This window comes from Pandoraea eparura (genome assembly GCF_902459725.1).
Classification (GTDB): Bacteria; Pseudomonadota; Gammaproteobacteria; order Burkholderiales; family Burkholderiaceae; genus Pandoraea; species Pandoraea eparura.
In genome coordinates this window covers 57,407-114,348 of record NZ_CABPSH010000007.1, presented here as the reverse complement: position 1 = coordinate 114,348, position 56,942 = coordinate 57,407, and the positions used below count along the sequence as shown (strand labels likewise).

The window sequence follows — 56,942 nt, the reverse complement described above, 5'->3', positions numbered from 1 at the left end:
TGTTTTCTTCGCATTGACATGCCCCTCGAAACCGCTGGCAAACGCGTCGCGTCGTGTATCGGCGGTTGCAGCAGCGTTAAAAGGTGACATTCTGAGTGGTGCCAATTTTTTCGGGGTTGGGAATTGGCCGATAAGGTTGATCGCCAGTCGCAGATACGGAAGCCGAGCCGCAAAAAGAAAAAGCTGCGTGACTTTCGCCACGCAGCTTACGCATCGCCTTCCGAAAAATCAGCACTCCACGATATTGACCGCCAGACCGCCGCGCGCCGTCTCCTTGTATTTCGTCTTCATGTCGGCACCGGTCTCCCGCATCGTCTTGATGACGGAGTCTAGCGACACATAGTGCGCACCGTCGCCGCGCAACGCCATGCGCGCCGCATTCACCGCCTTCACCGACGCCATCGCATTGCGCTCGATGCACGGAATCTGCACCAGACCGCCGACCGGATCGCACGTCAGGCCGAGGTTGTGCTCCATGCCGATCTCGGCCGCGTTCTCGACTTGCTCGACCGTGCCGCCCTGCACCGCGGCGAGTGCCCCGGCTGCCATCGAACACGCCACACCGACTTCACCCTGGCACCCCACTTCCGCGCCGGAAATCGACGCGTTGAGCTTGTACAGAATGCCGATGGCCCCCGCGGTGAGCAGGAAGTCGATCACACCCTGCTCGTTCGCGCCATGCACGAAGCGATCGTAGTAATGCAATACCGACGGGATGATGCCCGCCGCGCCGTTCGTCGGCGCGGTCACCACGCGCCCGCCAGCAGCGTTCTCTTCGTTGACGGCGATTGCGTAGAGGTTCACCCAGTCCATCACCGACAGCGGATCGGACAGCGTGCGCTCGGCGCGCTGCGTGAGCTGACGATACAACTCCGGCGCGCGACGTCGCACATGCAACGGCCCCGGCAGTTCGCCGTCGGCGTCGTCATTGCCGATGCCGCAACCGCGCGTCACACACGACTGCATCACATTCCAGATGTTGAGCAACCCGCGACGAATATCCGCTTCCGCCGTGGCCGCGTCGCCGTGGTGCCAGACCTTCTCGTTCTCCCACATCAGTTGCGCGATGGTCTTGCCGCTCGCACGGCACATCTCGAGCAGCTCCTTGCCCGTGCGGAACGGATACGGCAATTGATCGTGCGCGGCGAGCACCTGCGCGTTCGACGCACCGGCCGTTACGACGAACCCGCCGCCGACCGACAGATAGCGCCCTTCGCGCAACTTGTTGCCCTCGGCATCGAACGCGTGGAATTTCATGCCGTTCGGATGTTCGGCCATCGCCTCGCGGCGATAGAACACCATGTGCTCCTTCTCGACGAACGGCACCTCGTGCTTGCCGAGGATCGACAGCACCTTCGCCTGACGCAGCGTAGCCAGACGCCCGGCAATCGTCGCCGGATCGACCGTGTCGGGCGCCTCGCCCATGAAGCCGAGCAGCACGCCCTTGTCGGTGCCGTGGCCCTTGCCCGTGGCGCCAAGCGAGCCGTACAGCTCGGCGCGTAGCGTCGCCACCTGCGGCAGCAGGCCGTCGCGCGCCAGACCTTGCACGAACATCAGCGCCGCACGCATCGGGCCCACGGTATGCGAACTCGACGGTCCGATACCGATCTTGAACAAATCGAAAACTGAAACGGCCATGGGGCTTTCCTGAAGTTCTGAAACGTAGCGGTGACGCGACGAATGCCTCCCGACCGGCGCATTCGCGTGACATCCATAAAGACAAAAAGGGGCCGGCAACGTGTCTGCCAGCCCCTGTCTGCCAAGCTTTCGCGACGCTTATTCGTAGTCGCTCATCGGCACGCAGGCGCAGAACAGGTTCCGGTCGCCGTAGACGTTATCGGCACGTCCGACCGGCGGCCAGTACTTGCGCTCGCGCAGCGCCTTCACCGGGTACGCCGCCTGACTGCGGGCGTAGGCGTGCGGCCATTCGTCCGCCGTCACCACGTCCGCCGTGTGCGGCGCGTGCTTGAGCGGGTTGTCCTCGCGATCGGCACGGCCCTCTTCCACGGCACGGATTTCCTCGCGAATCGCGATCATCGCCTCGATGAAGCGGTCGAGTTCGTGCTTCGATTCCGATTCCGTCGGCTCGACCATCAGCGTGCCCGGCACCGGGAAGCTCATCGTCGGGGCGTGGAAGCCGAAGTCCATCAGGCGCTTGGCCACGTCGTCGACGGTGATGCCGCTGGTGTCCTTGAGCGGACGCAGATCCAGAATGCACTCGTGCGCGATCAGCCCGCCCGGGCCGCTGTACAGCACCGGATAGTGCGGCGCGAGCTTCTTCGCGACGTAGTTCGCGTTCAGGATCGCCGTCTCGGTGGCGGCCGTCAGGCCCGGCGCGCCCATCATGGCGACGTACATCCACGAGATCGGCAGAATCGAGGCGGAACCATACGGCGCGGCCGACACGGCACCGATGCCGTTGGCGTCGCGCGAGTAGCCCGTCGAGTGCTGGTTCGGCAGGAACTGCGCCAGATGCGCGCCCACCGCCACCGGACCCACGCCCGGGCCGCCGCCGCCGTGCGGGATACAGAACGTCTTGTGCAGGTTCAAGTGCGAGACGTCGCCGCCGAATTCGCCCGGTGCGCACAGGCCAACCATGGCGTTCATGTTGGCGCCGTCGACATACACCTGACCGCCGTTCGCGTGCACGATCTCGCAGATCTGGCGCGCGCCGGCTTCGAACACGCCGTGCGTGGACGGGTACGTCATCATGATCGCGGCCAGACGATCGCGATGCTGCTCGGCCTTCGCCTGCAAATCGGCCAGATCGACGTTGCCGTTGGCGTCGCAGGCGACCACCACGACCTGCATGCCGGCCATCTGGGCCGATGCCGGGTTCGTGCCGTGCGCCGAGGCGGGGATCAGGCAGATGTCGCGATGCGCTTCACCGCGCGAGGCGTGATACGCCTGGATGATGAGCAAACCGGCGTACTCGCCCTGCGAGCCGGCGTTCGGCTGCAGCGAGACCGCAGCGTAGCCAGTCGCGGCCACCAGCATCTGTTCGAGCTGGTCGATCATCGCGCGGTAGCCGACCGTTTGTTCCGTCGGCGCGAACGGGTGAATCTGACCGAACTCGGGCCACGTCACCGGCAGCATTTCCGAGGTGGCGTTGAGCTTCATCGTGCACGAGCCCAGCGGGATCATCGTGCGGTCGAGCGCCAGATCCTTATCGGACAGGCTGCGCAGGTAGCGCAGCATTTCGTGCTCGGAGTGATAGCGGTTGAACACCGGGTGCGTGAGATAAGCGCTTTGGCGCGCCAGTGCCACCGGGTAACCGTTCGAGACGGTGGTTTCGAGCGCGTCGAAGTCCAGCGAGACTGCGCGCTTGCCAAGGCCCTCGGCCACCACTTCCCACAGCGCGATCACGTCGTCGCGCGTGCTCGTCTCGTCGAGCGAGATGCCGACCGTGTCGGCGTCTTCGCGACGCAGGTTGAAGCGGCGTGCGGCGGCGACCGTGTGCACGGCATCGGCACGACCGGCCACGGGCACGGTCAGCGTGTCGAAGAACGTGGCGTTGCGCGGCGCGGCGCCCAGTGCGGCGAGACCGGCGGCCAGCACAGCCGTCAGACGATGCGTGCGCTCGGCGATGATGCGCAGCCCCTGCGGGCCGTGGTACGCGGCGTACATGCTGGCCATGATGGCGAGCAGCGCCTGCGCGGTACAGATGTTCGACGTCGCCTTTTCGCGGCGGATGTGCTGTTCACGCGTTTGCAGCGCCAGGCGCAGCGCCGGCTTGCCTTGCGAATCGACCGACACACCGACCAGACGGCCCGGCATCGAGCGCTTGAGTTCGTCGCGCGTAGCCAGGTAGGCGGCGTGCGGGCCACCGAAGCCCATCGGCACGCCAAAGCGCTGGCTGTTGCCGACGGCCACGTCCGCGCCCCACTCGCCCGGCGGCGTAAGCAGCGTGAGCGAGAGCAGATCGGCGGCAGCGATCAGCATGCCGCCCTTGGCGTGGATCGCATCGGCCAGCGCGCGGTAGTCGCGCACGTCGCCGCCCACGCCCGGGTATTGCACGAGCACGCCGAACGCATCGACGTCGGCCGCCGCGGCCACCGGGCCGACCTGCACTTCGATGCCCAGCGGCTTGGCGCGCGTCTGCACCACTTCGATGGTCTGCGGCAGCACGTCGTCGGCCACGAAGAACGTGTTCGACTTCGACTTGCCGGTGCGCTTGACCAGCGTCATCGCTTCGGCGGCGGCAGTCGCTTCGTCGAGCATCGACGCGTTGGCGATCGCCAGCCCCGTCATGTCGATGATCATCTGCTGGTAGTTGAGCAGCGCTTCGAGACGGCCTTGCGAGATTTCCGGCTGATACGGCGTATAGGCCGTGTACCAGGCCGGATTTTCCAGCACGTTGCGCAGGATCACGCCCGGCGTGAGCGTGTTGAAGTAGCCCTGGCCGATGAACGACTTGAACACCTGGTTCTGGTTGGCGAGCGCGCGCAGTTGCGCCAGCGCCTGCGATTCGGTTTGCGGGGCGGCGAACGGGCCGAACGACGTGGCGAAACGCGCACCGTCGCGACGGATCGACGCGGGCACCACGGCATCGATCAATGCGGCACGCGACGCGTAGCCCAGCTCGGCGAGCATCGCCTGTTGTTCGGGGGTATCCGGGCCGATATGGCGCGCGGAGAAATTGTCGCGCTGCTCCAGCTCGGAGAGCGAGCGGCGCGGCGCTTGCAGGTCAGTCAAAGCGTTCATGGGTCAAATCTCTCGTTCGATCACGGCAAGTGACGGCGGGGGGTGGCAGCCGGGACGGTGCCGCGCGAACCAAAGGTCTCGCGGCACCGTCCGGGGCATCAGCCGCCGATTTTCTTGGCGTATTGTTCGGCGCCCAGCAGCTTGTCCAGCTCGGCCGGGTTCGACGGCTTCACACGGAACAGCCAGTTGCCGTAGGCGTCGGTGTTGACCAGGTCGGGCGAGCCGGACACTTCGGTGTTGGTCTCGAGGATCTCGCCGCTCACCGGCGTGTGCACGTCGGCCGCGGCCTTGACCGACTCGATCACGGCCGAGGCTTCGTCGGCCGCCACGACCCGGCCGGTGTCCGGCAGTTCGACGAACACGATGTCGCCCAGGGATTCCTGTGCGAAATCGGTAATGCCCACGGTCACGGTGCCGTCGGCTTCGAGGCGGGCCCATTCGTCGGACTCGGTGTACTTCAGGTTATCGGGGATATTCGCCATGTTGACGCTCCGGGATTCAGTGTTTGGGGTATTCGGTTATCGGTAATTCGTGTCGCCGCACCGTGGCGCCGATCTTGCTCAGGCCACCACGGCCTTGCCGTGACGCACGAACGGTAATTTGACCACACGTGCGGGCAATTGCTTGTCACGAATTTGCACGTGGACGGTGGCGCCGTCCGGCACGCCCTTCGGCAGACGGGCAAACGCGATCGATTGCTGCAGGCTCGGGCTGAACGTGCCGCTGGTGATTTCGCCATCGCCCGCCTCGGTCACCACGACCTGATGCGCGCGCAGCACGCCGCCTTTGCCGTCGAGCACGAGGCCCGCGAAGCGCCACGTCTGGCCGCGCGAGAGCAGCGAGTCCTTGCCGACGAACGTGCGGTCGCTCTCCTTCTCGACGGTCCAGCCCAGGCCGGCGTCGAGCGGCGACACGTCGTCGTCCATGTCCTGACCGTACAGGTTCATACCGGCTTCCAGACGCAGCGTGTCGCGCGCGCCCAGTCCGGCCGGGCGCACGCCCGCGGCGACCAGCGCGTTCCACAGTGCGGCCACGTGATCGGCGTTCACGATCACTTCGAAGCCGTCTTCGCCGGTGTAGCCGGTGCGCGCGATCATCAGCTCGCCGAACGCGGTGTCCTTGGCGAAGGCGGCATTGAACGGCTTGAGCGCTTCGCTCGCGGCCTGACTGCCCGACACCGCCTGCCACACCTTGGCGCGGGCGTTCGGTCCCTGGACCGCCACGATCGACAGATCGCGGCGCGGAATGATCGTCAGGCTGTAATCGCCGTGCGCGTTGAGCTGGCCGATCCAGGCGAGATCCTTGTCGGCCGTGCCGGCGTTGACCACCACGCGGAACCAGTCTTCGGCGATGAAATAGATGATGAGGTCGTCGATCACGCCACCGCTCGGGTTGAGCATGCAGGTGTAGAGCGCCTTGCCCGGGGTTTGCAGCTTGTCGACGTTGTTGGCAACGGCGTAGCGCAGGAATTCGCGGCAGCTCGGGCCATGCAGATCGACCACGCACATGTGCGAGACGTCGAACATGCCGGCATCGGTGCGCACGGCGTTGTGTTCTTCGATCTGGGAGCCGTAGTTCACGGGCATGTCCCAGCCGCCGAAATCGACCATGCGGGCGCCCGCGGCGCGGTGCGTATCGTTGAGCGGAGTGCGTTTGAGTTCGGTCATCGGGGCATCAAGGCATCAGGGGTCAGGCATGTCGGAAACCATCGTCCGACCATGCAAAAAGGGGTCATCTCGACGACCGGCACTTTCCGCGTCTGGCGCGCGCGTATGCACGTGCCCGGCGCAATGCCAGTTGGCGAGATGACCCCTCTGTCCTTGGTACCTGAGAGATTGCCCGGTGCGTGCGGCGCGCTGTGCGCCATGCCGCTCGTGCCGGCCCCTTCGGTGGGTTGCCCGCGTGCCACGCACGCCGCAACCGCTCTCCAGAGATCGAAGGCAATGCCTTCGGCGCGGACGGTCCTTGATGCCTGAGAGTTTGTGGGTATTACCCCTTCGGCGGCCCCGGCATGTGCTTCCCGGTGCGCTCTCCCGACCACGCTCGCGCACTTTACGGCGAAAGGCGAAGCCTGTCAATTTGACGCAGGCTGCCTGAGCGCGAACCCGCGTCGAATGCCGCCGGACGGGCATTTCCCGCCTTTCATGGCGCGTGGGGAAAGAGGCATTTTTTTGATCGCGACGACAGCGTGAGCCGGTCAGCGCGACTCGCCAGGATTCGTGCCTGCCGGGCAGCCGTTCTTGCCCCAGCGTCCACTACACACGGCCCACACACAGCGTTGCTTCGGTATCACCTCATACCAGCGATAGCGGTCGCACTGTGCCAGCGCCGCCGCCACGGCGCTGGCCGCCGATGGCGGAGACGCCACCGTCGTCGATGGCACCCCCGATATGGCGGATACCGCCGATGCCGCCCGCGGCTGGGTTTCGGCGGCGATCGGGCCAATGTCGCTGTTGTCGAAATGCGCGGGAAGATCGGCATTGGCCGCCGGACGCGCGGTATTGCCGGGCGCGCCACCCCCTGCGCGGCGGCTGAGCCACTGCATCATGTCGTCCTGCGGATTTTGGTTGGCGGCGGGCGGTGACGGTGCCGTGGCGGCAGCCGTCAGCGCGGCGGTAGCCGCCGACGCGGTGAGCGGCGCCGGCTGGCTCGCCGACCCGACGTCGGCCGCCGCACCGGACGCGGCCGCATCCACCGCCGCCAGCGCCTGGGCTTGCGCCAATGCGGCTGACGCCTCGCCTGGCGCATGGCCGGCGTTCGCCGATGCCGTATCGCCGGAAGCGATGGCCGTCGGTGGGTGATTACCGGTATTGAAAGGGGTGACGCTCAGCCCGTCGGGCGGCCTGGGCGTGGGATCCACATAGGGGGCACGCAGATTCCACCAGATGCCGAGCAAGGCGATCGCGGCGAACACTGCCGTGCCGAGCACGAGCGCGCCGGTGACCCAACCCGAGGGTTCGGCATCCGGGAGTCGTGCGCCGCACTGCTCACAACGCCTCGCGCGAGGCGCATTGTTCGTCCCACAGGTTGGACATTGCACGGCGACCTCACCACGATGGCAACGTTTTTCATTATAGGCATCCGGCCCGCGTCGACGCCAGCCTGTGGCGTCGCGCCGGCCCCACAGTTGGCCTGCGCGCAAGGCCTGTCGGGCGTGCGCGGCCGGGCGGCGTGCGCGTGATAGACTTGCCCACCGCCTGCCAAGGCATCGTGTCGCCGCGCACCGTCCTCACCGCGCACTCGCCCTCGCCGGCCACCGTTTTCACCCCTTCGCATCACACCATGTCCTCCTTCCCGCTCAATCCTGCTCAGAACGAAGCCACGCGCTATTTCGACGGCCCATGCCTCGTGCTGGCCGGGGCGGGCAGCGGCAAGACACGCGTCATCACGCAAAAGATTGCGTGGCTGATCGAGACCAAGGGGTTCGAGCCAAAGCACATCGCGGCGGTCACTTTCACAAACAAGGCCGCCGCCGAAATGCGCGAGCGCGTGGCCAAGCAGCTCGAAGGCAAGCTGCTCACCACGCCGGGCAAGGAAGGCCGCAAGGTGCCGGTCAACCAACTCACGATTTGCACGTTCCACTCGTTGGGTGTGCAGATCCTGCGGCGCGAGGCGGAGCACGTCGGGCTGAAGCCGCAGTTCTCGATTCTCGACGCCGATGACTGTTTCGGGCTGATTCAGGAGCAGTTGGGTACCACCGACAAGCAGATGATTCGCGGCGTGCAGACCGCCATCTCGCTCTGGAAGAATGGGCTGGTCACGCCCGAGACGGCGCTGGCCGCCGCCGAGACGGCCGACGAGCATCAGGCCGCCCTTGTCTATCGCAATTACATGGCCACGTTGCAGGCCTACCAGGCGGTCGATTTCGACGACCTGATCCGTCTGCCGGCCCAGCTTTTCGAGCGCGACGAGGAAGTGCGCGAGCGCTGGCAGAACAAGCTGCGCTACCTGCTCATCGACGAGTATCAGGACACCAACACCTGCCAGTACCTGCTGCTCAAGCTGCTCGCGGGTCCGCGCGCGGCCTTCACCGCCGTGGGCGACGACGATCAGGCGATCTACGGCTGGCGCGGCGCGACGCTGGAGAACCTCAAGCAGCTGCAGGTCGATTTCCCGACGCTCAAGGTCATCAAGCTGGAGCAGAACTACCGGTCGACGTCGCGCATTCTGACGGCGGCGAACAACGTCATTGCGAAGAATCCGAAACTCTTCGAGAAGAAGCTGTGGAGCGAGCACGGTCTGGGCGATCCGATCACGGTCACGGCAATGAACGACGAAGAGCACGAAGCCGAGTCGGTGGTGTTTCGCCTGTCGGCGCACAAGTTCGAGCGGCGTGCGGAGTTTCGCGATTACGCCATTCTCTATCGCGGCAACCATCAGGCGCGCATCTTCGAGCAGGTGCTGCGGCGCGAGCGGATTCCCTACGTGCTCTCCGGCGGCCAGTCGTTCTTCGACAAGGCGGAAATCAAGGATCTGTGCGCGTACCTGCGGCTGCTGGCCAACCCTGACGACGATCCCGCATTCATCCGTGCCGTGACCACGCCGCGCCGCGGGGTGGGCAGCACCACGCTCGAAGTGCTCGGCAGCTTCGCGGGACAGGCCAAGGTATCGCTGTTCGAGGCCGTCTACATGGGCGCGGTCGAAGCGCGGCTGCAACCGCGTCAGCTCGAACCGCTGCGCGCGTTTTGCGACTTCATCCAGCGCATTGCGGCGCGCGCGCCGCGCGACCCGGCCAACGAGGTCATCGACGACCTGATGGAAGGGATCCACTACGAAGCGTATCTATACGACACGTTCGACGAGCGCCAGGCGCAATCGCGCTGGACGACCGTGCTCGAATTCCTCGAATGGATGAAGCGCAAGGGCACGCGCGGCGACGAGGCGCAAACCACCGGCTTCGACAACGCCGACGGCCTCGACGACGACGGCAAGAGCTTGATGGAGCTCACGCAGACCATCGCGCTGATGTCGATGCTCGAAGGCCGCGACGGCGACGATCCGGATGCCGTGCGCCTGTCGACCCTGCACGCCTCGAAGGGGCTGGAGTATCCCCACGTGTTTCTTGTCGGCGTGGAAGAAGGCATCCTGCCGCACCTACGCGAAGACGAGGAAGTCACCGCCGAGAAGATCGAGGAAGAGCGCCGACTGATGTACGTCGGCATCACGCGGGCGCAGCGCTCGCTGCAACTGTCGTGGTGCAAGAAACGCAAGCGAGCGCGCGAAACCTATTCGTGCGAGGTCTCGCGCTTCGTGCCCGAGATGCAACTCGACGAAGCACCGCCCCCACCGCCCGAAGACGCGCCCATGTCGCCGAAGGACCGACTTGCCAGCCTCAAGGCCATGCTCGCGGGCGGTGCGAACAAAACGCCGTCGTCCTCGGGCGCCTGATTCGGCGCGCGCAGACCACGCAACCCACATGAATAGCCCCCGCAAGCGGGGGCCGGCTTGAGGAACGGCGACATCGTACCGGGGCTGTCGGCGGCGGCACGGCGTACCGTAAAGTCAATGCTTGCTGCTATTTGCCACTACCCGAAGACGTCTGATCACAAGCGGCTGCCGGGCTCGACGCCACGACCATCCCAACCAGACCGGTCAAACAAAGCAGAACAGCAACCAACAGTTTCCGCATAGGCTCGCCTCCACTCGTCAGGTGAAGTTTCACTATAGGAGCGCATCCTGCCGATGACAAAGACATCTTGACCATCGGCACGACGCGGGCGATAGTCGGAAGAAAACGGGCGAAACCAGACGTGACTGGCGTTGATTTCGACCGAATGCCCACACCGCCTGCGCTCACCTGATGCGTCTGGCGCACACGGCGGCGGCGCGTGTGCGGCACCGATCCCAAGGCTTTGTGGAGCTGGTGCGTGAGACTGCATATCCTGTCCGACCTGCATTTGTCCGTGGCGCCGTTGGCGATTCCCGAGGTGGACGCCGACGTCACGATTCTCGCCGGCGACATCAGCCGGCCGGCGCAAGCCATCGAGTGGGCGAAAGCGCTGGGGCGCCCCGTCATCTACGTTCCCGGAAATCACGAGTTCTACGGCGCGACGCTGGCGGGCACGCTGGCCGACTTGCGGCACCTGAGCGCGGGCACCGACGTGCATTTGCTCGAGCGCGGATCGGTGATCATCGGCGGCGTGCGTTTCGTCGGCACGACGTTGTGGACGGATTTCGCGTTGTACGATGCCGACGGCAAGCACGACGATGCGCTCGAGGAGTCGCGCAAATTCGTACGCGACTTCACACGGATTCGCGTAGGCGACCCAGCGGTGCCGTGGCCGGATCTGCCGTTCTTCTCACCGGACGACTGCGCAGCGCTGTGCCGTGAAAACGTCGCATGGCTTGCGCGCGTGCTTGCTGCACCACACGACGGCCCGACCGTGGTGGTCACGCATCACGCGCCGACGCCGCAGAGCATCCATCCCCGTTTTGCAGGGTCGCTCGTCAATCCGGCCTTCATTTCGGATTTGACCTCATTCGTCGAAGCCTCCGAGGCGGCGTTGTGGATTCACGGCCATACGCACGATTCGTTTGATTACCGCGTCGGTCCGACTCGGGTGCTGTGCAATCCGCGTGGCTATTGCTTCGAGGGACGCGTCGAGAACGCGGCGTTCGATCCGACGCTGACGGTGCGCGTGTAATCCGACCGCGCTCGCCGCTGGACGCTGGAAACAAGAATCCCCGCTGAAGCGGGGATTCTTGTTGTTGCCGAGCGATTCACGCCAGACTTGGCGCTTGAGCGCTTACCTGACGGCTTGCTAGGTGACTTACTTGGCCGCGCTCACCATGTAATCGACGGCGGCCTTGACGTCGTCGTCCGACGCGTTGGCCGCACCGCCCTTCGGCGGCATGGCGTTCAGGCCATGGAGAGCGGCGTTGTGCAGCGTATCGATGCCGGTGGCGATGCGCGGCGCCCATGCGGCCTTGTCGCCGAACTTCGGTGCGTTCATCACGCCGCTCGCGTGGCAGGCCATGCAAACGGTGTTGTAGAGCTTCTTGCCGGCTTCGAGATTGCTGCCCGCGCTGGCGGCGGCAGGGGCCGCGGTCTTGAGCGAGGCCATCGCGGCAGCGGCGGCGGCGGCCGCGCTGGCGTCGGCCCCCGAGGCCGCGGCGGGTGCGCCCGATGCCGGCGCACCCGCTGCCCCCGACGCGGGCTGTGCCGGCGCCGCCGGTTCCGGCAGCTTGCCGCCGGAGGCGTTGGCCATGTAGACGATGGCGCGGCCGATTTCGTAGTCCGTCACGTCGTCGGGGCTGGTGCCGCCGCGCGCGGGCATGGCGCCTTTGCCGGCGAGGGCGATCTTGAGCATGCCGTCGTAGCCCTGTGCGATGCGCGGGGCCCAGTCGGCGGTGCCGACCTTCGGCGCCCCTGCCGCACCCGAGGCGTGGCAGGCGGCGCATACGGCCTTGTAGAGTTGCTCGCCGGTCTGATAGACGCGTGGTGCGTTGGCGTCCTTGATTTCGACCTTGGCCACGGGCGCGATGCGTTCGGCGATGGCTTGTGCGGTCATGGCGGAGCTACCGGCGCCGGTCAGCGCGTTGTTACCCACGTAATTGACCAGCAGGACGATGATGACGACCGGAACCACGAAACCCGCAACGACGGCGGCGATGAGCTGCTTGGGTGTTTTGATCGGAGACTCATGCTCGTTATGTGCTTCACTCATGCGGGATCTCTCAATAGTATTTTTGTGGAAACCGAGTGCATCACCCCGGACGGCTGGCGCCATCCGGTCAAAATATCGAGCCATTGTAGCAACAAACCCTTGACCGATGACACGCCAAGGCAGTGCGCAGACGCCGCAAAAGTCCCGTGTTTTCCCTAGCTTACGCGAAAGTCAAAGCGGTGTTCCGCGTGCTTCGTGCGCGAAGTGCGGGGGCATTGCAGGCACAGCAAAACCGCGCGCGAGTCGCGCTTGGCAACGAATTGCCGCATTGTGAGGCAAGAGAATGCATGGGGCATGGACGGCGCGCGGCAAAACCGCTATGCTTCTACCTCTTTGCCTGCCGGTCGCGCGTTCGCGCCTTCCTCTCCGGTGGTCAGCATAGCGCCCGTAGCTCAGGGGATAGAGTATCGGCCTCCGAAGCCGAGGGTCACTGGTTCGATTCCAGTCGGGCGCGCCAATTAAATCAATGGGTTAGCCCAGCCAAGCAGGCTGGGCTTTTTGCATTTTGAAGCCCCTGTAACCGTGATGTAAGCGGCGTGCGAAAGTATCGGCGCGCTCGGGAGAGCCCGCGGTTGCCCTGCTCGTTCGACGTCACGCCTTAGGCTTCATGAATCCAGCGACTACCCATGTTACGGTCCGAGCGAGCCCATAGCCAAGTACTGCCGCAATAAGGGCAAATGCAGTTACACCGGATTCCCGCGATGTGATGGCAATCAAGACCAGCAACGCCACCCACATGAGCCCCGTCACATTGATAACTTTGCAGATTCGCCTTACGCCTTCGTTTTGAATTTTCTCGGGTTCCCACAGCGCCGAGATAGAAAACCGTCTGGTTGCAGTCGACGAGGCAACGGCCTTGCCCTCAATGGGGAAACCCAGTCCGTAAGTGTTTCTTACCCTCTCTGACCGCGCGAGATAAAGGGTCCATACGATGGCGGACAGGAATGCGCTGACCACTGGGGGCGCCGTCTCCGACCAGTATTCAGCGCTTGCGGGGATTCCCAAAACAAGCGGCCCTAGCCCCTGGAGAGCCAGAGACAAACACGGACCTGCGACCCACAAAGCTGCCTTTGCGAAATAAACAGAAGTCGGGGCCTGTCGCCGAAATAAACGCCAGCCGGCAGCGGCGCTTACGGATGCGCCGAGCGCAAATACCAGCCAGGTCGCCAACTTGTAGTCCCACCAAAGCGAATTACCATCCAGCGCGGTGTATTGATGCTCCACATCTAATAGGTTGGTGTTGATTCGACCGGCACCCATTAGTGGCCCAATCCAAAGCAACCCATGCGCAAGCAAAGCTAGCCATCCTCCGACACCCCGCAATTCCTTGGCCCTCATGTTCTTCTCCTAAATTTTGCCAAAGACGCTTTCTGCCGACCGGAATAAGTCAGGCACTGCCAAGCAAAGCTTAGACGCCTCGGCGGGACCAAGCAAGCATGACAATTGCCGAAAAAGAACCGCGTCCTTGGATTCGATTCCAGTCGGGCGCGCCAATAAGCACACGCACATACCAGCGTTTTTCGAAGAGGCTCCACACGGCGCCGGATGCTGCGCATGTGCAGAGTGGGCATAGCCAACCTGAACAATGCGCCCGGGTGATTGCCGCCGTTGCCAGTAGGCTGAGCGCGAGGCGGCGTTGCTCGTGCAGGCGCGCTCGCAGATCAGCGCGCGATGTTATCGAGATAGTACTGAGCCGCGCGTGTGACGTGACGCTCGGCGAGCAGCGCGGCAAATGCAGCATCGCCGGACTGCACGGCGCGCAGAATGGCGGCGTGCTCTTCCCATGTGACGCGCACTTCTTCGTCACTGGCATTCACGAATAGCATGCGTGAGCGGTCGCGCATCGAGCGCATCAACTCGGCGAGCATGGCGTTGGCACCCGCGGAATATAGCAAGTCGTGGAATTGCGCGTTCAGTTCGAGCAAGCCGGAGGTTTCGCCAGCGGCAACCTTGGCGTTGCCCGCCTGAAGCACTTTCTCGATGCGCTTGACGAGCTCGGGCGTACAGTGCTCCGCCGCAAGACGCGCATTCAGCCCTTCAAGCGTGGCCCGAATCTGTACCAGTTCGCGCGCCGCAGCCGGATCGAACGATGCGACCACAGCACCGTGCCGAGGGCGAACTTCCACCAGCCCCTCAACCGCCAGCGCCCGCAGCGCTTCGCGTACCGGTACCCGCGACACATCGAGTTCCTGTGCGATCCGGCCTTCGACGAGGCGGTCGCCGGGCCGGTAAGCGCCCGAAGTGATGGACTCGCGCAAGCGGGCAATCACCAGATCCGACAACTGCTGGTGCATGATCGGCTCGCGACCGTTTGCCCCTGTGGCTCCCCGCACCATAATTCCAATCTCCACTAACCGACCGTTCCGCGCCAGTGGACAAGCATTTCCCCGTTCCACGACGCCTCAATGACCGCCGCATTCTATAGCAGCGACGGCTTTTTGTAGACTGTACACGAACCCGGAGACGTTATCGTTGCACAGGGTCAACGGCCTGCCCCGCTCAAGCGCTTTGCGGTGCATTAGGCACCGATGCGATGAACGCGAGCATCTCCCGCCCGAGCCATTCCTCGCCCGAGTTGAAATGCGCGACGATCGATGTGTGATTGTGGCAGCGCATCTGAACGAATCGCGGTGCCACGCCTCGCGCACGCAGCAGTGTCTGGAAAAACGCCGCACCGTAGTCGTCGAGAAACCGGTTTTCGTATTCGGCGATGGCAATCATCGTCGGTACGGTATTGCGCACACCGTGAGTCAGCGGTGACCGTTCGGCATAAAGGCTTTCGTCAGCGCCGAAGTACGCCCGCACGGGACCCGCGTTCGGATTGCGCGGGTTGGCATCAGCGAACAGTCGCGCGCTGACCAATACCAGCCCCGAGACCTTCTCGTTCAGCCCGGGGGTCGTTCCGGTCAGCGCCGGATCGAAAAGGCAACTTGCGGCATGCGTGCCGCCCGCCGAGTGACCGATCAGGAAGATGCGCGACGGGTCGATTCTCAACTGCGCCGCTTTGGCATGCACCCAGGCAATGGCTTGCGCGACATCCTGCGCGCCGCGCGGCCAAGGCGCCTCGTCGGCCAGCCGGTACTCGACGTTGATCGCGACCTTGCCCTGCCGGGCGAACCAATGGCAGACATTGTCGTACACCTCGCCATTCACGCTCTTGTTGCCCCGCACGAAGGCGCCACCATGAATGAACAGCACCGCCTCGCGCAGCGCTGACCCGCTTTCCCCGGGCGCCGCCACAGGCTCAAAAATGTCCATCACCTGACGCGAATGCTCGCCGTATGCCACATTCCGCTCGACGTGCGGACTCTTGGGCGCCGTGGCCAGAATCGGCGTGTAGCAGTCGATCACCGCCTGTCGATGCGTCATGATGTCGTCGTTCCAGCGTGGGCCGAGATCGAGCATTAGCCGCCGCTGCCCGGCCGGCAGGGCAGCGAATGGCTCGATCATGGGATCGGCGTGGTTGAGCGCGATTACCATGAGACGCTCACGTCGCCGTTGATGAACGTCTGACAGGCCATGCGGTAACCATTGGCAAGGTCCTCGGGACTCAAATGCCGCCGCTCCTTTTGCTTGACGTCATCGGTATGCTCACGCCCCGCCTCCACACGACAACGGCACGTGCCGCAAAGGCCACCGCCGCATTTGAACGGAATCCCGCCCTTTTCCCGAAGCGAGACACGCAGCAGATTGCTGTTGGGCGGCGCCTCGACTGTCTTCCCGCCATTCGTGATGAACGTGATCTGAACCCTATGGCTTGCCGGTGTCTCTGGATCTCGGCGGCTGAGCCGCGACTTAGCGTGATCGTGCCGGACCAGCGATTCGAGCGAAGCTACCGCCTCGCCCGCGCTCTCGTACTTCTCGAAGAACTTCGTGGGCACCAGGTTTGCGCCGCTCGAGTCCGTCTCGTCAACGATCTTCACGCGCGACTGTCCGTCAAGTCTGGCGATGACAAATGCCGCGACGTGCCGCGCACCATAGAAGTAATCGTGAGTCTCGACCGGCGTGATGCCTGGGGTCGGCTCGCTGCGGTATTGGCCAGGACGGCTGGTAAGTACGATGTACATTCGCTTTCCTCGTTACGCGCTGCGTGGCAATGCGCGGCGATCAGAGCGCCGCCGGCAGCTCGTCGTCCTGCGCCAGTTCGATGTCCTGCGCTATCCACAACTGACACGCGAGACGGAAGCCCTCGTCGAGCCGATTGCCCAGCTGCTTCTTCTCTTTCCAATTCGGCGCAGGCAAATGTTCGCTGCCCGACAGCACCCGGCAGGCGCAGCGCGCGCACTTGCCCATGCCGCACTCATAACGCAAATGGGGGAACGGGAACTGCTTGATGCCCGCCCGGACCACCAAGTTGGTATTGGCTTTTACCTCGTCCCGGTACGTCTGCCCGTTCCTGCGAAATACGACGACTGGCATGCATCCTCCTCTCACCCACCCCCCTGCCACGCACCTCGTACCGGCGGGACTCACCGTCGTGCCGCGCATGAGTGAATACTGTATACCGATATCAAAATAAAACCAATCCCGACGTTGTCGATCGATCATGGATTGGCGGCTTTCATGGAGTGCTCGGTGAAGATGTTTGAGCATTCTTTGCAAATAGTATACCGTATACTGCAAATGCTTATCAACACACCGGACCTCGCCTGATGATCCATTTGACCGACGCACAGATCGACAAGCTGATCGGCTTCGCACAAGCCATTCCCGCACTGGAGAGCGCTTTTCGTGAGCTGGCGCGCGGGGCCGCGGCAGTGCAACGCCGTGTGCGCACCGAAGCCCATGGCACCAAACTCTCCACACTCGGCGCGGTGCTTCCCGGAGCCGACGTTGCCGGGGCCAAGGTCTACACCACTCTTCGCGGGCAGTTCAATTTCGTGATCGTATTGTTCCGCGCCTCTGACGGCGCGTGTCTTGCCACGCTGGACGCCAATGCCATCACCCGACTGCGCACCGCCGCGACCACGATGCTCGCCGTACGCGCGCTGGCGCGTCGCGGTGCACACACGGCGGCCATTTTCGGGACCGGCGTTCAGGGCGCGGCGCACGCGCACGCCTTGGCACAGTTCACCGATATCAAGACGTTGCGCATCGTCGGGATCGAGGGCGATGCGGCGCTTGCGGCATCGCTTGATGCGACCTATGGTGCGCAAGGTGTGACGGCCAGCGCCGTGACGACCGACGAAGCGCTCGACGGTGCCGACGTCGTCATCACGGCCACCCGCTCGAGCACGCCGCTCTTCGACGGCCACGCGCTCTGCCCCGGTGCATTTGTTGCCGCCATCGGTTCGAGTCTGCCGCACACACGCGAGATCGATGACAACACGCTCGCCCGCGCAGCCCGAATGGTTGTGGAACTGCGAGAACAGGCGCGAGAAGAAGCCGGTGACCTGATGCTGGCTGCTCCGGGACTGGTGGACTGGAACAGTGTGGCCGAGTTGGGTGAGGTTCTTGAGGGCCTGACGCCTGGACGCCAACGTGATGACGAGATCGTCGTCTACAAGGCCGTTGGCTTCGGTCTGCAGGACGTGGCACTCGCTGCCCTCGCCTACAAGACATTCATCGAGCGCGGCGCCTGACGCATCAAATGACAAGAGGGCAGACGGTACCCCCGATCCCGTCTCGCCCCCTTCATTCGCTTCAGTCGACTCAGGCGGCCGCGTCTTCCCGCGCGGGATGCTGGAACGTGAAGCTGTCTGCATACAAGTAACGTACGCTGGCCCCGTTGGCAACGAACGCCGTTTTGGCCTCGGCAATCATCACCGGTGAGCCGCACAGATACACCGAGTGCTCGGAAAGATCGGGATGATCGGCGAGCACGGCGTCCTGCACGTAACCTCGCGCCCCCGCCCAGTTATCATCCGGACGCGACAACACCGGGACGTAGCGGAAGTCTTCGCGCTGATTCGCGAGCGCGGTCAGCTCGTCGTGGAGGTAGAGCGCCGCTTGCGTACGTCCGCCCCAATATAGGTCGATGGGTGGCGCACCACTTGCCAGCATCTGTGCCAGCATGCTGCGCAGCGGCGCGATGCCCGTACCCGTGGCGACCATCACGATGGGCCGATAGTCGTCTTCGTGATAACCAAACCCGCCTAGCGGCACTTCCACGTCGAGCGTGTCGCCGGGACGGAGTTTGCTCAAACGCATCTGGGTGAAATATCCGCCCTCGATGCTGCGGATGTGGAGCTCGACTTCCCCTGGCCTGTCGCCCGCTTCGGGCGCACACGCCATGGAGAAGCTGCGCGGCCCCGTGTCGCCGAGCAACACGTCCAGATACTGACCGGGACGGAACACCCAAGGCGCCCTCTCGCGCGACGCCAGCACCAGCCGCGTAACGTCCGGCCCGAGCGGCTCCGTGCGCACGACGCTCACCTGACGCCGCTGCGCCGGTGCAGGCGCATCGAGCGATCTCTCGGTGCTGATCGTCAGATCGGCGCACGCGCGGGCCTGACACAGCAGTGCGTAGCCCGCGTCGGCCTCGTCCTGCGAAAGGGCGTCCGGCATCTCGTCGTATTGCACCCGCCCCTGCGCGAGCTTGACCCGGCAGGTCCCGCACCCCCCGAACTCACACTCGGACGGCAGCACGACACCCGCGCGCCGGGCTGCCTCGAGGACGGTTTCGTCGGACGTCGCCTCGAAGCTGCACTGAGCCTCTATCCATGTGATTCGATAGCTCACGGCGCACGTCTCCGTCAAAGCTTGATGTCGGGTTGCACGAGCACTTCTCTGCCGCTCTCGCGCAGCAGCGCCTGCAGTGCCGCGAGCCCGGCCAGCCCGGCCTGGGTATCTTGTTCGCCGTTGCCGCCCGACAAACCGATGCCACCGACCACTTGCTTGTCGACGACGATGGGAAAGCCCCCGACAAACGCCGCGAAGCGCCCCTCGAAGCTCCACTGAATACCGAAAGCTTCATTGCCGGGCAGCGCCGGGCCATTCGGCGGCGTGGTGAACAGATGCGTTGAGCGCTTGTGCCCGGCAGCCGTGAATGCCTTGTTCCAGGCAATTTGCGGCCCGGTGATGCGCCCGCCGTCCATGCGTTCGAGCGCGAGCGGGAAGCCGCCTTCGTCGACCACGCAGACGGATTCGAGGACACCGATTTCCTGCGAGCGCCCGATGGCCGCGGCGATCATGTGGCGGGCTTCGGCAAGTTCAAGTTTGAAGAAGGGTTTCATGTTAAAGGGAATAAGTTGACGGGAACACGTGTGCGGCTTGCATTAAGCACCGCGATACACGGTCTTGATCTGGAGATAGAACTCGAGGCCATCGCGCCCGGACTCCCTGAACGTCGCGGTGCTCGACTGCTTGAGACCGCCGAACGGCGCGTTGATGAGATTGCCCGTGGTCGTGCGGTTGATCTTGACGGTGCCGGCTTCGATATCGCTGGCGAACCGATGCATCAGTTGAGCGTTCTGCGTCACGAGCGACGCAGCCAATCCGTAGTCGCTGTCGTTGGCCACAGCAATCGCGTCTTCGTAACCATCGACGTCGATCACCGCAATGACCGGACCGAAAATCTCTTCTCGTGCAATTCGCGCGTCGCGCGGCACGTCTGCGAAGATCGCCGGGGTGACGAAATATCCGTGGGCATAAACGTCATGCGTGAGTGGCTCGCCGCCGCACACCAGCGTGGCCTCCTGTTTGCCAATCGCGATGTAGTCGAGCACCGTGCTCAACTGCGTCTTTGTGGCAAGCGGTCCGATATCGATGCCCGGTTGCATGCCGTTACCAATCTTGAGTGACGCCGTCCTGGCGGCGAGCCGCTCGACGAACGTCGCGCGAATCGCGCGAGCGACGAGTACACGGCTGGTGCCGGTACATGCCTGCCCCGTGAGGGAGAAGCCGCCCTTGATGGTCAGATCGACGGCGCGGTCGATATCACCAACGTCGAGCACGATCAGCGGGTTCTTGCCCCCAAGCTCCATCTGCGTGCGGGTCGACAGCGACGCGGCTCGGTGAATCTGCTCGCCGGCCGACGTCGAGCCGGTGAAGGAAATGGCTCGGACTTCGCGCGCGCCGACCAGCGTCGGACCGACGGCCGAAGCGCTGCCCGTCACGAAATTCAACACGCCCTTCGGGATGCCGGCTTCCACAAACGCTTCAGCCAGGCGCAATCCGCTTAACGGCGCATCGGATGCCGGCTTGAAAACCACCGTGTTGCCGCACACCAGCGCCGGGGCGATCTTTCGTGCGGGGATCGAGACAGGGAAATTCCAGGGCGAGATCACGGTAACGACACCCAACGGTTCGCGCACCGTGTATACCGTCATGTCATTGTCGTCGTTTGGAAACGTTTCGCCGCCGTAGGATTGCGCCTCGATGGCGTAGTAGCGCAGCGTCTGCGCCGCGCGCAGGAACTCGTCCTTGGCAAGCGCCTTTTGCTTGCCCTCCTCGCGCGTGAGTTCTTCGCCGAAGCGCTCGGCGTGGCGTTCGAGATAGGCGGCGGCGTCGAGCAGTATCCTGGCGCGAGCGCCCGCCGGCAGACGCTTCCAGGAAGGGAATGCCGAGGCGGCGGCGCGCACGGCGGCTTGCGCATCGGCTTCGCCCGACGCCTGGAAATGGCCGACGACGTCGCGCGTATCGGCCGGGTTCAGGTTCGGGAACGTGGCGCCCGAGCGGCTCGCGCACCATTCGCCGTCGATATAGTTCAGGAAAGTCGGAACGGTCGTCATGAAAGCTGCGTCCTGCAAGAGGTCTTCAACACCCGCGCCACCGCAAGATCCGTTTGACGACATGCTGTCGAGGGCGGCGGCGCGGCAGAACGTCGTTCAGGCGGCCAATCCCAGCTCAGGCAGCGACACCTCGTTCTCGACGTAGTCGTAGTACAGCGCGGTCGTATACAGCAGACGCATCTGCGCACCGATCTCGCAGATCTTCAGGCAACGCTGCTGCAATTCGGGCGTGTTCGCGTTCTCCAGCACGATCTGGTAACCGCGCTCGCCATGAATTTCGTCGGAGACGATGTGCAAATCGAAGAACTCGACTTCCTCGTCCGTGAACTTGTACGTCTCGCGCAGCGTGGGCGTCTGCTTGCGATAGATCGACGGCACTTGTGATTCCAGACCGACGACCAGCCCGGCCACCGCCACCACCGGATCTTCACGCATGGCGACCGCGTAACACCAGCTTTGCAGCCCGCGCGTCGTCGGCGACATGTTGTCCGGGTCGACGACGCGCTCGCGCGTCGTGCCGCACGCTTCGGCGAAGCGGATCAGCAGGTCGGTGTGGCGATCACCGCCAATCTCCTCTTCGTACATGTTCGCGAGCAGAAAGTCCTTCGCCTCGGTCATGTGGTCTGGCGTACGGGCGTACAGATAGCCGAGGTAATCGGCGAACGGCCCCACATAGTGATAGTGGTTCTCCGCCCAGCGAGCAAGGTGCGCCCGCGATAGTTTGCCGCTTGCCCACGCGATGCTGAACGGTGCCTTGTTCGCGCTCTTGCCCTTGATTGCTTCTTCGAGTGCCGCGCGGAAGGTCTCGCGGTCCATCAGTTCAGCCATGTCTGACTCCTTGGTTCCAGGTGGATCCCCCGCCCCCCCCTTTTGTGATGGGAAGAAGCGAGGGCGATTTGCCATTTTTGTACACTGTATACCGTTTCAACGGAAATGCCAATACAACAAATTGCCTGTGCGGGATGACCGCAGAAACGGGAAAGCGGTCAGTCGGCAGCGCGGCCGATGACGCCCGATACGGCGGCGTGAATGGTGCGCGAATCGTCGTTGCTTGCGTTCACCGGTTCGATGGCGTCGAGCTTGATACCGTTGGTTTCGGGCAGCATGATGGCCGCAATGATGACGAGTCCATAGCCGACAGCGGCCACGATGGGGATGGCGAGCGTGAGCGTCGTGTGACCGCTGGCGAGCCAACCGGCGATGAACGGAAATACCGAGCCGATGACGCGTCCTGCGTTGTATGCCACGCCATAGCCGGTGGCGCGAATCTCATGGGGATACGTCTCCGAGATCGTTGCCGCTACCCCCGCGAACGTTCCTTGCATCAACACGCCCATCAGGAAGCCCAGCACCATCATCACGGGCACCGGCGCCGGAATCAGCATGTAAGCGATGCTCATCACGAACGCACCGACGGCGAACAGGATGTAGGTCGGGCGACGCCCCAGCCTGTCGGTCGCCCAGGCGCCCACGGCATAGCCCACGATGGAGCCGCCGATGGTGATGGCCAGCCACAAGCCCGTGCCCGTCACCGACAGTCCGCGTTCAGTCTTGAGCCAGGTCGGCATCCAGGTGGCGATCGCGTAGTACGAGCCGAGCATGCCGCCCGAGAGCAGACTGCACCAGAGCGTGCGGGCCGCAAGGCCGCCGCTGAATACGCCGCAGATCGTCTTGAGCGGGCTGGTCTGACGGCGCTCGGCCATCGAGCGGGTAAAGGCCTCCGGCTCTTCCAGATTCCGGCGCAGCCAAAACACCATCACAGCCGGTGCCACGCCGATGAACAGGCAAACGCGCCAGGCCGTCTCTGGCGGGAGCCAGTTGAAGATCGCGCTGTAAGCGAGTGCCGCCAAGGCCCAGCCGAACGAATAGCTGCTCGCCGTGAAGCCCGAGAACTTGCCGCGATGGGCCGGATTGCGGATCGTCTCCATGACCAGCACCATGCACAGCGACGATTCGCCGCCAAAACCCAGGCCCTGGACGACGCGCATGATGGTCAGTTGCGTCGGCGAGTTGGTCAGGCCGCAGCCAAAGCACGCCAGCGCGAAGATCGCGATGGTCCAGCGCAGGATACGCACGCGACCATAGCGGTCCGCCAGTAGGCCCGCACCGATGGCGCCCACGAGCGAGGCGATCAACGTATAGGTGACGATGCTGCCTGCCGTTGCCTTGCTCATGCCCCACGTTGTGAGCAGCACGGGGATGAGGAAGGAATAGATCATGAAGTCGTAGACATCGACCGTATGGCCGATGAACGTGCCCGCAAGGGCGCGCTTCTCGTTTCTCGATAGTGAACTGAGCCAGGACATGAAGGTGTCCTCCTTGGAGGGTCGTGGGTTTCGTAGGGAAGGTCAGGCAGGTGGTGCGAAGGCGTAGCCGGCGGCCTCAAGCAATCTGGCTACATGGATCGAGCGCAGGTCGTGATACAGCGGCGCCACGATCTGTACGCCCACAGGCAGCCCCTGTGCCGTGCGCCCTGCGGGCGCAACGGTCGAGGGCAAGCCGCACAAGCCGGAATGCCCGGCCCAGAAAAGTTGCGTCGTGAGCGGCTGCGCGCGCCCGTTGACGTCCAGCGTGCGTTGCCAAGGCGCGCCCTCCTCGTTCAGCACGAACGCGGGCGTGGCCGCCACGGGGCACAGCAGCACGTCCACACGCTCGAACAATTCGCGCCACGCGGCCGCGAAACGCTCTCGTAGCGGCTGCAATCGGAGCCAGTCGCGATGCCGCATGGCCGCCCCCACGTACTGAAGCGACGCATAGCCCATGTCGTCCGCCGGAGCCTGACCGGCCGCCGCCACGGCGGCTTCGAATGCGTCGTCGCCCAGATAGCCGCACGTCGATGCCCGCAGCATCAACGTATACACACGCATCAGTTCGGCCGCGTCCAACGATGGGCGGGCATTCCACAGCACCTGCGCGCCACGGCGCTCAAGATCCTGCCCGAGGTGCACGATCGCCTGCTCCACCTCGGCGTCGACGTCGGCAACCGGGTGATTCGACAGAATGCCAAAGCGAATCTGGCGCAGGTCGGTCGCCTGACAGCGCGGCAGCTCGAAGCGCACGGCGCAGGCCGCCTCGGCCGACGGACCGGCAATGGCCGAGAGCACTATGTCAAGGTCGGCCGCGCTGCGTGCCAGCGGGCCCGCCACGTTGATATCGGGGAACGCCACGCCGCCTGGCAGGCCATGGCCGTCGAGGGGCACGAGACCGTGCGTGCTTTTGTGCGAGAAGATGCCGCAGTAGTGTGCAGGGTTACGAATCGACGAGCCGATGTCGGAGCCGACATCGAAGAAGGCCATGCCCGTGGCGACGGCGGCGGCACTGCCGCCCGACGAGCCGCCCGGTGTGCGTCTTAAATCGTGGGGATTGCGCGTGGTGCCGTAGACGTCGTTGTAGCTCTGCCAATCGCGCAGGTAGATCGGCACGTTGGTCTTGCCCAGCAGGATCGCACCGGCATCCATCAGCCGTTGCACGACGCTCGCATGTTGCTCTGCAATATTGTCGATGAATGCCGGATCGCCGACCGTTGTGGGCCAGCCCTTGACGTCAAACGATTCCTTGATCGTGAACGGGATGCCGTGCAAAGGCCCTCGGACTCGACCAGCGCGTAACTCCGTGTCTCGCTGATTTGCGACGGCATACGCTTGCTCGAAGTCGCTGACCACCACCGCGTTGAGCTTCGGATTCGATTGGCGCCAGGCCCCTTCACACGCGGCAACGAGCGCCTCCGACGTGACCTCACGACGCCGCAACGCCGCCCGTGCCGCCGTCACCGTGGCGTAGTGCCATTGGGGAGCGCCGGGCGAGTGCCATGATGCGATATCGTTGTCGAGCGAGTCGACTATAGGATTTGTCATGATGGAAAACTTATTTCAGTATTCTGTATACCATCCATGAACAAATTTTCGCTGTCAAGTCGCTCGCTTATCAGGGTTTCGGCTGAAGCACTGTCTGCCTCTCCCCCGCCTCGCTCAAAACACCACCAGCCGATCCACCAGTTGCGCGATCCGCGAGTTTGACGCCGACCATGATTCGACCGTGCGCGATCGACCGTCGAAGTACACCGTATTGATCACTGTCCCGTTGCGGCTGAGCGTCAGCGTCGCGTAGGCGAGGTATTCGCTCAACGCATTGCCCCACAACGCGTTGCGCCAGGCGCGCCGCACCGAGTAATTGAGCACGATACAGCCCGTCGGCCAAGTGCCCGGGCTATAGATCGTGCTCACGATGCCATACGCGCGCAAGCGTCCCTGTATCGCCGGCAGCAAATCGGAAATGCCGTCCGGCGACAGCTCGATGCACACATTGTGCGAGAGCAGCTCCGGCGCGGCAGGCGCCGTCGGCGGCACGATGGACGGCAACTGATCCGAGAGCATCACCCCCGTCGACACCATGCTCGAGGCCACCTGCGCGGCGAGCACCGGCACCGGTGTCGTGAAGAGGCACCCGCCCAGGGTGGCGCTGGCGGCCACCGCCAGCATCAGCACAGTCGCCAGTCGCTTCATCAGAACGGCGACACCCCGAGCAGAATGCCCTGCAGCCACCCGCCGCTGCTCCCGTCGGCCACCTGGCCCTCGTCCACCCGCGCCACCTTGGCCTGGCCCACCTTGCTCGACGCCACCACATTGCCCGGTGAAATGTCGAACTTGTTGACTACGCCCGTAAACCGGAACGTCTCCATATTGCGCCCTTGCAACACCTGCTTCTCCCCGCCCACGACATACGCACCGTTGGGCAACACCTCCACGATCGCCACCGCAATCGTGCCGGCCAGCGCCGTGCTCGAACTGTTGCTGCCGTTGCCCTTGAAACTGCTCGCGGACTGGCCGATGTTGAACCAGCGCTCCAGCACCGAATCGGCCCCGTCAGCCTTGGCGCTCTTGGCTGTCACGCTCGCGTTGCGCGAGATGTCGCTCTGCGACTTGTTCCCGCTCGACGAGTTTTCAGACACCGCAATTGTGAGCAGATCGCCGATGCGATGCGCGACCGGCGTCTCGAACCAGTTCGTGGCGGTAGTCGACTGATAGATGGACCCGCCCGTCTGCACATTCGCTACACGCGGCATGGGCATCACGGCCATCGGCGTGGGCGCCGGCGCCGAGCTGGAACAACCGCCCAGCATGGCACCCGCGCTCGCCAGCAGCGCGACCGTCCGGACAAAGCCGCGCACCCCGGCGCGCTGCAGCATCGACAGCTTCAACATGATGAGGCGCCCCCGCGCCGGTTCCGGACGCCGCATCCGGCCGTCTTCGAAAAGTGTGAACGGTGAGTTGATGACGACGCCGGCACGGCGGCCAGCGTCGAGAGGAATAGTAAGGAGCGCAAGTGCAGCCACTAAGCACAAATCGAGGAAAATTTGTGGAGGCCCGCCGCGTGCCACACCGATGCTGAGAAAATGGCCGCCAACGCTGACAGCGCCACATCGGTTCACCCCGCCCGGCGCGATGTCCAGCCATCACCGTTAGCCCAACCACCCAGCGCATGAATTCCGGCATCACTCGCAAGCTCTTCCTCGCGCTCTTCGCGACGGGCCTGATCACCATGACGGCCACGGCCCTCGTCGTGCGCGCCGCGCTCGGCGGGCATCGCTGGCTGTGCGGCGACAACCTGATGTATCTGACGATGCTCGGCGTCGCCCTGCTCGGCGCCGTGGCGCTGCACCTCGCCCGGCGTTTGCTCGTGCCGGTCACGCCGCTGCTCGAGGCCACCCACCGCATGGCGATGGGCGATTACAGCGTGCGCGCGCCAACCGCCGGTGCCGACGAACTCGCCCGTCTCGCGGTCGATCTGAACCGCCTGGCCGACACGCTCGCACGCAACGACCGCTCGCGCCGCGACCTGCTCGCCGATATCTCGCACGAGCTGCGCACGCCGCTGTCGATCCTGCGCGGCGAAATCGAAGCAATGGAAGACGGCGTGCGCCCGCTCACGCAGGACGCCATCGCCTCGCTGCGCGTCGAAATCTCGCAGCTCTCCAAGCTGATCGACGATCTCTACGAACTGTCGCTCTCGGACGTCGGCGCGCTCACCTATGCGTTCGGCCCCGTCGACATGACCGAGCGCGTCGCCACGTCCGTGGCCGCGTTCGGCGACTGGTTCGACGCCAAGGGCATCGCCCTGAACGTGCACCTGCCCGACGACACGCTCATCATCGACGGCGATCTCCACCGCGTGACACAACTGCTGGGCAATCTGCTCGAAAACTCGCTGCGCTACACCGATGGCGGCGGCGCGGTGCGCGTGTACCTGTCGGCCACCCCCACGCAGTTGCGACTGGAAATCGAAGACTCGGCGCCAGGCGTGCCGGACGACGCCCTGCCGCGCCTGTTCGAGCGCCTGTTCCGCGTGGAAGCCTCGCGCAGCCGTCGCAGCGGGGGCGCCGGTCTGGGGCTCACGCTATGCAAACACATCGTCGAAGCGCACGGTGGTCAGATCGCCGCGCGACATTCCCCACTGGGCGGCCTCGCGCTCACCATCACCCTGCCGTGTCACCGCCAGATGCCCACAGCCGCGAGTGGCGGATGCGGCGCAGCGTGCGGCGGGTCGCCCAGCGGCGCGCGCCGGCCCGCGCCGGCGCGGCTCGACGACCCGGCCCTGGCGACCTCATGCTGAGCCCGCCTCCCATGCCATCGCCGATGCCAACGCTCACGCCATCTCTCATGCCTTCGACCTCGCCGAGTCCGTCGCCAGACGCTTTGCACGCCTCGCCCATGGCGCCACTTTGCGCCCCAAGTTCACCTCCCGACGCGATGACCCTCGCCGACACCGCCCCGATTCTGATCGTCGAAGACGAGCCCAAACTTGCCGCATTGCTCGCGGAATACCTGCGGGTGGCGGGCATGCCCTGCCGCATTCTCTCGGACGGCCGCGACGTGCTTCCGGCCGTGCGCGCGACGCAGCCGCGCCTGATACTGCTCGACCTCATGCTCCCGGGCATGGACGGTCTCGAAGTCTGCCGCGCGGTACGCGAGATCTCCGACGTGCCGGTCGTCATGCTGACGGCCCGCGCGGCCGAGACCGACCGGCTGCTGGGCCTTGAACTCGGGGCCGACGACTACATCTGCAAGCCCTTCAGCCCGCGCGAGGTCGTGGCGCGCGTCAAGGCGATCCTGCGCCGGGTGCGCGGCGCCGGTATCACCTCGGCGCCTCCGGGATCCGCCACCTACACCAACGCAGCGCCGCCGCGCGCACTCGTCATCGACGCCGTGCGTCATCATGCGCGGCTCGACGGCCACGAACTGCCGCTCACGCCCGTGGAATTGCGGCTGCTGGCGACGCTCGCGAGCCATCCCGACAAGACCTTCCCGCGTGCCCACTTGCTCGATCGCATGTACGACGATCACCGCGTGGTCGCCGACCGCACGGTCGACAGTCATATCAAGAACCTGCGCCGCAAGTTGCAAGCGATCCGGCCCGATGAGGAAATCGTGCGCTCGATCTATGGCGTCGGCTATCGGCTGGAGCTGCGCACGGACCGCCCCGGCATGACCGCCGCGCGGCACGGCGTCACGGCTATCGACAATCCGGCGGGCGCGATGCCAGAATAGGCGCACCCGCGCCGCAGCGCGGTTCCCTTGAGGAGATCGACGATGCCACGCCGCGCCGCCCCGCTTTCCCCGATGCCCCCTGCCCTCGCTACCGCCGCCTCCCCCACGCCCAGCGACGCCGTATCGCCAATGCTTGACACTGCCGAGCCCGGGCGGGTTCACACCCCGATCAAACGCCTTCTGCAAGCGGCCGCCGCCGTCGCGTTGCTCGGTGTGGCCGGCTTATCGCTGGCGCAAACTCCCGTGTGTTTCGATAGCGGCGGGCGCCCCCTGCCGCCCGAGCAATGCTCGCAGGCCGCACGCGAGCAAGCCGCATCGCAAGCTGCCGCCGCCGCCGCCGCGAGGTCGCCGTCCCTGCGCGACGAATGCCGCGCGCTCGCCGACAAGATCGCCAACACGCCGGACAAGCCCGTCTACCAGCGCGGACGCCGGGTCGAGTCACCCGCCGGCGATCGCGTCGACATTCCTACACGCACCCGCCCGCGCAAAGCCCTCATCGAGGAATACAAGCGCAAGTGTACGTAGGCGGACACCTACACGTTAGCGAAAGATAGAGGCAAATTAGCGGAACTTGTCGCGCCAATTTCTTGACAATAACGACAGAGGCCGCATAATCGTCGTCACGCCGACGCGTTGTCTGCCACGATGGCATATCGCCTTGTTCGTCGGATGCCGAACGATCCGCCCTCATCATCCGCTTCATGGCCGAAGCGACGCGCGCTGCACGGCGCGCGCCATCGGCCCGACGTTTTATCCGTCTTATCCGTATCCATGCCGCCAAGCGCATCACGCGGCACACGCTATCTGGAGGGAGAAAATGCAAAAACGCGAATTCCTGATGAAAACGTCCGCCGCCGTTGCCGCCGCTGCCTTCGCGCTCACCGGCTGCACCACGACCACGCCGTCGCAGGCCAGCAAGAGCGACAGCTCGCCCAGCGCCAATGCGAACAAGCGCCGTGAGATCGATGCGTCGGTGAATGGCGCGCTCGACAAGATGTATGCGTCCGTGCCGGGCTCGCGCGAACTGGTGAGCAAGTCGCGCGGCATGCTCGTGTTCCCGTCGGTGCTGCAAGCGGGCTTCGTCGTGGGCGGCCAGTATGGGGAAGGCGCGCTGCGCGTGGGTGGCGTCACAAAGGGCTACTACAACACGGTCACGGCGTCGTTCGGTCTGCAAATCGGGGCGCAATCGAAGGCCGTCATCTTCCTGTTCATGACGCAGGACGCCCTCGATAAATTCCAGCGCACCGACGGCTGGACGGCCGGCGCCGACGCTTCCGTCGCGCTGGTCAAGATCGGCGCGAACGGTGCGGTCGACCTGAACACCGCGACCTCGCCGGTCGAAGTGATCGTCATGACCAACGCCGGTTTGATGGCCAACCTGAACGTCGAAGGCACGAAGGTCAGCAAGCTCAACATCTGACGCTGACGGCACAGCGCGATGGCGAAACGGCGGTATTTCCAGGCCCGCCGCCGTTGCGCGTTGCACCCGCCAAACGAAAACGGCGCCATCCGTAAAAGATGGCGCCGTTGTGTCATGCGCAGACGGTGACCGTCGGCATCACTCGGTGCTGAACGCCGCCGGACGCCACTTCAGCAAACGCTTCTCGAGCGACGTCAGCAGGTAGTCCGCCGCCAGCGCCACCACGGCAAGCACGATCATCGCGGCAAACACGCCACTCGCATTGAACGCACCCTGCGCGGTCGAGATCAGCAGGCCGATGCCCTGCTTCGAGCCGAGGAACTCGCCGACCACCGCCCCCACCAGCGCAAAGCCGAAGCTGACGTGCAGGCTGGCGAGAATCCACGACAACGCCGACGGAATCACCACCGACATCGTCACCTGACGGCGCGACGCGCCCAGGATCTGCGCATTCGCGATCATGTAGCGGTCGGCTTCACGCACACCCTGGAAGGCGTTGGCGAACACGACGAAGAACACCATCACCACGGCGAGCGCCACCTTCGAGGCCATGCCCAGACCCAGCGAGATCACGAAGATCGACCCGAGCACCACGCGCGGAATCGAGTTGGCGATCTGGATGTAGAGACTGAAGACATCCGAGAGCAGCTTGTTGCGCCCGAGCACGATGCCGCAGATCACACCCGCCACGCCGCCGATCAGAAAGCCCAGCACGGTCTCTTCGAGCGTGACAAACACCTGCGTCCAGAGCGGGCCCTGCGAGGTGCCTTCCACACACCACTCATAGATCTGCGCAACGATCTGGGTCGGTTGCGAGAAGAAGAACGGATCGATCCACCCCACGCGCGCACCCACTTCCCAGCCGCCCAATCCGATCACCAGAATGGCCACGCGCAGAAAAATCACCAGCGCGCGACGTTGTTTGATGCGACGCTGCGCGCTGGCTTCCTCTCGCGCGAGATCGGCGTCACTGAATCCTGCCACCATGGCCTGTTCACTCATGTTCATGCCCTCCTCCAGACGGCGTGGGCACGCGCGTCGATGCGCGGCCCGCAAATGCATTGTCGATGCCCCCGCAGGGGCGTCGTCTTCAACCGATCTTCACTTCGTCACGCAGATCCGCCCAGATCTCGCGCGAAATGTCGATGAAGCGCTGCTCGTAGCGCACTTCGGACATCACGCGCGGACGCGGCAGATCGATCGTGTACACATTCTTCAGCGTAGCCGGGCGCGCCGTGAGCACGAACACGCGATCGGCCAGCGCAATCGCCTCTTCCAGATCGTGGGTGACGAACACCACCGAGCCCGAGGTCGACGACCACAGTTGCAGCAGCTCGTCCTGCATGAGCGTGCGCGTTTGCATGTCGAGCGCGGAGAACGGCTCGTCCATCAACAGGATTTCGGGGTTGTTGATGAAGGTCTGCGCCAGCGCCACGCGCTTGCGCATGCCGCCCGAGAGCTGATGCGGGTAGTGGTCGCCGAACTTGTCCAGGCCCACGCGCTTGATCCATTGGTCCGCCAGCGCGTAGGCGGCGTCCTTGGACTGACCGCGAAAGAGCGGGCCGGCGGCCACGTTCTCGCGCACGCTGCGCCACGGGAACACGGCATCGTTCTGGAACACGAAGCCGATGCGCGGATCGATGCCGTTCACGGGCTGACCCATCACGCGCACGCTGCCGGCCGTCGGGCGCAGCAGGCCGGTGATCATCGACAGCGTGGTCGACTTGCCGCAGCCGGTCGGCCCGACGATGGCGACGAACTCGCCGCGGGCCACCGACATGCTGAAGTTGCGCAGCGCGATGGTGGCGTGGCCGTCAGCCGAGATGAAGCGGCACGACACGTTGTCGAATTCGATGGCCGGGGTATCGCGCGAGACGGGGCTCGCAGCGCGCGCCGGCGCAGTGGGGGTGATGGTCTGGGTCATGCCCGGTTCCTCAGAGACGTCGAACGGCAAACGGTGTCGTTGCGGTTTTTCAGGGGTGAGTCTGCCCGCACACCGGACGGTCGTCGGGTGCGGGCGGCTCGGGGGGCGGCGCGTCAAGCGACGCGCGCGCCGGCACTACAGGGTCAAAAGGATCAAAGGGTGACGCGCGATCGAACGATTACTTCGGCACGTTCGCGGCGTCGACAAACGCGTTGGTGTAGGTCTTCGAGAGGTCGATGTGCTTGCCCTTCACGTTCGGATTGAACGCGGAGAGCACCTTGAGCACCGTCTCCGGACCATCCTTCGGCATGCGGCCGTCCGGCGAGTACATCGGCAGCGAGTTCTGCAGCGCCTGCAGGTACAGCGCCTTGTTGTTGGCGTAGTAGTCCTTCGGCATCTTTTCGGCGATCTCGGCGGCCGAGTGGGTGTGGATGTACTTGAGCGTCTTCACGAACGCACGGGCCAGCTTGGTCGCCTCTTCCTTGTGCGTGTCGGCCCAGGCGCGCTGCACGTACAGGCTCGACGCCGGATAAGCGCCGCCCAGCGCGTCGACCGTGCCCTTGAGGGTGCGCATGTCGACGAGCACTGCCGCGTCGCCCGTGTTGATCAGGCGCGAAGCGGTCGGCTCGGTCGTCATGCCGGCATCGATCCGGTTCTGCTTGATGGCGGCAATGAACGTGTTGTCAGCACCGACCGGCAGCACCGAGAACTGCGACGACGTGATGCCGTGCTTGGCGGCGAGGTACTGCGTGAGGAAGTTGGTCGACGCACCCAGGCCCGTCACACCCAGGGTCTTGCCCTTGATGTCGGCCATGCTCTTGATGGTGTCGCGGCTCTTGGCGTTGACCAGTTCGACTTCGCCCGGCACTTGGCCAAAGACCGTGATGGCCTCGACTTCCTTGCCCTTGCTTTGCAGGTCGATGGAGTGATCGTAGAAGCCGACCACCGCCTGCACGGCACCGGCGAGCAGTTCATTTTCGGCGTCGACACCGGCCGGCTGCGAGAGCAGCTCGACGTTCAGCCCTTCGTCCTTGAAGTAGCCGAGTTGCTCGGCAAGCTTGGCCGGCAGGTAGATCATCTTGGTGATGCCGCCCACCATGATCGTGATCTTGCCGCTGTCGGCAGCGAAACTCGGCACGGCGGCCAGCGCCAGCGATGCGCCGAACACGGCGGCCAGAACGGGTTTCACGAAGGCTTTCGGCGTACGCACGCCACGGCTTGCTCGCATTATGGTGTCTCCATCGTTTTTAGGGATAATGGCTCAGGCGTCGCGTGGCGGCGCCGGCCGACCGCCGTGGTTGGCCACGGGGCCCAGGCAGCGGTCCTCTGAATCGTTTCCTTTGCCTTGATGTGGATTGTAGAAAACCGAAGCTTTCATCGAGCTTTCGTCCCATGCAGGTTTTCTCGCCTAAAAGATGCGTGTTTACCCGCTGTTGGCTTGCGCCGGTTCGGCGGGCACACTCGCCGTCGCTGTCTGCGACGCTGCCCCCGTCGCCCTACGCCTTTGCCGTCATGAAACTGCTGCTGATCGAAGATAACGACACCCTCGCCCACTGGCTCGCCCGCATGCTGCGCGACGACAACTTCACCGTCGACGCGGCGCGCGACGGCGATGCCGCCGATCGTCTGCTGCAAACGGAGACGTACGACGTGGTGCTGCTCGATCTCATGCTGCCCAAGCTCGGCGGCAAGCATGTGCTGCGACGGCTGCGCGAGCGTCGCAACAACGTGCCGGTCATCATTCTCACAGCCAGCGGCTCTGTCGACGAGAAGGTCGACTGTCTCGGCGCGGGGGCCGACGACTATCTGGTCAAGCCCTTCGAAGTGCGCGAGCTGATCGCCCGCGTCAAGGCGCTCGCCCGCCGGCATGCGCCCGAGCAGAGCGCCGACCTGGTGTGCGCCGATCTGGCCTATCACTCAGGCACGCGACAGTTCACGATCGCAGGCGCGCCGCTCGCGCTGCCGTCGCGCGAACACGCCGTGCTCGAAATCCTCATGCGCAAGCAGGGCAAGACGGTCGCCAAAAGCGCGCTCGTCGACGGCGTCTTCGGTCTGGACGACGAGCCGAGCGCGGATGCCATCGAGATCTATATCCACCGACTGCGCAAGAAACTCGAGACGAGCCACGCGGCTATCATGACGCTACGCGGCCTGGGCTATCTGCTGCGCGCCAAAGATGCTTAGCCTGCGCGTACGGCTGCTGATGTGGCTGATGCTGCCCCTCTCGCTCTACATCGGCGCGAGTGGCTGGCAGGCGTATCGCAGTGCCCGCGACACCGCCGCGCTCGTGCAGGACCGGGCCTTGCTCACCTCGGCACAGGTGATTGCCGGGGAACTCACCTGGGTCGATGGCGCGCTGCGCGCGAGCGTGCCGCCCTCCGCGCTCGAACTGTTCGCCTCGCCAGCGCGCGACCGGGTGTTCTATCAGGTCGTCACCCAGGACGGTCAACTGCTTGCGGGTCCGCCGGATTTTCCGCGCCCCCCCCTGTTCCCCGCGACCGTCCCGGCGTACTCCAGCGTCACCGTCAACGGCGAACCTCTGCGCGCCGTCAGCTACGTGCGCACGATGTACAACGCTGGCACGCCGTATCGGGTCGCGGTCGTGGTGGCCGAGACGATGCACGCCCACGACGAGATGCTCGCGCAGTTGTGGGAACCCTCACTGCACCGCCAGATCGCCATGGCCGCGCTGGCCGCCCTGCTGGTCCTCATCGGGCTGACGGTCGAGCTCCATCCGCTCATCCGCCTCAAGGACGAAGTCGCCGGACGTGCGCCGCAGGAACTGGTGCCGATTCGCGCCGGACAACTGCAAACCGAGTTGCGGCCCATCGTCGACGCCATCAACCTGTGCATTCAACGGCTCTCGGCGCAGGCCCAGCAGCAGCGGCGCTTCGTGGCCGACGCCGCGCACCAGCTACGCACACCGCTCACGCTGCTCGACACCCAGTTGCAGTTCGCCGCGCAGCTCGACGACCGGGCCGCGCTCGCCGACGTGCTCGCCGCCATGCAGACGAGCAGTCGCGGGCTGGCCGATCTCACCAACAAGCTGCTTCTGCTCTCGCAGGCCGAGGCGGCCGACACCCCGGCGTTTTCGCGCTCGCGCGTCGATCTGGTGGCAGTCGCCGCCGGCGTGCTCGAGGAACTCGTCGCCCTTGCGCAACGTCGCCATATCGATCTTGGGCTGGAGACGGCCGAGGCGCACGTGTGGGTCGAGGGCAATGGCGAGCTGTTTCACGCCATGGTCATGAATCTTGTCGACAATGCGATCCGCTATATCCACGAGGGGGGTCGCGTCACGGTCGCCATTGGCAGTCCTGAGAACACGGCCCGCCTGCGTGTGATCGACGATGGGCCGGGGATCCAGGCCGAAGCGCGGCAGCGCGTATTCGAGCGCTTCTATCGGAACGCGCCGCCGGGTCAACCCGGCACCGGGCTCGGGCTGGCAATCGTCAAGGAAATCGTGGCGGCCAGCTACGGCACGGTGACGCTGGCGTCGGGCGACGATGGCCGCGGCCTGATCGTGACCGTAACGCTACCGCTGGCAGCACAGGCTGAAAGCAACGCCTCATAGGGAACGGTACCGGGGATACCTCTCCGATAACACGCATCAACCGCCCGCGTACCCGCCTGATAGAAACTCACAACCGTATGAAGTCGCAAGAAAAACTCAGGTATTTCCGTTGGTTAGATCGAAAAAATCGTTTGAAACACTTCCTCGACGCTTCGGGCTAGGACAAACCCTGATATATTTTGGGGTCTTTGCAGAATTTCCCTTAAGCAAGCCGATACTTTTTGATCCAAATCAAATAGTTATGCTTTGCCGTCAGTCGCGCGGTTGTCCACCGCGCGCAATTGTGACGAAATGTAAAGTTTGTTAAATTCGGTGGGGTCTCGGCGCGCAAGTTGCGGCACGGGACTTTTTCTCTCAGGGATTTTGCCTCCATGCCGTATCTCGTCGATCGTGCCGCACAGGCTGCGAGACGCCGCGGGTCAATTGACGACGCGTTGCACACGCGCGTCGTGACACCGGCATCGGATCCGGCTGCCGCGTGCGACACGGCGTTGCCGGGCGAGCCCGCCTCGCGCGCTGCGGTGGCGCGCCCGCTGGCACAGTCGGTGGCACGCGCGATCGACGCCGCGCGCGAAGCCGAGCGCGCGCGTCTGGCCCGCGAACTGCACGACGGACTCGGCGCGCACCTCACGGCATTGCAGTTGGTGGTGGGGCGCCTGGCGACACGCGCGCCGGCCAACGCCGCCGAATGGCAGTCCCTCTGCACCCAGATTCAGCAAGCGGCCAACGCCGCCCAGGACGCCGCCGACGAACTCGTCGGCCGTCAACACCCACCCGCGCTCGACGCGGGCCTCGTTGCCTCGTTGCGCGCCTGGCTGCGTCGCTTCGGCGAACAAAGCGGCCTCACCTGCATCTGGCGTTGTGACGACGTGACGCGCGAGCGCGTCGCCAAGCTCACGCCCGACGCGGTGCTGGCGTTGTACCGCATTGCGCAGGAAGCGCTGACCAACGTCGCCCGCCATGCACGCGCCTCTCGCGTGGTGGTGGCGCTCGACGGCAGTCATCGTTCACTCAAACTCACGATTTCCGACGATGGTTGCGGTTTGGCCCGCGGCGCACGTCGCAAGCAGGGACATTTCGGATTGGCAGGAATGCGCGAGCGCTGCACGGCGCTTGGCGGCACGATACGTATTGGCAGTGCGCAAGGATCTGGGACGCTCGTGAACGCGCGTCTTCCCTGGCACCAGATTCTGTCGTCCCCGGTCGCGGCACACGCGACCGGCCACCATGCCCCGGAATCGCTTGCTCTTCACGGATACGCATCATGACGCTCAGAGTGCTCATCGTCGACGACCACGCCATCGTGCGTCAGGGCGTGCGACAGTTGCTCTCCGATAGCGGGAGCATTTCAGTCATCGGCGAAGCCGACTGCGGCGCGGAAGCGCTGGAGATGACCGACGCCGCCCAGTGGGACATCGTCCTGCTCGATATTTCGCTGCCCGACACGAACGGGCTTGAGATTCTCAAGACCCTGCGACGCAAGCATCCGCGTCTGCCGATCATGATCTTCAGCATGTACGGTGAAGGCCAGTTCGCGCTTCGGGCGCTCAAGGCCGGCGCGGCCGGTTATCTGAGCAAGCGCTCGAACGCCCAGCAGTTGGTCTCGGCCGTGCGGCAGGTCGCCGCGGGCCGCAAGTATGTCAGCCCGATGGTCGCCGAGACGCTCGCCGACTACCTCGGCCCGGACGCCGACCAGCCGCCGCATGAGCGCCTGTCCGACCGGGAATACCAGACGCTTTGCATGATCGGTTCGGGCAAGCGCCTGACGGACATCGCCAACGCGCTCTCACTTTCGGTCAAGACGGTAAGCGTGTATCGCACGCGTCTGCTGGAAAAGATGCGCCTGAACAACAACGCCGAACTCACCTATTACGTGATGCAACACGGCCTGGTCAGCGCCGAGATGGGACCGCTCTGCGCCTGAGCGCTCCGGCATCAAGCCTCAAGGAAGTAAGCAATCACTACGTGGCCCGCGCTCGCGGGCCACGTGCATTTCGGTCCGCCGATCCGATCTTCGTCGTTGGCAGCGTTGCCCTCGGCAACGCTTTCTCACCCGGGCGAGAAATTTTCTTGTAGGCCTTCAAAGCGTTGCCACCCGCTGAGAATTGGCGGTCGCGCGACAAGGTGTCGGCCCCCTGCGGCCACCTCTCCAAGCCTTACAGGGATTGAATAGGCGGCAGATTGCCCCTTTCCTTGCGCGATCAATCGTGGAGGGATTTTGTAGACTGGCCCACTAGCGTTTTTCCTACATCGACAGGGCCCGTCGATGGGGGGTGACACATCATTTTGTGAAATCACCCTAAATTTTCCCAATGGCCGTCCGATATCCCCTACAACGGCGGCTTTCGGCGAATGGCTGTAGAGCCGAAGTTACGGCGCTTAAGCCGGAGCCAAAAATTTTGGGAAAGGAGTGGCTAAATGTCATCTGTCATCAATACCAATATCTTCTCGCTGGTTGCACAACGTAACCTGAGCACGTCGCAGTCGGGCCTGCAAACCTCGATCACGCGTCTGTCCTCGGGTATGCGCATCAACAGCGCCGCCGACGACGCCGCCGGTCTGGCGATCACGGACCGCATGTCGGCCCAGATCAACGGCACGCAGCAAGCGCAGCGCAACGCCAACGACGGTATCTCGCTGGTGCAAACCGCCGCGGGCGCCCTGTCGGCGATCACCGACAACCTGCAGCGCATCCGTACGCTGGCCGTTCAATCGACCAACTCGACGAACTCGGCGTCGGACCGCGCCGCACTGGACCAGGAAGTCCAGCAGCGTCTGGCGGAAGTGAACCGCCTGGCCACCCAAACGTCGTTCAACGGCCTGAACGTGCTCGACGGCTCGATGGGCACGGCGAACTTCCAGGTCGGCGCCAACGCAGGCCAGACCATTTCGGTCAACCTGCAACAAAGCATGACCATTTCGAGCATCGGTTCGGTCGCGCAAACGTCTTCGGCCACCAATCCGCTGAGCTTCACCGTTGCTGCCCTGACCGTGCAGATGGGTGCGGGCGCCGCCGTCAACGTCAAGGCCGGCACGTACAACAGCTCGGCCGACCTGGCCACGGCGATCAACACCGCCGCCCAATCCGCCGGCTTCACGGGCAACGTTGCCTCGGTCAACTCGGCCGGTGAAATCGCCATCACCAACACCGACGCGGCGCAAACGATGACCATCGCTGGCGCCGACGCCACGACGCTGGGCATGGCCGTCGCCGGTGCTGCCGCCGGTGTGACGACCACGTCGACCGCCGTCGCTTCGACGTTCTCGCAAACGCTCGCCGCAGGCGACCTGGTCCTGACCGTCAACGGCAAGGCCACGAACATCACCGGCAAGATGAACAGCGCCAGCGACCTGGCCAACGCGATCAACTCGTCGAACAGCGGCGTGAACGCGTATGTCGACACCACCGGCCAGATGCACCTCAGCTCGGGTTCGTCGTTCCAGATCAGCGGCGGCACTGCGGCCATCCTGACCAAGCTGGGCCTGCCGACGGCGGCCACGACCTACGCCACGAGCGGCAGCCTGGCACAAGCCGACGTGAAGACGGTCAGCAGCGCCACGCTGATGCTGTCGCAGATCGACTCGGCCATCGGCACCGTCGACACGCTGCAATCGACCCTGGGCGCCATTCAAAACCGCTTCCAGTCGACGATTTCGAGCCTGTCGACCACGACGCAGAACCTGACCACGGCGCGTTCGGGCGTGCAAGACACCGACTACGCTTCGGAAACGGCCAACCTGACCAAGTCGCAGATCCTGCAACAAGCCGGTATCTCGATGCTGGCCCAGGCCAACCAATTGCCGCAGCAAGTGCTGAAGCTTCTCCAGTAAGCGCCTGTTGGGTAGGGTTTGACGCCCGGCGGCAACGTGGCCGGGCCGCCGGCGGCGCCACCTTCACGGGGGGCGCCGCCGCAAACATTACAAAGGCAGCGTTTTTCGTGCCGGCGTTTTGTGAGTTGAGCAACTATTTTTGAGAGCGAGCAATTTATGGCTTCTACCGGCAGTAGCACTACGGGCTCCATTTCGTCACCGGGCATTGGCTCCGGGCTGGACGTGAACGCGCTCGTGACCAGTCTGATGCAGCCGGCCACGCAAAAGCTCAGCTTGCTCAAGTCACAAGAAGCCAGCTATCAGACCAAGGTCTCCGCACTCGGCAGCCTGCAATCGGCGCTGAGTTCGTTCCAGTCGTCGCTGTCGGCCCTGTCGTCGGCGTCGTCGTTCCTGCAGATGAGCGCTACACCTGGCGACGCCACGATCCTGACGGCGTCGGCGGACACCACGGCGAAGGCCGGCAGCTATACGATCAACACGACGCAACTGGCGCAGGCGCAAAGCCTGTCGACGTCCGGCGTGTCGGATCCCGCGGCGTCGATCGGCACGGGCGCATCCACCCAGTTGACGTTCAGCTTCGGCACGATATCGGGCGGCACGCTCGCGAACGGCACGTACACCGGCGCCAGCTTCTCGCCGAATGCGCAGCAGGCACCGTTCAGCATCACGATCACGAACAGCAACAACTCGCTGCAAGGCATTCGCGACGCCATCAACGCCGCCAATGGCGGGGTGACCGCCACGATCGTCAATGACGGCAGCGCCACGCCGAACCGCCTGGTCCTGACCTCGACGCAGACCGGTCAGGCAATGAGCATGAAGGTGGACGTTGCCGCGGGCGGCGATGCCACGCTCACGAACATGCTGGCGTACGACCCCACCGGCACGCAGAACCTGACGCAGACGGCCGCCGGCCAGAACGCGAACCTGACCATCAACGGGCTGGCCGTGTCGAGCCAGACCAACACGGTCAAGAGCGCCGTGCAGGGTCTGTCGATGAGCCTGCTCAAGACCGGCACGACCACCGTCAGCGTCAGCAACAACAGCGACGGCGTCACCAAGTCGGTCAGCGATTTCGTTACGGCCTACAACACGCTGCATTCCGCGATCGGTCAACTGACGTACTTCGATAAATCGAGCGCTTCGCCCGGCAGCACCTCGAACAACAACGGCCCGCTGATCGGCGACACGACCACGCAGATGATCACGACGCAGATCCAGCAGATTCTGAACGGCAAACTGCCGGGGGTCGCGGGGTCGGTACTGACGTCGCTCGCAGACATCGGCGTGACGTTCCAGGCCGGCGACGGCTCCGGTAGCGCCACGGATACGTCGGGCCAGCTCGCGGTCGATTCGGCCAAGCTGCAAAAAGCCATTGCGTCGGGCGGCTTCGCCCAGCTTGCATCACTGCTCGCGACCAACGGCACGACCACCGACAGCCTGATCAGCTACCAGAGCTCGACCACCAATACGCAGCCGGGCCAGTACGACGTGGTCATCACGCGCCTCGCGACGCAGGGCACGCTCACGTCAAACGCCACGCTTGGCGCGAACACCGTCATCAACGGCACCAACAATACGCTGACGGTGCAGGTCGACGGCACGAGCACGACCATCACCATCCCGAACGGCACCTACACCCCCGACAAGATGGCCGCGGCCTTGCAGGCCGCGATCAACGGCAACTCGCAGTTCGTCGCCAATGGCTCGACGGTAACCGTCAAGCAGACCGCCGGGGTGCTGTCGATTACGTCGAACCGCTATGGCTCAGCCTCGAACATCCGCGTCACGTCGGGCAATGCCCAGACCACGCTGTTCGGCACCGGCGTGTCGCCCAGCACCGACGGCGTGGACGTCGGTGGCTCGATCGGCGGCGTGATCGCCACGGGCAGCGGCCAGTCGCTGACCGGCGCCGCGGGTTCGCTGACCGACGGCCTCAAGATCCAGGTCACCGGCACCAACCTCGGCAATCGCGGCACCATCAACTTCTCGCAAGGCTATGCGTCGCTGCTGTCGAACCAGGTCAGCAATTTCCTGAGCGCCAAGGGCGCCATCAGCACGGCCACGTCGAACCTGAACGCCAGCATCAAGCAGGTGCAGCAACAGGAGAGTGACTGGCAGGACCAGATGACGCAGATGCAGAACCGCTACCTCGCCCAGTTCACGGCACTGGACGCGACGATGGCCAAGTTGCAGAACACGAGCGACTACCTCAAGCAGGTGCTTGGCGGTTCGTCGTCTTCGTCGTCATCCTCGAAGTAAGCCCGCGACGCCCTCACGCCGCGCGCTTCGGAGAAAGTCATGTACGGTCAAAACGCCGCCAACGCTTATCGCAAAGTCGGACTCGAGACGGGTGTCATCGCCGCGAGTCCGCACCAGCTCATCATGATGCTGTTCGACGGTGCCAAGGCAGCCCTCACCAAGGCCCGCGTCCATTTCGAAGACGGTCGCATCGCCGATCGCGGACTCGCGCTCTCGAAAGCCATCGGCATCATTGGCGGTCTGCGCGACGGCCTGGACATGGACGTCGGCGGAGAGCTGTCGCGCAACCTGCGCGATCTTTACGACTACATGGGCCAACGCCTGCTCGAAGCGAATCTCGAGAATGACGTTGTCAAGGTACAGGAAGTCGACACCCTGCTCGACACGATTGCCTCGGCCTGGCGCGCGATCGCCCCGGCGGCCGGCACGGGTGCCCCCGCCGCACAGGCGGGCACCGGAGTGCGCTATGAATGAAGCCAAGACGTTGCTGAACTGCTACGAGAGTATTGCCGGCCTCACGGAGCGCATGCTCGGCGTGGCGCGCGATGGCGATTGGGATGCCCTCATCGACCTCGAGATGCAGTATCGCGCGCAGGTCGATTCGATCAAGCAGCTCGAGGCCTCGCTGCCGCTCAACGAGGACGAGCGAGCACGCAAGCATGCCGTCATCCGGCGTATTCTGGCCGACGACGCGGCGATTCGCGATCTCGTGGTGCCGCGTCTGGCCCATCTGGACGCCATGATCAACAGCACACGCCGTCAACGTGCCCTGCACGAAGTCTACGGCCTGAACCTGGGCACCTGACGCGCCCGCGCGTCTCGTCGCCCGTTATTCGGAGTCAGGTATGGCCGGTCTCGATTCGGTGCTGGCCACAACGCTTGCTAGACGGCTCGACGCCTTGCTAGGTGTCGGGCAGGGGGCGGCCTCGACCAGCGCGCCCAGCGCCGTATCGGGCTTGCAGCCCACCGGCGACGCCACGTCCGCGCTCGGCGACCTGGCGACACGCACGTCGACGGCAGCCGTTGGACTCGGCAATGCGTCCCCGCAGAGCGCCGCCCGGCTGCCTACCCCCGTTCAACAGGCAACGCTCTCGGCTGCCGCACGCACCATCGACACGATTCTGCGGCTCGCGCCCGACTCGCCCGGTCCCGTGCAGGCGAGCACGCCCGTGTGGCCTGCCGCGCCCGGCACCGGTGCACCCGCGCTCGCGCCGCTGCTGGCGTCGGCGTTGAAGGAAGCGTTGTCCGCCAGCGGGCTTTTTTACGAATCGCATCTGTCGCAGTGGGCATCGGGCAGCCGCTCGTTCGAGCAGTTGCAGGCCGAGCCGCAGTTGCGCTGGCCCGCGTCGGCGAATCTCGCTGCACAGTTGCGCGCGGCCGGCGCCGATGCCACGCTGCCCGGCCCGGGTCCGCTCACCCGTCTGCTTGGCCCTTCGGGTGCCGACGCCGCGCTGGCCAGCGGGTGGCCGGCGCTCAGCCCGTCGACCGTGTCCACTGCGGCGGCGGCCTACGGTGCCGCGTCGCCCGGCGCCGTTGCGCCACCGTTGGCGGGCGAGACCGCCGATGGCGGCTTGCATGCGAGCGCCAATCTACCCAACACGGCCAACGCGCTGGCGCATGCCGCCAGCGTCGCGCATACCACGGGCAGCGTGTTGCCCGGCGCACAGGGGGGCGACGCCACTGTGGCTGCGCTGGGCAGCGGCTCACCCGCGAATGCCGCACCGCACGGTCCGGCCGGGGCGATTGCCGCCGTGGCGAATGCGCCTGCGGAGAGCGTCGCGCTGGTGCGTCAGCAGCTCGACATGCTGGTCAATCCGCAATTCCAGTGGAACGGTATGGCATGGCCGGGCGCACCGATGGAATGGCAGGTCGAGGAACGCGGCGGGCAAACGGTGCCCGGTGAGGCAACCCCATCGTCGACATGGCATACCCACCTGCGTCTCACGCTGCCGTTGCTGGGCACGGTGGACGTCACGCTCGGGTTGTCGGGGCAGCAGTTGCAAGCGCGCCTGCTGACCGATTCGACGGTGTCGGCCGACGTGCTGTCGCAAGAAGGGGAAGGATTGCGTCAGCGGCTCGCCGCCGTCGGCCTCATCGCAAGTCAGTTGTCGTTTGGCGCGCTGACGGACGCGGGGGGAAGCGCCAGCGGGTCATCGGCAACGGCCAACCCGGCCACCCCTGCGAACCCAGTCCACGCTGCCGCCGCGACCAACGCCACTGGGCGGCCGGGGCCATCGGCAGGTGATGCGTCGTCCGACGCCGAGGCCGGAGGTGAGGCATGACACTGCCGCCGGAACGTCGCACGGCGATCGCGCTTGCCTACGGGGCGAACGACACGGCACCGCGCGTGGTGGCGAAGGGCTACGGCCTGCTCGCCGAGACGATCGTGCGCACCGCGCACGAGCATGGCCTGTACGTGCACGAATCGCCGGAGCTGGTGAGCCTGCTCATGCAGGTCGACCTCGACCAGCGCATTCCGGCGCAGCTCTATCAGGCGGTCGCGGAATTGCTGGCTTGGCTTTATAAGCTCGAAGCGGGACGGGGTGGCAACCCGCCGCCGCTGCCGCCGGGCGTCGTTGTCCCGGCGTCCTCGGCCGGCGCCCCGGCTGCCGCGCCCACGCTACGGTCCAGCGCACCCGACGAGCCTTCCGCCGATCACCGCACGCGCTAGGTCTCATGCTTCGCACATCTGGCGGGAATGACGTGAAGTGTCCGAATTGCGGCCCTGCCCCTTGACCGTCGACTAGCGGCGAACGCCCGCGGGCAAAGGTTTCCCCGGACTTTTCGCGACAGGTAGAAGTGTTGCCATCCGCGCAGCGCAAACGATCTCACTAGCATTTTCTCCATGTGTCGCGGCACCGCGTGCCGGGCATGAGCCTTCGCTCGTCAACCCAACCTTACGGGTCTCCCATGGAAGCCATTCAAAACCCCTTCAATCCCGGCGCGGGCACACCGCCGCCCACCTTGTCCGGACGCGACGAGATTCGCGAGGAAGTGCGTGTCTGCATCGAACGCCTTCGTCTCGGACGCCACGCCAACGGTCAACTGCTGATCGGCCTGCGCGGCGTCGGCAAGACCGTGCTGCTCGAACGGCTTCTGTATGACACCGAACAGCAAGGCGCGATCACCGTGCATCTCGAAGCCCCGGAAGTGAAGTCGCTGCCGGCCTCGATCGCCCCGGCATTACGTATCGCGTTGTTGCGCATGAGTCGAACACCGTCGGCGACGGACACCGTCGTTCGCGGGTTGCGCGCGCTCGCTGGCTTCGTTTCCGGATTGAAAGTCACTTATGAGGGCATTGCGATCGGTCTGGATTACGCGCCCGAGCCCGGGCTGGCGGATTGCGGCATTCTCGACCTGGATCTTTGCGCGCTGCTCGTGGAGGTGGGGCGTGCCGCCCGGTCGGCGCAAACCGTGCTCGCCATTTTCATCGACGAACTGCAAGGCATGCCAAAACGGGAGTTGTCCGCATTGCTTTACGCCCTTCACCGATGCGCGCAATACCAGTTGCCCGTCATTCTGATCGGCGCGGGCTTGCCGCCGCTGATCCGCCAGGTCGGTGACGCCAAGTCCTACGCGGAGCGAATGTTCGAGATCTCCATGATCGGACCGCTCTCGAGCGCCGGGGCGCGCGAGGCCATCGCCGTCCCCGCCGCACAAGCCGGCGTGGCCATCACGCCGGATGCGCTCGACGAGATCGTTGAGCGCACGGGCGCGTACCCGTATTTCCTTCAGCAATGGGGAAAGCTCGTGTGGAATGCCGCACACGAAAGCCCGATCACGTCGGAGCACGTCAGACTTGCGTCGACGGCGGCCATCGATGCGCTGGACAACAACTTCTACCGTCTACGCTTCGAGCGGCTGACCCCGATGGAGAAGCGTTATCTGCGAGCGATGGCGGCGTTGGGCGAAGGCCCGCACGACCTACACGCCGTCGCCACCGAATTCGGCAAACCCGTGGAAGCGCTCGAGCCGGTTCGGCGGGAACTGGTCAGCAAGGGCATGCTCTACAGCGCCCCGTTGGACGACGCGGCATTCACCGTGCCGCGCTTTCACGAGTTCCTGAAGCGCATCATGCCGGCGCACCCCGTCTGCGCCGGCACCGCGTAACCGGAGTGCGGCCTTCCCGCGGTCGCCGCCCGCATCGCCTTCATCGCCCTCATCGCCCGCATCGCCCGCATCGGCCATCACTGTCCGTCACCGCCGCGCGCCGCGCAACGGTCCGCGCCATCAACAAAAAAGCCCCGCTGATCGGCGGGGCCTGCTCGGTGCGGAGGTTGCGCCCTGGCGCGCCCTCCCGTGTCCTACGTCTGCATCACACCTGCATGTTCATCACGGTCGTATAGGCCGACACGAGTTTGTTGCGCACTTGCAGGCTCATCTGGAAGCCGATGTTCGCTTTCTGGAGGTCGACCATCACGTCGTTGAGCGCCACGCCCGGCTCCCCCATTTCGAACGCGCGGGCCTGTGCCTCTGCGCCGTTCTGCGCAGACGAGACGCGCTTGAGCGAGTTTTCCAACGCTGAAGCGAATCCGCCCGTTGCCGAGGTTGCGCCGGCGCCGGCGCTCGACGTGCCCAGCACCGAGCCCGCCGCCTGCGACGCCACGCTGCCCAGCTTCTGCAATACCGACTCGATCCCCGGAATGGCCATGACGCTTGTCCTCGCTTGTCTTCGACCGGCACCGGCCGCGCCGCAACACCGCGTCGCGCGCACCTGTCCGCCTTTTATCAGTTACGTCGGAGCTTACCACCGCCTGGCAAGCCACCAAGACCTTAATTGGCGGCAAAACACCCGCCTAATCCTCAAAACGATTCCATATTCGCCAACGAATAATCAGGACCATCGGCATCGTGCGCACCCGGTCACGGACCTTTCCAATCCTTTGCGCCCCTTTTGCGTGAGCGCGATGCCAAGCGTACCCCCGGAGAATTCTGTCGCATGTTAGTGAGCACTTCCACCGCGAAGAACGTCGTATCAACGCCGCTGGCGTGGAGCCGCGCATGAACGCCGCCACCCAGCCGGCGGACGTCGCCGCCAAGCCGCCCCTGCTGGCGCAGTTGCGCTCGCGCGAGCGTCTGCCGCTGCTCATCGGCGGCGCGGCCCTCCTCGCCTTGCTGGTCGCCGTATTCCTGTGGAGCCGCGCCCCCGACTACAAGGTGCTGTACAGCAACCTGGGCGATCGCGATGGCGGCGCCATCATCACCTCGCTGCAGCAGATGAATGTGCCGTACAAGTTCGCCGAGGGCGGCGGTGCCATTCTGGTGCCGGCCGAACAGGTGCACGAGGTGCGACTGCGTCTGGCTTCGCAGGGTCTGCCCAAGGGCGGGCTGGTCGGCTTCGAATTGATGGACAACCAGAAGTTCGGCATCAGCCAGTTTGCCGAACAGGTCAATTACCAGCGCGCCCTTGAAGGCGAACTCGCCCGCTCGGTCGAATCGCTGTCCGCCGTGCAAGCCGCGCGCGTGCATCTCGCGATTCCCAAGCCATCGGTCTTCGTGCGCGAGCAGCAAAAGCCGAGCGCCTCGGTGCTTGTCACGCTGTATCCGGGCCGCGTGCTCGACGACGCCCAGGTCAGCGCCATCGTGCACATGGTCGCGTCGGGCGTACCGGAACTGCCGGTCAAGAACGTCACGGTGCTCGATCAGAACGGCAACCTGCTCTCGGCGCAGAGCGGCAACGCGCTGGGTCTGGACGCCAGCCAGCTCAAGTACGTCCGCGAACTCGAACAATCTTACGCACGCCGCATCGAGGCGATCCTGAACCCGATCGTCGGGCCGGGCAACGTGCATGCGCAGGTGACGGCGGACGTCGACTTCAACCAGGTCGAACAGACGTCAGAGAACTACAAGCCGAACTCGGGCGAGCAGGCCGTGCGCAGCCAGCAGAACAGCGAAGCCTCGCAGATCGGCATCACGCCCGCGGGCGGGGTGCCCGGCGCGCTGTCGAACCAGCCGCCGGGTCAGGCCACCGCTCCGATCACGCAGACGCAACAGCAGTTCGCTCAGCAAAACGCCGCCAACGCGGCGAGCGCCGCCAGCGCCCCGCAGGGCCCGCGCAGCGACCGCAAGGACGCCACGGTCAACTATGAAGTCGACCGTACCATTCGCCACGTGCAGCAAGCGACGGGCGGCCTGAAGCGCCTGTCGGCCGCCGTGGTCGTGAACTATCGTCCTGGCACCGATGCGAAGGGCAAGGCCGCGATGGTGGCGCTCACGCAAGCGCAGCTCGACCAGATACAGAATCTGGCAAAGGAAGCCATCGGCTACTCGAGCCAGCGCGGCGACTCGCTCAACATCGTCAACAGCCCGTTCACGGTCGAAGCCGACCCGGAAGCCAACCTGCCGTGGTGGCGTCAGCGTCAGAACATCGAACTGGCCAAGCAGGTCGGCAAGTGGGTGTTGATCGGACTGGTGGGCCTCTACCTGTGGTTCGGCGTCATCCGCCCGGCCATTCGCAAGCATCTCGCCCCGCCGCCGCCGGCCGAGCCGACGCTGGCCGGTACGACAGGCGCCGCGGGAGAGGACGGGGCCGATGGCGAGGGTGCCGACGGCGAGTCCGGCAAGCGGGCCGAAGTCAGCGCCTACGAGCGTAATTTGCAGTACGCGCGCCAGGTCGCGCGACAGGATCCGAAGATCGTGGCAACGGTAGTCAAATCATGGGTGGGTGGTGGCGATGAGCGCGGCTGAGGGACTCGAACGCAGCGCCATCCTCCTGATGTCGCTGGGTGAAGACGAAGCGGCGGAGGTCTTCAAGTACCTCGCACCGCGCGAAGTACAGAAGCTCGGCGCGGCCATGGCCTCGCTGCGGCAGGTCACGCGCGACCAGATCGCCGATGTGTTGCAGGACTTCGTGCTCGAAGCCGAACAGCACTCGGCGCTCTCGCTCGATTCGTCCGAATATATCCGCTCTGTGCTGAACAAGGCGCTGGGCAACGACAAGGCCGCCGGCCTGATCGAGCGTATTCTGCAAGGTGGCGACACCAGCGGCATCGAAGGCCTGAAGTGGATGGATTCCACGGCGGTCGCCGAGCTGATTCGCCACGAGCATCCGCAGATCATCGCCACGATTCTTGTGCACCTGGACCGCGATCAGGCCTCGGAAGTGCTCGCGCTGTTCACGGAGCGTCTGCGCAACGACGTCGTGCTGCGCATCGCCACGCTCGACGGCATTCAACCGGCCGCGCTGCGCGAACTCAACGACGTGCTGACGAAGCTGCTCTCGGGCAGCGAGAACATCAAGCGCAGCCCGATGGGCGGGGTGCGCACCGCGGCGGAAATTCTCAACTACCTCGGTGGCGTGCACGAAGAGTCGGTCATCGAAGCCGTGCGCAACTACGACTCGGACCTCGCGGCGAAGATCGTCGAAGAAATGTTCGTGTTCGAGAACCTGCTCGACGTGGAAGACCGCAGCATCCAGGTGCTGCTCAAGGAGATCGAGTCGGAGTCGCTCATCATCGCGCTCAAGGGCGCGCCGGTCGAGCTGCGCGAGAAGTTCTTCAAGAACATGTCCGCGCGTGCGGCCGAGCTGCTGCGCGAAGATCTCGAATCGCGCGGTCCGGTGCGTGTCTCGGAAGTCGAAGCCGAACAGAAGAAGGTGCTGCAAGTGGTGCGCCGTCTGGCCGATCAAGGCGCCATCATGGTGGGCGGCCGCGGCGAAGACGCTTACGTGTAACCGACCGGGGACCGCGCGCGTATGTCGACCATCATCCCGAAGGAACGCCTCTCTGCCTGGCAGCGCTGGGAGATGGCGTCGTTCGATCCGCCGCCCCCCCCGCCGCCGCCGCAACCGTTGCCGCCCAACCCGCTCGACGACCCCGCGCTCGCCGAACAGATCGCCGCGTGGCGCGAGCAAGCGCGCGCCGAAGGTCATGCGCAGGGTTACGCCACCGGTCACGCCGAGGGCTACGCCGCCGGGCAGGCCGCCGGACAGCACGACGTCGACACGCGCGCCGCACAGCTCGCCGATATCGCACATGGGTTCGGCAACGCCGTGAACGCCATCGACCGCGAAGTGGCCGAGCCGCTGCTCGGGCTGGCACTCGACATCGCGCGCCAAGCCCTCGGCCAGACGCTCACGATTCACCCGGAAACGCTGCTGCCGATCGTGCGCGACCTGCTCGCCAACGATCCGCTCACCGGCTCGCCGCGTCTGTTGCTGCATCCGGAAGACGTCGCGCTCGTCGAAGCCCACGTGGGCGCGGAGCTGCGCGCCGCGGGCTGGACGGTGCGCACCGACCCCACCATCGAACGCGGTGGCTGCAAGGCCGAAGCCGCGAGCGGCGAAGTCGACGCCACGGTCGCCACGCGCTGGCAACGCGTCATGGCGGCGTTGGGCAAGGATCTGCCATGGTGAACGCCGAACTTACCCCGCTTACCGCGCACGCGCCGGTGCTGCCCAGCACCGAGAACACGCAGGTTGACGCGACGCCGTCCACGCCCCCCCCGGCGAACGACGGAACGAAGCCCTCCGTGCGCCTGTGGGATGAAATCGATGCCGGCGTCGGCTCGGGCCCCGATACGGCCATGCAGATCGCGCAGGCCGGCGCGCGACAACCCGACGATCACCACGAGCACGCCAATCACGACAGCGACGGCCCTGCGCATCCGACCCGCGCGCAGACGGCACCCGACGGCGTCGAACCGAGCGTTGCCGCCGAAGTTGCCACCGAATCGCTCGCGCCGAAAGCGGCCAAGCATGTCCTGGACGCGCGCGAGATCGCCCGCGACTCGCATCTGCGCCGCTGGCAGAACACCCTGCGCGAGCGCATCGCCCACGTGCATGCTGTCGAACCGACGCGCCGCTGTGGCCGCCTCACGCGCGCAGCCGGACTCGTGCTTGAAGCCGTCGGTCTGCGTCTGCCGGTCGGCGCGGGTTGCCTGATCGAGCTGCCGGTGCACGACGCCTCGCGCGAACCGGCCACGGCCGAAGCGGAAGTCGTCGGCTTCGGCGGCGACCGCCTGTTCCTGATGCCGCAGACGGAAGTCGCCGGCCTGCTGCCGGGCGCCCGTGTGTACCCGATGGAACCGGCCGCCGACGGTCCGCTGCCGAATCAACGTCACAACGGCAAGCGCCTGCCCGTCGGCGACGCGCTGCTCGGCCGCGTAGTCGACGCCGCCGGCCGGCCACTCGACGATTTCGGCCCGCTGGGCATGACCGACAGCGCCTCGCTCGCGTCGGTGCCGGTCAATCCGCTGGGTCGCGCGCCCATTGAGTCGGTGCTCGACGTGGGCGTGCGCGCCATCAACGCCCTGCTCACCGTCGGACGCGGCCAGCGCATGGGTCTCTTCGCGGGCTCGGGCGTCGGCAAGAGCGTGCTGCTGGGCATGATGGCCCGCTTCACGCAGGCCGAAGTCATCGTCGTGGGCCTGATCGGCGAGCGCGGCCGCGAAGTGAAGGACTTCATCGAAAACATTCTCGGGCCGGACGGCCTGGCGCGCTCCGTCGTCGTGGCGGCGCCGGCCGACGTCTCGCCGCTGCTGCGCCTGCAGGGCGCGGCCTATGCGACCACGCTGGCCGAATATTTCCGCGATCAGGGCAAGGACGTGCTGCTGATCATGGATTCGCTCACCCGCTATGCCATGGCGCAACGCGAGATCGCCCTGGCGATCGGCGAGCCGCCGGCCACGAAAGGCTATCCGCCGTCGGTGTTTGCCAAGCTCCCGGCGCTGGTCGAGCGGGCCGGCAACGGGCCGGACGGTGGTGGCTCGATCACGGCCTTCTACACCGTGCTGACTGAAGGCGACGACCAGCAGGATCCGATCGCCGATTCGGCCCGCGCCATTCTCGACGGGCACATCGTGCTATCGCGCCAATTGGCCGAGTCGGGACATTACCCGGCCATCGACATCGAACAGTCGATCAGCCGTGCGATGGCCGCGCTCATCGACGATGGGCAGTTCGACAAGGTACGTCGCTTCAAGCAGATGCTCTCGCGCTACCAGCGCAACCGCGACCTCATCAATGTGGGCGCGTACGCGCCGGGCAGCGACCCGATGCTCGATCAGGCGATCGAGCTGTATCCCCGTCTCGAGCACTTCCTGCAACAGGGAATGCGCGAGCGGGCCAGTTATCCGGACGCCGTGCACCAGATGCACGGCCTGTTCCACTAATTGGTGGCGGCCATGAATTCCACCCTGCCCCTCAATCTGCTCATCGAACTCGCCCAGAAGGACGTGGACGAGGCCGCGCGCCTGCTGGGCGAGCGCCAGACGCAGCGCGCCGAGGTCGAGCGTCAGCTCGAAGCACTGCGCCAGTATCGTCACGAATACCGCACGCGCATGCAGACGGCAACGATCCAGGGCATGGCGGGCTGCGACTGGCGCAATTTCCAGCAATTCATTGATACGCTCGACACGGCCATCGGACAGCAAGCCATGCTGCTCGAGCAAGCCGACGAGCGCCTCGCGGCCGCGCGCCGCGAATGGCAGGCGCAACAGCGCCGCCTGAACTCCTTCGGCACGCTCGCGTCGCGTGAGCAGGCCCGCACGGCGCTGCGTGTGGCGCGTCGCGAGCAGAAGGAAAACGACGAGTACGCCGCGCGCAGCCTGCGCCGTCGTGCCGAATCCCCGATTTGAAGGACCCAAGGCGCCCATTATGTCGATTCTGAGCTTCGTGACCGATTCCGCAGGCGCCGCCCTGCAAGCCGTGAAGGGCAACCGCGCCGGGTCGTCGAACACCGACGACAGCAGCAGCGCGCTGCCCTTCTCCACCGTGCTGTCGCAGCAGTCCCGCCAGACCGACCAGAGCGCCGCGAGCGGCGCGAACAACGCGAATTACACAGCGGCGCAAGCGGGACAGACCAATGCGTCGTCCGGCAATGCCTCGGGCGGTAGCGCAACGTCAGCGGACAACGCCGCCAACAAAGCCTCCGGCGCCGATCAAGCGAATCAGGCGGACCAAACGAACGCTTCGACGACACCCTCTAAATCAACGACGGCCGATAGCGACAAGAAGGACAACGCCGCCGACGACGCGCCGGCCGCTGCAGCGCCCGGCGATCCGGCAGCCGCCCTTGCCGTCGCCCTCGCCGCGATGAACCACGCGCCGCTGCCGTCGCAAACCTCGACCACGCCCGCCACGCCAGGCGATGCCAAACCGGGCACCGACGCGGCCGTTGCCGCTGCGGTGAACGGTGCCTTGCAAGCAACGGGTGCGGCGCAACTGGCCGGCCAGGCACCGGCCGGTGGCGCCACCACCGACGCCAAGGCGGCGACCGCCAACACCGGCGCACCCGCCGATGGCACGTCGGCATCGAGTACCAACAAGACCGGCGGCCTCTCGCTCGATGCCCTGGGCAAGAACGGCACGGCAGCGCAGACCAGCAACGCCGCACAGCCGGCGGCCACGGATACGAAGGCGGCGACGACGCCGCTCAGCGCCGACGCGCAGGGTCAGCGCATGGCCGACGCCCTGGCGCAGGCGCAGGGACATCGCGACGCCGCCGCGCAAGCGGCCACCGCGAGCGCCACGCAGGCGGCCGCACAGGTTGCCCAAACGGCCACCCCGACACTCGACGCCCAGCCGGCGTTGGCGGCCCAGGCCAACCTGCCGGCCGCGCTCGCCCTGAACGCGCGCGTGGGCACGCCGGACTGGAACAACCAGCTCTCGCAACAAGTGGTGTGGCTCTCGTCCGCCCATGCGCAGACCGCGCAATTGAGCCTGAATCCGCCCGATCTCGGCCCGCTGCATGTGGTGTTGAACGTAGCGAACGACTCGGCGCAAGCGATGTTCGTCTCGCAGCACGCCGCCGTGCGCGACGCCGTGCAGGCGGCCTTGCCGCAACTGCGCGAAAGCCTTGCCAACAATGGCATCGCGCTTGGCAATGCCACGGTGAGCAGCGACAGCTCGCAGCAGCAAGCCTTCGCCCAGCAGGGTGCCAACGGCAACGGAAATGGCAGTGGCAACGGCAACGCGCGCGGCACGTCAGGCTTTGGCCCGGGCGACGACGCCACGCTCGCCACGACCGTGAGCGTTCCGGTACGCGTGAGCAACGGCCTCGTCGACACGTTCGCCTGATCCCCCCGATCCGAACGCGCGACGCGACCCGGCGTCGCACCGCCCTCAAGCCAGCGGGCTTTCCTGCCGTTAAGACAAAGACGCGAGTTAGACGCGATTGTCCCTTCTTTTCGGCCGATCACCCGGTGGCGGCTTGGCCGACAATCATCACCCAATAGCAGGCGAACACATGGCAAATCCCGCACCGACGCAAGCCGCGGCCCCCTCTGGAGGGAGCATGCGCAAATGGATTCTGTTGATCGTTGCGGTAGCCCTCATGGCCGCTGCCGGCGCGGCAACGGCCGTGTATTTGCTGACCGGACGCCACGAAGCCGCGAAGGCCCCGCCGCCCCCGCCGCCGCCCGTGTTCGTCAGCATGGACCCGTTCACGGTGAACCTGTCGGGCGAAGACGGCGAGCGCTACCTGCATATCGGCCTCTCGCTCAAGGTGGCAGACGCCGAGACGCAAGCCCGCATCACGCAGCACATGCCCGAAGTGCGCAGCCGCGTGTTGCTGCTGTTGTCGTCCAAGCAGCCGCAGGATCTGGCCACGATCGACGGCAAGCGCCGTCTGGCGAGCGAAATCCGCACGCTGGTCGCGCAGCCATTCGCAGCCAACATGCCGCAGCAGGCCGTGGGCGACGTGCTGTTCACCGCGTTTGTAATTCAGTGAGTGATACATGGCGCATGAGGAGTTCCTGTCGCAGGAAGAGGTCGACGCCCTTCTGAAGGGCGTCACCGGCGAACAGGATGACCGGTCGGAGTCGGAAGATCATTCCAGCATCCGGCCATACAACATCGCGACGCAAGAGCGTATCGTGCGCGGGCGCATGCCCACGCTCGAGATCATCAACGACCGCTTCTCGCGCTTGTTCCGCATTGCCCTGTTCAATTTCATGCGCCGCAGCGCCGAAATTTCGGTCAGCCCGGTGCGTGTGCAGAAGTACAGCGAGTTCATCCGCAACCTGCCGGTTCCGACCAACCTCAACCTGGTCCACATCAAGCCGCTGCGCGGCACGGCGTTGTTCGTGTTCGATCCGAACCTGGTGTTCCTGGTGGTGGACAATCTGTTCGGCGGCGACGGCCGGTTTCACACCCGTGTCGAAGGACGCGACTTCACGCAGACCGAACAGCGCATCATCGCGCGCCTGCTCGATCTGGTGTTCGAGAACTACGGCGCCTCGTGGAAGCCGGTGTATCCGGTCGAGTTCGAGTACGTGCGCGCCGAAATGCACACCCAGTTCGCCAACGTCGCCACGCCCAATGAGGTGGTGGTGACCACCACGTTCGATATCGAGTTCGGCTCGGTCGGCGGCGAATTCCACATCTGCATGCCGTACTCGATGATCGAGCCGATGCGCGACCAGCTCTCGAGCCCGCTGCAAGGCGAGACGCTCGAAGTGGACAAGCGCTGGGTGCGTCTGCTCTCGCAGCAGGTACAGGCCGCCGACGTGGAAATCGTGACCAACCTCGCGCAGATCGACATGACGCTCTCGCAGTTGCTCAACATGCGCGTGGGCGACGTGATTCCGCTGGACGTACCCGAGGTGCTCGAGGCCAAGGTCGACGGCGTGCCCGTGATGCACTGCAATTACGGCGTCTTCAACGGTCAATACGCGCTGCGCGTGAACCAGATGATCAACCATTCGCACAGCGATTACACGAAGGACAACGAGTGATGAGCGATACCCCTCAAACGCTTGGTGACGACGCCCAGGCCATGGCGGACGAGTGGGCCAGCGCCATGGCGGAGCAGACGGCGACCGACGCCGCGGCGCAACCGGCCGCCGCCCCCGTGTTTCAGCCGCTGGCGGCCACCGCCGGCAATCCGTCGAGCGCCACGCACAACGACATCGATCTGATCCTCGACATTCCGGTCCAGATGACCGTGGAGCTGGGCCGCACGAAGATCGCCATCAAGAATCTGCTGCAACTGGCGCAGGGCTCGGTGGTGGAACTCGACGGCATGGCCGGCGAGCCGATGGACGTTCTGGTCAACGGTTGCCTCATCGCCCAGGGCGAAGTGGTGGTCGTGAACGACAAGTTCGGCATTCGCCTGACTGATATCATCACGCCATCCGAACGCATCCGAAAGCTCAACCGATGAACGCAACAAAAGTCCGCGGCACTCCCGTCGGGCGTGCCGCGGCAACCGCCGCCCGATGGACGGCCTGCGCGATTGCCGCATTGCCCGGCACCGCTCGCGCCACGGGCGCCCTGCTCGCCGGCCTGACCTTCACCGCCGCTCACGCACAGGGCTCGGCCTCGCAGGCCGCGGCCGTCCCGAGCCTTGGCGGCGCGGGCATCGTGCAGACGGGGCTCGGCCTCGTGCTCGTGCTGGCGCTGCTCTTCGGGCTGGCGTGGCTGGCCAAGCGTTTCGGGCTGCAACGCCCGCTGGGAGGCGGCAACGTGCGCATCGTCGGCAGCGCCGCCGTAGGCCAGCGCGAACGCGTGGTGGTCGTGGAAGTGGCTGGCGACTGGATCGTGCTGGGCGTCGCGCCCGGCCAGGTGCGCAGCCTTCACGTGATCGACGCGGATCGCGTCGCCGATATGCCGGCCGCGCCCGCCGTTGCCCATCCGGGTGCGCAAGCCAACCGCGCCGCCCAGGCGTTTGCGCAAAAACTGCGCGAAACGATGAAAAAGGATTCCTGATGGTGCGCGGCTTGCTGTCGACCGCGAAATCGCCGCGTCTGGCGAGCCTGGCACTGGGTCTCGCGCTCGGACTCGCGCTCGCCTGCCTCGTCCTGCCGGGCACCGCGCTGGCACAGGCCACGCTGCCGGCCTTCACCACCACCCCGGCGCCCGGTGGCGGACAGACCTACTCGCTGTCCGTGCAGACGATGTTGCTGCTCACGTCGCTGGGCTTCCTGCCCGCGATGCTGCTGATGATGACGGCCTTCACGCGCATCATCATCGTGCTCTCGCTGCTGCGCCATGCCATCGGCGTCACCACGTCGCCGCCGAATCAGATCCTGATCGGCCTGGCGTTGTTCCTGACCTTCTTCGTCATGTCGCCGGTGTTCGACAAGGCCTACACCGACGCCTATCAGCCGTTCGCCGCCAACAAGATCAGCTTCGAGCAGGCCATCGACACCGGCGCCAAACCGTTCCACGCGTTCATGCTCAAGCAGACACGTGAAGCCGATCTCGCGCTCTTCGCCAAGCTCGCCAAGACTCCGCCGATGAACGGCCCCGAAGACGTGCCGATGCGCATTCTCGTGCCGGCGTTCGCCACGAGCGAGCTGAAGACGGCGTTCCAGATCGGTTTCACGATCTTCATCCCGTTCCTGATCATCGACCTGGTGGTCGCGAGCGTGTTGATGTCGATGGGGATGATGATGGTCTCGCCCTC

The 56,942-nt window shown here is 65.2% G+C and carries 53 protein-coding genes, 1 tRNA gene and 2 riboswitches (2 of these 56 running past the window's edge); of the genes, 30 read left to right on the top strand and 24 right to left on the bottom strand.

The genetic code is table 11. The features are described 5' to 3' along the window. The 6 genes from PEP31012_RS15320 to PEP31012_RS15295 all read right to left on the bottom strand — a co-directional run. Positions 1-14: the 5' portion of a hypothetical protein gene (locus PEP31012_RS15320; RefSeq protein WP_150590196.1), read on the bottom strand. Its footprint begins 1,804 nt before the window's first position; the window shows 14 of its 1,818 coding nt (coding positions 1-14); it begins with the start codon at positions 12-14; its stop codon lies beyond the left edge, outside the window. 214 nt (positions 15-228) lie between these two features. Continuing rightward, positions 229-1,638 carry an L-serine ammonia-lyase gene (locus tag PEP31012_RS15315; RefSeq protein WP_150590195.1) on the bottom strand — a complete coding sequence of 470 codons (1,410 nt, stop codon included), beginning with the start codon at positions 1,636-1,638 and terminating at the stop codon, positions 229-231. A 138-nt stretch (positions 1,639-1,776) separates the two neighbouring features. After that, positions 1,777-4,704: an aminomethyl-transferring glycine dehydrogenase gene (gene gcvP / locus PEP31012_RS15310; protein ID WP_150590194.1), complete on the bottom strand. Its 2,928-nt coding sequence runs from the start codon at positions 4,702-4,704 to the stop codon at positions 1,777-1,779. 98 nt (positions 4,705-4,802) lie between these two features. Next, positions 4,803-5,186: a glycine cleavage system protein GcvH gene (gcvH, locus tag PEP31012_RS15305; protein WP_150590193.1), complete on the bottom strand. Its 384-nt coding sequence runs from the start codon at positions 5,184-5,186 to the stop codon at positions 4,803-4,805. Between the two features lie 78 nt (positions 5,187-5,264). Continuing rightward, a complete protein-coding gene (gene gcvT, locus PEP31012_RS15300; RefSeq protein WP_150590192.1) occupies positions 5,265-6,371 on the bottom strand; it encodes a glycine cleavage system aminomethyltransferase GcvT in 1,107 nt (368 codons plus the stop codon). 137 nt (positions 6,372-6,508) lie between these two features. Then, positions 6,509-6,645, bottom strand: a riboswitch (glycine riboswitch). Between the two features lie 8 nt (positions 6,646-6,653). Further along, positions 6,654-6,750, bottom strand: a riboswitch (glycine riboswitch). Positions 6,751-6,901: 151 nt separating this feature from the next. Then, entirely contained in the window at positions 6,902-7,633 is a 732-nt protein-coding gene (locus PEP31012_RS15295) for a hypothetical protein (RefSeq protein WP_150590191.1), read from the bottom strand. 353 nt (positions 7,634-7,986) lie between these two features. Between PEP31012_RS15295 and PEP31012_RS15290 the strand changes: the two genes are divergently transcribed. Both PEP31012_RS15290 and PEP31012_RS15285 read left to right on the top strand, forming a co-directional pair. Then, entirely contained in the window at positions 7,987-10,092 is a 2,106-nt protein-coding gene (locus tag PEP31012_RS15290) for a UvrD-helicase domain-containing protein (RefSeq protein WP_150590190.1), read from the top strand. Positions 10,093-10,571: 479 nt separating this feature from the next. Further along, the gene (locus tag PEP31012_RS15285; RefSeq protein ID WP_150590189.1) at positions 10,572-11,348 is read left to right on the top strand and encodes a metallophosphoesterase; all 777 of its coding nucleotides are present in this window, start codon (positions 10,572-10,574) and stop codon (positions 11,346-11,348) included. A 126-nt stretch (positions 11,349-11,474) separates the two neighbouring features. Here PEP31012_RS15285 and PEP31012_RS15280 read toward each other — a convergent pair whose 3' ends face one another. Then, positions 11,475-12,371: a c-type cytochrome gene (locus PEP31012_RS15280; RefSeq protein ID WP_150590188.1), complete on the bottom strand. Its 897-nt coding sequence runs from the start codon at positions 12,369-12,371 to the stop codon at positions 11,475-11,477. A 381-nt stretch (positions 12,372-12,752) separates the two neighbouring features. Between PEP31012_RS15280 and PEP31012_RS15275 the strand changes: the two genes are divergently transcribed. After that, positions 12,753-12,828, top strand: a tRNA-Arg gene (locus PEP31012_RS15275). Between the two features lie 134 nt (positions 12,829-12,962). On the opposite strand, the gene PEP31012_RS15270 is transcribed toward PEP31012_RS15275, so the two are convergent. The 5 genes from PEP31012_RS15270 to PEP31012_RS15250 form a co-directional block, all read right to left on the bottom strand. Beyond that, on the bottom strand, positions 12,963-13,709 hold the full coding sequence (locus tag PEP31012_RS15270; protein ID WP_150590187.1) for a DUF2569 family protein: 747 nt from the start codon (positions 13,707-13,709) through the stop codon (positions 12,963-12,965). A gap of 323 nt (positions 13,710-14,032) precedes the next feature. Next, positions 14,033-14,707: a GntR family transcriptional regulator gene (locus tag PEP31012_RS15265; RefSeq protein WP_150590186.1), complete on the bottom strand. Its 675-nt coding sequence runs from the start codon at positions 14,705-14,707 to the stop codon at positions 14,033-14,035. A gap of 163 nt (positions 14,708-14,870) precedes the next feature. Then, entirely contained in the window at positions 14,871-15,851 is a 981-nt protein-coding gene (locus PEP31012_RS15260; protein ID WP_246171317.1) for an alpha/beta hydrolase, read from the bottom strand. Further along, positions 15,845-16,114: a 2Fe-2S iron-sulfur cluster-binding protein gene (locus PEP31012_RS15255; protein WP_246171331.1), complete on the bottom strand. Its 270-nt coding sequence runs from the start codon at positions 16,112-16,114 to the stop codon at positions 15,845-15,847. The genes PEP31012_RS15260 and PEP31012_RS15255 overlap by 7 nt, the downstream gene beginning before the upstream one ends. 364 nt (positions 16,115-16,478) lie before the next feature. Next, a complete protein-coding gene (locus tag PEP31012_RS15250; RefSeq protein WP_150590185.1) occupies positions 16,479-16,790 on the bottom strand; it encodes a 2Fe-2S iron-sulfur cluster-binding protein in 312 nt (103 codons plus the stop codon). Between the two features lie 233 nt (positions 16,791-17,023). On the opposite strand from PEP31012_RS15250, the gene PEP31012_RS15245 reads away from it, so the two are divergent. Further along, a complete protein-coding gene (locus PEP31012_RS15245; protein ID WP_150590184.1) occupies positions 17,024-17,953 on the top strand; it encodes an ornithine cyclodeaminase family protein in 930 nt (309 codons plus the stop codon). A 70-nt stretch (positions 17,954-18,023) separates the two neighbouring features. On the opposite strand, the gene PEP31012_RS15240 is transcribed toward PEP31012_RS15245, so the two are convergent. The 8 genes from PEP31012_RS15240 to PEP31012_RS15205 form a co-directional block, all read right to left on the bottom strand. Continuing rightward, the gene (locus tag PEP31012_RS15240; protein WP_150590183.1) at positions 18,024-19,052 is read right to left on the bottom strand and encodes a 2Fe-2S iron-sulfur cluster-binding protein; all 1,029 of its coding nucleotides are present in this window, start codon (positions 19,050-19,052) and stop codon (positions 18,024-18,026) included. 14 nt (positions 19,053-19,066) lie between these two features. Further along, complete coding sequence (locus PEP31012_RS15235; protein ID WP_150564416.1) at positions 19,067-19,546, bottom strand: GlcG/HbpS family heme-binding protein; 480 nt, start codon at positions 19,544-19,546, stop codon at positions 19,067-19,069. A gap of 42 nt (positions 19,547-19,588) precedes the next feature. Beyond that, the gene (locus PEP31012_RS15230; protein WP_150590182.1) at positions 19,589-21,043 is read right to left on the bottom strand and encodes an aldehyde dehydrogenase family protein; all 1,455 of its coding nucleotides are present in this window, start codon (positions 21,041-21,043) and stop codon (positions 19,589-19,591) included. Between the two features lie 96 nt (positions 21,044-21,139). Continuing rightward, complete coding sequence (locus PEP31012_RS15225) at positions 21,140-21,871, bottom strand: iron-containing redox enzyme family protein (protein WP_150590181.1); 732 nt, start codon at positions 21,869-21,871, stop codon at positions 21,140-21,142. 158 nt (positions 21,872-22,029) lie between these two features. Beyond that, complete coding sequence (locus PEP31012_RS15220) at positions 22,030-23,349, bottom strand: MFS transporter (protein WP_150590180.1); 1,320 nt, start codon at positions 23,347-23,349, stop codon at positions 22,030-22,032. Positions 23,350-23,391: 42 nt separating this feature from the next. After that, on the bottom strand, positions 23,392-24,897 hold the full coding sequence (locus tag PEP31012_RS15215) for an amidase (protein WP_150590179.1): 1,506 nt from the start codon (positions 24,895-24,897) through the stop codon (positions 23,392-23,394). A 114-nt stretch (positions 24,898-25,011) separates the two neighbouring features. Then, positions 25,012-25,545 (bottom strand): hypothetical protein, encoded by a 534-nt coding sequence (locus PEP31012_RS15210; RefSeq protein WP_150590178.1) that lies wholly within the window; start codon positions 25,543-25,545, stop codon positions 25,012-25,014. Further along, positions 25,545-26,243: a flagellar basal body L-ring protein FlgH gene (locus tag PEP31012_RS15205; RefSeq protein ID WP_174978256.1), complete on the bottom strand. Its 699-nt coding sequence runs from the start codon at positions 26,241-26,243 to the stop codon at positions 25,545-25,547. Before PEP31012_RS15205 ends, PEP31012_RS15210 begins: the two co-directional genes overlap by 1 nt. Positions 26,244-26,521: 278 nt before the next feature. Between PEP31012_RS15205 and PEP31012_RS15200 the strand changes: the two genes are divergently transcribed. From PEP31012_RS15200 to PEP31012_RS15185, 4 genes are all read left to right on the top strand, one after another. Beyond that, a complete protein-coding gene (locus PEP31012_RS15200; RefSeq protein WP_246171316.1) occupies positions 26,522-27,652 on the top strand; it encodes an ATP-binding protein in 1,131 nt (376 codons plus the stop codon). Positions 27,653-27,789: 137 nt separating this feature from the next. Then, entirely contained in the window at positions 27,790-28,587 is a 798-nt protein-coding gene (locus PEP31012_RS15195) for a response regulator (protein WP_246171315.1), read from the top strand. A gap of 42 nt (positions 28,588-28,629) precedes the next feature. Continuing rightward, a complete protein-coding gene (locus tag PEP31012_RS15190; protein WP_150590174.1) occupies positions 28,630-29,112 on the top strand; it encodes a hypothetical protein in 483 nt (160 codons plus the stop codon). A 292-nt stretch (positions 29,113-29,404) separates the two neighbouring features. Then, positions 29,405-30,007, top strand: coding sequence for a BPSL1445 family SYLF domain-containing lipoprotein (locus PEP31012_RS15185; RefSeq protein WP_150590173.1), 603 nt, complete (start codon positions 29,405-29,407; stop codon positions 30,005-30,007). Between the two features lie 138 nt (positions 30,008-30,145). Here PEP31012_RS15185 and PEP31012_RS15180 read toward each other — a convergent pair whose 3' ends face one another. The 3 genes from PEP31012_RS15180 to PEP31012_RS15170 form a co-directional block, all read right to left on the bottom strand. Beyond that, positions 30,146-31,015: an ABC transporter permease gene (locus PEP31012_RS15180; protein ID WP_017231589.1), complete on the bottom strand. Its 870-nt coding sequence runs from the start codon at positions 31,013-31,015 to the stop codon at positions 30,146-30,148. A gap of 82 nt (positions 31,016-31,097) precedes the next feature. Beyond that, entirely contained in the window at positions 31,098-31,931 is an 834-nt protein-coding gene (locus tag PEP31012_RS15175; protein WP_150564406.1) for an ABC transporter ATP-binding protein, read from the bottom strand. Positions 31,932-32,109: 178 nt separating this feature from the next. Further along, a complete protein-coding gene (locus PEP31012_RS15170) occupies positions 32,110-33,159 on the bottom strand; it encodes an ABC transporter substrate-binding protein (RefSeq protein WP_150590172.1) in 1,050 nt (349 codons plus the stop codon). 284 nt (positions 33,160-33,443) lie between these two features. Between PEP31012_RS15170 and PEP31012_RS15165 the strand changes: the two genes are divergently transcribed. The 11 genes from PEP31012_RS15165 (at position 33,444) to PEP31012_RS15115 (ending at position 45,705) form a co-directional block, all read left to right on the top strand. After that, positions 33,444-34,115 carry a response regulator gene (locus tag PEP31012_RS15165; protein WP_150590171.1) on the top strand — a complete coding sequence of 224 codons (672 nt, stop codon included), beginning with the start codon at positions 33,444-33,446 and terminating at the stop codon, positions 34,113-34,115. Next, complete coding sequence (locus PEP31012_RS15160; RefSeq protein ID WP_246171314.1) at positions 34,108-35,502, top strand: sensor histidine kinase; 1,395 nt, start codon at positions 34,108-34,110, stop codon at positions 35,500-35,502. The genes PEP31012_RS15165 and PEP31012_RS15160 overlap by 8 nt, the downstream gene beginning before the upstream one ends. 371 nt (positions 35,503-35,873) lie before the next feature. After that, entirely contained in the window at positions 35,874-36,770 is an 897-nt protein-coding gene (locus tag PEP31012_RS15155; RefSeq protein ID WP_150590170.1) for a sensor histidine kinase, read from the top strand. Beyond that, complete coding sequence (locus tag PEP31012_RS15150; protein WP_150590169.1) at positions 36,767-37,426, top strand: response regulator; 660 nt, start codon at positions 36,767-36,769, stop codon at positions 37,424-37,426. Before PEP31012_RS15155 ends, PEP31012_RS15150 begins: the two co-directional genes overlap by 4 nt. A 494-nt stretch (positions 37,427-37,920) precedes the next feature. After that, positions 37,921-39,333: a flagellin N-terminal helical domain-containing protein gene (locus PEP31012_RS15145; RefSeq protein ID WP_150590168.1), complete on the top strand. Its 1,413-nt coding sequence runs from the start codon at positions 37,921-37,923 to the stop codon at positions 39,331-39,333. Between the two features lie 156 nt (positions 39,334-39,489). After that, positions 39,490-41,595: a flagellar filament capping protein FliD gene (gene fliD, locus PEP31012_RS15140; protein ID WP_150590167.1), complete on the top strand. Its 2,106-nt coding sequence runs from the start codon at positions 39,490-39,492 to the stop codon at positions 41,593-41,595. 39 nt (positions 41,596-41,634) lie between these two features. Beyond that, complete coding sequence (gene fliS / locus PEP31012_RS15135; protein WP_150590166.1) at positions 41,635-42,069, top strand: flagellar export chaperone FliS; 435 nt, start codon at positions 41,635-41,637, stop codon at positions 42,067-42,069. After that, the gene (locus PEP31012_RS15130; RefSeq protein ID WP_150590165.1) at positions 42,062-42,400 is read left to right on the top strand and encodes a flagellar protein FliT; all 339 of its coding nucleotides are present in this window, start codon (positions 42,062-42,064) and stop codon (positions 42,398-42,400) included. The genes fliS and PEP31012_RS15130 overlap by 8 nt, the downstream gene beginning before the upstream one ends. A gap of 40 nt (positions 42,401-42,440) precedes the next feature. Then, on the top strand, positions 42,441-43,877 hold the full coding sequence (gene fliK / locus PEP31012_RS15125; RefSeq protein ID WP_150590164.1) for a flagellar hook-length control protein FliK: 1,437 nt from the start codon (positions 42,441-42,443) through the stop codon (positions 43,875-43,877). Next, entirely contained in the window at positions 43,874-44,266 is a 393-nt protein-coding gene (locus PEP31012_RS15120) for an EscU/YscU/HrcU family type III secretion system export apparatus switch protein (RefSeq protein ID WP_150590163.1), read from the top strand. Before fliK ends, PEP31012_RS15120 begins: the two co-directional genes overlap by 4 nt. 239 nt (positions 44,267-44,505) lie before the next feature. After that, the gene (locus tag PEP31012_RS15115) at positions 44,506-45,705 is read left to right on the top strand and encodes an ATP-binding protein (protein ID WP_150590162.1); all 1,200 of its coding nucleotides are present in this window, start codon (positions 44,506-44,508) and stop codon (positions 45,703-45,705) included. 205 nt (positions 45,706-45,910) lie between these two features. Here PEP31012_RS15115 and fliE read toward each other — a convergent pair whose 3' ends face one another. Continuing rightward, a complete protein-coding gene (fliE, locus tag PEP31012_RS15110) occupies positions 45,911-46,246 on the bottom strand; it encodes a flagellar hook-basal body complex protein FliE (protein WP_150590161.1) in 336 nt (111 codons plus the stop codon). Positions 46,247-46,596: 350 nt separating this feature from the next. Here fliE and fliF point away from each other — a divergent pair, with 350 nt between their 5' ends. The 11 genes from fliF to fliP all read left to right on the top strand — a co-directional run. Further along, positions 46,597-48,282: a flagellar basal-body MS-ring/collar protein FliF gene (gene fliF, locus PEP31012_RS15105; protein WP_150590160.1), complete on the top strand. Its 1,686-nt coding sequence runs from the start codon at positions 46,597-46,599 to the stop codon at positions 48,280-48,282. Next, on the top strand, positions 48,269-49,267 hold the full coding sequence (gene fliG / locus PEP31012_RS15100) for a flagellar motor switch protein FliG (RefSeq protein WP_130027558.1): 999 nt from the start codon (positions 48,269-48,271) through the stop codon (positions 49,265-49,267). Before fliF ends, fliG begins: the two co-directional genes overlap by 14 nt. A gap of 21 nt (positions 49,268-49,288) precedes the next feature. Beyond that, positions 49,289-49,948: a flagellar assembly protein FliH gene (fliH, locus tag PEP31012_RS15095; protein ID WP_150590159.1), complete on the top strand. Its 660-nt coding sequence runs from the start codon at positions 49,289-49,291 to the stop codon at positions 49,946-49,948. 170 nt (positions 49,949-50,118) lie between these two features. Next, positions 50,119-51,705 (top strand): flagellar protein export ATPase FliI, encoded by a 1,587-nt coding sequence (fliI, locus tag PEP31012_RS15090; protein ID WP_246171330.1) that lies wholly within the window; start codon positions 50,119-50,121, stop codon positions 51,703-51,705. Between the two features lie 12 nt (positions 51,706-51,717). Next, on the top strand, positions 51,718-52,170 hold the full coding sequence (fliJ, locus tag PEP31012_RS15085; RefSeq protein ID WP_150590158.1) for a flagellar export protein FliJ: 453 nt from the start codon (positions 51,718-51,720) through the stop codon (positions 52,168-52,170). Positions 52,171-52,189: 19 nt separating this feature from the next. Beyond that, on the top strand, positions 52,190-53,611 hold the full coding sequence (locus PEP31012_RS15080; protein WP_150590157.1) for a flagellar hook-length control protein FliK: 1,422 nt from the start codon (positions 52,190-52,192) through the stop codon (positions 53,609-53,611). 217 nt (positions 53,612-53,828) lie between these two features. Beyond that, entirely contained in the window at positions 53,829-54,263 is a 435-nt protein-coding gene (fliL, locus tag PEP31012_RS15075) for a flagellar basal body-associated protein FliL (protein WP_246171313.1), read from the top strand. Positions 54,264-54,270: 7 nt separating this feature from the next. Next, positions 54,271-55,269, top strand: a complete 999-nt coding sequence (gene fliM, locus PEP31012_RS15070) for a flagellar motor switch protein FliM (protein WP_150590155.1) — start codon at positions 54,271-54,273, stop codon at positions 55,267-55,269. Next, entirely contained in the window at positions 55,269-55,697 is a 429-nt protein-coding gene (gene fliN / locus PEP31012_RS15065) for a flagellar motor switch protein FliN (protein WP_150590154.1), read from the top strand. Before fliM ends, fliN begins: the two co-directional genes overlap by 1 nt. Further along, complete coding sequence (gene fliO / locus PEP31012_RS15060; RefSeq protein ID WP_150590153.1) at positions 55,694-56,242, top strand: flagellar biosynthetic protein FliO; 549 nt, start codon at positions 55,694-55,696, stop codon at positions 56,240-56,242. The genes fliN and fliO overlap by 4 nt, the downstream gene beginning before the upstream one ends. Beyond that, a protein-coding gene (gene fliP, locus PEP31012_RS15055; RefSeq protein ID WP_150590152.1) for a flagellar type III secretion system pore protein FliP crosses the window boundary here: on the top strand, positions 56,242-56,942 show its 5' portion. The gene runs 94 nt beyond the window's last position; 701 of the gene's 795 nt are visible here — the first part of the coding sequence; its start codon is at positions 56,242-56,244; its stop codon lies beyond the right edge, outside the window. The genes fliO and fliP overlap by 1 nt, the downstream gene beginning before the upstream one ends.

Bases quoted from the DNA above. Each gene is read 5' to 3' on its own strand.
- PEP31012_RS15265 (WP_150590186.1), bottom strand. From the start codon at position 14,707: ATGGTGCGGGGAGCCACAGGGGCAAACGGTCGCGAGCCGATCATGCAC.
- fliL (WP_246171313.1), top strand. From the start codon at position 53,829: ATGCGCAAATGGATTCTGTTGATCGTTGCGGTAGCCCTCATGGCCGCT.
- PEP31012_RS15115 (WP_150590162.1), top strand. From the start codon at position 44,506: ATGGAAGCCATTCAAAACCCCTTCAATCCCGGCGCGGGCACACCGCCG.
- PEP31012_RS15210 (WP_150590178.1), bottom strand. From the start codon at position 25,545: ATGAAGCGACTGGCGACTGTGCTGATGCTGGCGGTGGCCGCCAGCGCC.
- fliD (WP_150590167.1), top strand. From the start codon at position 39,490: ATGGCTTCTACCGGCAGTAGCACTACGGGCTCCATTTCGTCACCGGGC.
- PEP31012_RS15195 (WP_246171315.1), top strand. From the start codon at position 27,790: ATGACCCTCGCCGACACCGCCCCGATTCTGATCGTCGAAGACGAGCCC.
- fliK (WP_150590164.1), top strand. From the start codon at position 42,441: ATGGCCGGTCTCGATTCGGTGCTGGCCACAACGCTTGCTAGACGGCTC.
- fliE (WP_150590161.1), bottom strand. From the start codon at position 46,246: ATGGCCATTCCGGGGATCGAGTCGGTATTGCAGAAGCTGGGCAGCGTG.
- gcvT (WP_150590192.1), bottom strand. From the start codon at position 6,371: ATGACCGAACTCAAACGCACTCCGCTCAACGATACGCACCGCGCCGCG.
- fliJ (WP_150590158.1), top strand. From the start codon at position 51,718: ATGAATTCCACCCTGCCCCTCAATCTGCTCATCGAACTCGCCCAGAAG.
- PEP31012_RS15175 (WP_150564406.1), bottom strand. From the start codon at position 31,931: ATGACCCAGACCATCACCCCCACTGCGCCGGCGCGCGCTGCGAGCCCC.
- PEP31012_RS15205 (WP_174978256.1), bottom strand. From the start codon at position 26,243: ATGTTGAAGCTGTCGATGCTGCAGCGCGCCGGGGTGCGCGGCTTTGTC.
- PEP31012_RS15315 (WP_150590195.1), bottom strand. From the start codon at position 1,638: ATGGCCGTTTCAGTTTTCGATTTGTTCAAGATCGGTATCGGACCGTCG.
- PEP31012_RS15180 (WP_017231589.1), bottom strand. From the start codon at position 31,015: ATGAACATGAGTGAACAGGCCATGGTGGCAGGATTCAGTGACGCCGAT.
- PEP31012_RS15150 (WP_150590169.1), top strand. From the start codon at position 36,767: ATGACGCTCAGAGTGCTCATCGTCGACGACCACGCCATCGTGCGTCAG.
- fliN (WP_150590154.1), top strand. From the start codon at position 55,269: ATGAGCGATACCCCTCAAACGCTTGGTGACGACGCCCAGGCCATGGCG.
- PEP31012_RS15190 (WP_150590174.1), top strand. From the start codon at position 28,630: ATGCCACGCCGCGCCGCCCCGCTTTCCCCGATGCCCCCTGCCCTCGCT.
- PEP31012_RS15160 (WP_246171314.1), top strand. From the start codon at position 34,108: ATGCTTAGCCTGCGCGTACGGCTGCTGATGTGGCTGATGCTGCCCCTC.
- PEP31012_RS15260 (WP_246171317.1), bottom strand. From the start codon at position 15,851: ATGGTAATCGCGCTCAACCACGCCGATCCCATGATCGAGCCATTCGCT.
- PEP31012_RS15280 (WP_150590188.1), bottom strand. From the start codon at position 12,371: ATGAGTGAAGCACATAACGAGCATGAGTCTCCGATCAAAACACCCAAG.
- fliM (WP_150590155.1), top strand. From the start codon at position 54,271: ATGGCGCATGAGGAGTTCCTGTCGCAGGAAGAGGTCGACGCCCTTCTG.
- PEP31012_RS15225 (WP_150590181.1), bottom strand. From the start codon at position 21,871: ATGGCTGAACTGATGGACCGCGAGACCTTCCGCGCGGCACTCGAAGAA.
- fliG (WP_130027558.1), top strand. From the start codon at position 48,269: ATGAGCGCGGCTGAGGGACTCGAACGCAGCGCCATCCTCCTGATGTCG.
- PEP31012_RS15155 (WP_150590170.1), top strand. From the start codon at position 35,874: ATGCCGTATCTCGTCGATCGTGCCGCACAGGCTGCGAGACGCCGCGGG.
- PEP31012_RS15080 (WP_150590157.1), top strand. From the start codon at position 52,190: ATGTCGATTCTGAGCTTCGTGACCGATTCCGCAGGCGCCGCCCTGCAA.
- fliI (WP_246171330.1), top strand. From the start codon at position 50,119: ATGCAGATCGCGCAGGCCGGCGCGCGACAACCCGACGATCACCACGAG.
- PEP31012_RS15200 (WP_246171316.1), top strand. From the start codon at position 26,522: ATGAATTCCGGCATCACTCGCAAGCTCTTCCTCGCGCTCTTCGCGACG.
- PEP31012_RS15270 (WP_150590187.1), bottom strand. From the start codon at position 13,709: ATGAGGGCCAAGGAATTGCGGGGTGTCGGAGGATGGCTAGCTTTGCTT.
- PEP31012_RS15230 (WP_150590182.1), bottom strand. From the start codon at position 21,043: ATGACGACCGTTCCGACTTTCCTGAACTATATCGACGGCGAATGGTGC.
- PEP31012_RS15185 (WP_150590173.1), top strand. From the start codon at position 29,405: ATGCAAAAACGCGAATTCCTGATGAAAACGTCCGCCGCCGTTGCCGCC.
- fliF (WP_150590160.1), top strand. From the start codon at position 46,597: ATGAACGCCGCCACCCAGCCGGCGGACGTCGCCGCCAAGCCGCCCCTG.
- fliS (WP_150590166.1), top strand. From the start codon at position 41,635: ATGTACGGTCAAAACGCCGCCAACGCTTATCGCAAAGTCGGACTCGAG.
- PEP31012_RS15165 (WP_150590171.1), top strand. From the start codon at position 33,444: ATGAAACTGCTGCTGATCGAAGATAACGACACCCTCGCCCACTGGCTC.
- gcvP (WP_150590194.1), bottom strand. From the start codon at position 4,704: ATGAACGCTTTGACTGACCTGCAAGCGCCGCGCCGCTCGCTCTCCGAG.
- PEP31012_RS15170 (WP_150590172.1), bottom strand. From the start codon at position 33,159: ATGCGAGCAAGCCGTGGCGTGCGTACGCCGAAAGCCTTCGTGAAACCC.
- PEP31012_RS15250 (WP_150590185.1), bottom strand. From the start codon at position 16,790: ATGCCAGTCGTCGTATTTCGCAGGAACGGGCAGACGTACCGGGACGAG.
- gcvH (WP_150590193.1), bottom strand. From the start codon at position 5,186: ATGGCGAATATCCCCGATAACCTGAAGTACACCGAGTCCGACGAATGG.
- PEP31012_RS15145 (WP_150590168.1), top strand. From the start codon at position 37,921: ATGTCATCTGTCATCAATACCAATATCTTCTCGCTGGTTGCACAACGT.
- fliO (WP_150590153.1), top strand. From the start codon at position 55,694: ATGAACGCAACAAAAGTCCGCGGCACTCCCGTCGGGCGTGCCGCGGCA.
- fliH (WP_150590159.1), top strand. From the start codon at position 49,289: ATGTCGACCATCATCCCGAAGGAACGCCTCTCTGCCTGGCAGCGCTGG.
- PEP31012_RS15215 (WP_150590179.1), bottom strand. From the start codon at position 24,897: ATGACAAATCCTATAGTCGACTCGCTCGACAACGATATCGCATCATGG.
- PEP31012_RS15245 (WP_150590184.1), top strand. From the start codon at position 17,024: ATGATCCATTTGACCGACGCACAGATCGACAAGCTGATCGGCTTCGCA.
- PEP31012_RS15290 (WP_150590190.1), top strand. From the start codon at position 7,987: ATGTCCTCCTTCCCGCTCAATCCTGCTCAGAACGAAGCCACGCGCTAT.
- PEP31012_RS15120 (WP_150590163.1), top strand. From the start codon at position 43,874: ATGACACTGCCGCCGGAACGTCGCACGGCGATCGCGCTTGCCTACGGG.
- PEP31012_RS15235 (WP_150564416.1), bottom strand. From the start codon at position 19,546: ATGAAACCCTTCTTCAAACTTGAACTTGCCGAAGCCCGCCACATGATC.
- PEP31012_RS15220 (WP_150590180.1), bottom strand. From the start codon at position 23,349: ATGTCCTGGCTCAGTTCACTATCGAGAAACGAGAAGCGCGCCCTTGCG.
- PEP31012_RS15130 (WP_150590165.1), top strand. From the start codon at position 42,062: ATGAATGAAGCCAAGACGTTGCTGAACTGCTACGAGAGTATTGCCGGC.